Raw genomic sequence first — 57,287 nt, forward strand, 5'->3', positions numbered from 1 at the left:
GACTTGAGTCCATCGAATCAACGGCTGCCTGCCATGCCTCCAACAGCTTCGTGAGTTGATCCTGGAACCAACTTAGGTCTTTTGGTTGCTTATTGAAACCGGCATGCTGGATGTCATTCCGCATTGCAGTCACGCTACGAGCAAGGGACCTGTTTGACTGCCTCCAGTCACCTTCTTGCTTTTTCCGTGCTTCTCTATCCAGCTCCGGTCCCGGGTGATCCGCATCATTCGGCGCGTTGAGGGTGATCCAGCCTTCACGGAGGATCGAGATCGCCTCACTGTAGCGTCCTATCTTCTGATAGAGCCGAGCCAGAGCGAGAAGAGACCGCTGCCCTTGCGCGGAAGACAGCCTGGCGCCACCAGTTCGCAGCGGCTCGACCATGGCTTGCACCTGTTCAAGCACCCGCGCCAGTGCCGGTAGATGTTGAGTGACCTCACCCTTCGTTTGCTCGATGACATCGTAGAGATGCTGGGCTGAAGGTTGTTTCCCAGTCAGCAGCGAGCCGGTTCGGATCGTCGTGAAGTCATCACTGAAGCTCTGGATTGCTTTAGCCAGTTTTGGAAGTTGAGAGAAGCCTAGTTTTGCTCCCGTGCCGGCCAGCTCTTTGTTGAGAGCCCGACCAAGTTTTTCCGTTTCACTGGCCACCTCGTCCGCTTGCCCGGTCCGTAGAAGCATCATGAGACTCCGCGACCACGAGAGCACTTCCAGGAATGGGGTCAGTTCCCAGATCGGGCTTGCTTGTTCAGACCCACGATACTCACCATAGACCACGCGAATCTGTGGCGGGTTTGGCAGAACGGATTGAACATACTGAATGCAGGCTGCCGCGAAGAACGGCTGCATGCGAAAACCGTGAGTAATATCGAGTAAAACAGAACCACTACTGGTACGGATGACCTCGACGATAGCCTCGAACATCTGCCAGAGCTGCTGTGACTCGCCGCCGGTCGGAACATCAACTCTTTGGGGGACAGGCTGTCCGGCGGCTGAAAGCTCCTGGGTCAGTGTTTTCCCGTGCTGGTTCCAGGCCTCTGTCGTAGCGATCAGGTGAATTTCTTCGGGCTTGGCGAGCGATGCCAAGGCACAGGCGACATATCGCGTCTGGTGAGATTGGTTCTCGAAGAGATAGGTGGTCTCATTGTAGTTGCCCGTTCCAAGGAAGCTCATCAGCCGCATAAGGGATTCTCACTTCTTGCTCGGCGTTGGCCACCTGAACCCGACTTGGGTGTCGTCAATGTATGCAATCACGAGTTGAACCAGCTCACCCGGTTGCTTGTCGGCAGGCACTTGGTCGCTGTTTTGAATCGGGCCCTGCTGCGCGTGGCCTTTGATCCGGGCACGCCAACCGCCTTTTTTCGTTCGTTCTTCTAGCAACTCAGCTTCAACGACATCGTTTGGCTTGCCCTTGTAAGGCTTAGGAGGGGGCGGAGGGGGCGGAACATCAAGTCGTCCATACCCACTGGTGGTTTTGCCACCGATGCCCCAGTCAGAGAGTGCGGCGGCCGTCAAGGAAAAGGCTAGCTCCGTCCACTTCTGACCCCGGTCACTGGCCGGTCCACGCCAGCTCACCGCGACCAGAAAGCGGCCGGCAACCGACAAGAATGGCACCGGAGTCGGGCTGTCAAAATCCGTAGGCGGAACTGTGCCGTCAAGCCACTTCGGATGATGCGGCGTCATCACGTCAAGTTTGAGAGGCTCTTTGTCAGAATCCGGCACGAACCAAGCATCGTGAAAGATGATGCAGCCACCGTCGTCGGTCGTCCCGAACAGCAGGCGATGATAGTTGTCATCAGGCTGGAGGCCTGTGCCATCAAGCCATTTTCGATAGGCCTGGTCTTGCTCTGGCGTCGGCTTCTTGAACTTGGGGTCGGAGGCTCCCACCACCTGATCGCAGTAATGCGCGGTCAGTCCCTTGAGAGCCGAACCGGGAATGAGCGGCATCCCATAGGTGTGGTGCAATCGGATGCCCGTTTCGAGGACGTTTTCCGTTCCCAGCCCGACGATGAGGCGACCAACGGTTTGTAACTCGCGCGCAACGGTCAACGTTGTGGAGAGTAACTGCCGCCAGCGCTCGTAGGCGATGGTGTAAAGCGCACGAACTGCCTGGTTACCGGCTGCCTTGATGGCCGCCCGAAGGATGGCCTGTCTTTCCTCCGGTTTGCCACCTTCTCCCGTCGCGTTCTCACACAGGTAGCGGTGCAACACCAGTCCGGGATGCTCGCCGCGCAATGCTCGAATGTCCTTCAGGTCAAGAATCGGGGCGCGCATTATTCCTCCTCCCCAACGGCTGCTTCGACGTATCGCTTCAACCAGCTTGCGGCATTGAGCGCATCGCGGCTCAGACGGAGATAGGTACTCAAGGGTTGGGTCCGCGCGGCCTGATCGAGCGATTGCGCATCGGTGATGTAGTCATGACCGGCCGCCCTCAAGACAACGGCCAAGTAATCGATGAATTCATCCTCTTTCTTGGCCAAGGCAAAGGCTACGGCCTGGGCCAGGCCACAGGTATGGATCAGGGCCGGAAACTTCTTGACTGTACTGACAAATTCCTTATTCGGCTTTCGTGCGCCGTCACCCGTGTGAACCGCAATCTGTGAATAGGCCGCCTGCGCGATTTTCTGGCTTCGGGTGTGAACGTTCATCCCTTCATCCCCCCCGTGAACACAACGCGGACTTGCCCCCGACCAACCGTTGCCTTGCCGCCAATCTGAAGCGTCAGTGGTTCTGTTGCAAAGTCTGCCAGGAGCTGCTCAGGGCTTAGCGAGTCATCTCTGAAGCCGTTTGACTTGTAAATGCGTTCACACTGGATGAGTCCCATGAGGATGGTCTCGGCCGGCAATGATTCCTCGGTCCAGAGAGCGCCTTTGGCAACTGTTTTGGTCTCGTCGTCAATTCGTACCCGCGTGTGAACCTCGGTCCCGGTTTCGCACAGGAAGTCGAAGGCAGTATCCGGCAGGACGACGAACCGCTTCTGAAACACTTCGGCCCACGAATCATGCTTGCCGAAGACCCACTGGCCGATGTTCTCGGCCCACTGCGTCGCCAAGTCGCATGCTTGGGCCGTGAAATCGAGGTCTTCAAGGTAAATGTTGTTGTCTTCGGGGAGCGCGGAATTTTTCGCGTGATGGGCCCTGTCATCCGGCAGGGACGTAGGAACTTCTGGCAGGTCTTTCACACCTGCCAAGTCCAATGTCCGCCGTAGCATCTGTAAGCACAGCGGCGATGTAGTCCAGGCCAGCGTGCCACGAAAACTCCGCACCGGCAGGCAGACGAGCTTGGCATCGGTTGGAATCAGCGCGCCAGCGTTAGCAGCTTCGCCGTCCTTATCGGCGCGGCCAAAGGCCAGTTCGATGTGCTGTTTCCCTTGTTGAACGGCCCAGTCGCGCCAAACCCCCTTGAAGCTGGAGCCACGCAGGATCGGCCAGCCGGTGATACCGTCGCGGTCAACTGGTAGATCAATGTAACCGACACCGCGACCGATACCGGCATGGGTTGGGCTGAGTGTGTGGAGCCAATACAGTCGAATGTTGGACATGTTACCAGGTCCCCCAGAGCGCAAGGCCGAAGCCGTCGCGTTGACCTTGTGGACTATCACTAACTGGTTGCAGCCAGTGATCGGCGAGCTTGGATGCGGCGCCTCGTTCACAAGTGAAGAAGTAAACACTCCCGGCCGGCACCATGCGGCGAATCGGCTTCGGGCCGCGCGGTTGATGGTTCACCGTCGCCAGCGACCAGCCGGAGACGGCCTTCCAGCGGCCGGTACTCGCGCCGACAAGCGTGAGGCCGAAATCCTTCAGCGGCCCACACGCCAGGTCAGGTTTCCAGCCCTGCCTGAAGATTGCCGGAGTCGCCAGGATGAGACGAATCCGCGTCGCAGTCTCGAGCGCGTTCTGAATCTCGGACGGGCATGTCCACCCCGTGCCAGCCGATTGACAGACCTGCCAGTGTACCAGTCGCCGCTCCCCACCCAGCGGATGCCAGCATCCGAATGACTGACCGGGCTGCAATGTCGTCTCGGTTTCGGGAATGGTGACGCGAACGGACAGCTCAACGGTTGCGAACCGGTCCCCAAACCGTAGCTGTTGGCCATCCAACTTGACGCCAAACCTCGGCAAGTGCGTGACATTCAAATTAGCTGTCGCAAAGATTTGCCCTTCGGCGGCGGCTCCCCGTTCGGCATCAAGGCAGACGTGATCACGGGTATCTTGGAGCGGGCTGCGCAGGAAAGAGGAATCGAAAGCCACATCGTTGCCAAGCAACCACGTGGTGTACGGTCCGATCGGCCACCAGGCAGGAACTTCGGCCGGCTTGAAGTCTGCCTGCGCTTGCAATGAGGAGAGCATGACCGGCTGCAAGTTGTCCTCGGGCAGGTCGCAGCCATCATTGGCGCTCATCGGTTGCGGAATGACCCGGTGCAGTGTCTCGATGCCCCCGCCGTCGGCAGGCTTCGCGAGGGCATCGTTTGGAGCAGGCAAGTACAACTGTTCGTTATGAACGGGAAACGCGCCCGCGACCGCGATTTGCATCAAGCGGGGCAGGATGTCGTCGGAGAAATCCTGGCCACAGGCTTTGGCCAACGCCGTGCGGAACGACCCGGCGACAACCGATGGTAACGGCCAGGGCAGACCACGCATGCGGTTGCCTTGCCCTGCGCCAAATGGCCGCCCATCGCGGGCAATCAACGGATCGCGCGGCGTGAGTTGCAAGAAGATATTCATCGCGCCACCTCCTCGGCCGTGACTGACGGCGCCTCCGCTTGCTCTAACGCCATCGCGATCTGGTGGGCAATGAGCACTTCCTCCGTGAAGCGGCGCAGACTAGTGGCATCGGTCAGCCGAGTGCGCACAAGTTGTTCAATCTCCTCCAGGTAGTGGCGCCCTGCTTTCGGCTGTTTATCTCGGATTACACGCAAGACATCGGCGCACAGGGCTTGGGCCAGTGTCTCCTTTGGCCACCCGTCGTACACGTCTGCCAATTTCCGTAGGTCGTAGGGCAACTTGCTGGGAATCGCTTCCCGGCGGAGCAGTTCCGCGTAACGTTTCAGTCGTTGGTCGGGTTGGTCCTGCCACGGCGAACGAATTTGGATTGGCGCACCGCCGCGCTTGTGCAGGTGCACGGCCAAACCATCACGGTCTGGCTTTTTGGCGGCTTTCTCGGCCGCGCGGCCATATTCCAGCAAGTCTTCGAGGTTCTCCATGAAGTGGCCAATGGCAATGCCAACCGAAAGACTCAGGTTGCCATACATCGCCAGGCGTCGGCCGAAATCGTCGTGAAGCTGGCGGGCGCAATCGAGGCACTTGTCCACGGGCAGAAAGGCCAGCACGTCATCCCCGCCGGCATAGACCAGCACGCCACGGTTGGCATTGACGATCGTGTGGACTTGTTTTGCGAACCCTGAAAGGTTCTCCGAAAAGTCACGGTGCGCATCGGGCGAAGCCAAGGCCGCGATGGCAGCGCCGACCCTGTCCCCATCAGCGACGAGGACGGCGAGGTACGGAGAAGGCTCCGACAGCTTGCCTAAAGCATCCTGAATCTGCCCGATGCTCGTCGGCCAATCTTCCTCGTCAATTTCGGACCTCCACTCATGATGACGACTCTTGAAAACGACCGTGCCTTCGTAAGGGAAATCCTGGAACTGCGGGAAATGCTCTTCGTCGAGGTGATGTAAGACGTGTTTGGGAAGCGCTTTGCAAGCCTCTACCAAGTCTCCAAAGCTCGGTTTTTGTTTGTTGCCACGAATCCATGGGTCGGCCGCAACACGAGAAACGGAAGGGTACGGTCGCTTCCCCCCGGCAACGCGCTTGACCAAGCCAACGACATCGAGTTGTTCCCCCTTGCGAATCCGAAGCTGCGTACGTAATCGCTCAGGCCATGGCTCGCGTGCGGGGTCTTTGAGTACTGACTCTCGCTGTCCGTCCAGGGATGACTTGGGCACGCCGGCCCGTCCCTTCGCCGGCGCAAAGTCTCGGCAGTTCTTGCGCCCGGCCAGCAGCCGCATCAGTCGCGCGCGGTCGGACTGGTACGGCGACGGGTCGGTACGCGCAACCCAAGCCGCGTAGAACTCGATGACGTCGTCAACTTGGTCGCCCCAGATGTCCTGGCGGATGGCGCCGGCGGCTTCCTCGTAGGCCTCATTGGCGAACGCAAGCCATGTCTGATGGGCTTCGTGCTTTGCTTGAGCTGCCACATGTTTTGGCTCCCCTGAGGGCAACTCCGCCAGGATGACGTTGGCAACGTTATCCACGTTGGAAGAGGCCGGGAAAATAAGCTTTCCGCCGTTGGCTTCAACCGATTTGGCCGCTGCCCGACTCATCTCGGACAGCAAATATGAACCAAACCACAGATCGCGGGTTCGCCGCGCGGCTGCGATGAACTCCTGCACCGGCCCAATAGAGATGACAAGTAGGTAGCTCATCGCGTCACCTCCGTGAAGCCTTTGGACTTGGCATAGGCGAGGAAGGCCTCAATCGCCGAGCCGTTCGGTGACCCTGCTAGGGGTGAGTTTGGGTACGTTGCAAGGTCTGGGTGGCGGATTCTAAGCGGCCCTACCTGCTGGACCTGCTGGTGGAGGGCAACTCCCGTCAAGGTGGGCGTCTTCAGCCTGACAATGAGCGGCACGAAGTTGCCGTCTTGTAGTGCCACTGGCTTGAGAATCAGCGGACTGGCCATTCGTTCACGCTCGTTGCCTTGTGGGTCGTCGTCTGGGTACAGAACCGTGTCAGGCGGCTCACCATTTTTTTGGTCTTGAAAGTGGAAGACGATGGGCAACCCTAGTTCTGCTCTGGGAAAGGCATCGTCGGGAATATGGTTGAGCCGAGCATGGCGGGGGCTCCGATGACCGGTTATGCGGCGAATGGTTTCGGGTTCCGGGTAGCGTGAGCGCCCGGGCCGATTGGCTCCCGGTTGCCCCGGGTTGCGCCCCACGCCTTCACCTTGACGGAAATGCCGGAAATGATGGATGGCATCACTCCAGGCATCCGATGCAGTGCCGAACGCTTTGCCGACCAAAAAGGCTTGTGCCAAAACAGGCCAGCCTTTTGGCTGGTCTGCCGTGAGGTAAGCCCTGGCTTTTGAAATGAGGTCAGCGAGGTGCTCTGGGATCAGTGAAGGACACCTTATCGCTCCGCAACCGCGCCGGGTTCGACTGCCAAGCCCGCCGAAGTTGACCCAGGCCCAGAGCGCCGGCTCAACCTGTTGCTCGAAGTCGATGGACTTGTGGCAGAGCACGGTCAGCCGAAAGCTGGCCGAGTGGATGCACGACGCTGGCTCCGTCTCGATTGTTTTCCGACCGCTCTCGAGCTTGCCCTGAAACGGAAACAGTACGTAAGACAAGTCCGGTTTGTTGAACGGCTCTTTCCAGGTCGGTATCGAACGATAGCGACTATTGTCATGTCTGTCCCGATCATATTGCGCACAAGGGGTGGGTGCGCTGAACACTAACTTGTCTACCCGCACTTGCACGCGGCTTGCTTGCGTGGTGTCGCCCCAGACGGCAGACTGCGCGCTCCGCAACTCTTCCGGCTTTGCGTACTGGGCTCCCACCGTCGCCCGCCACCAGAACTGCAACTGGCCCCGGATCGCAGTCGGGCGGATCGGAAAGCTTGGGTCGTTGGTCTGGGTGGAGACCCCGCCGCCGAACATCGGTGTAATCAGTTCGATGTCGTAGGCCCGGACCGTTGACGTGAGGTTTACGTGGGGCAGTGGGGGACAATCGGGAAGCTGACCGAACCGTGGCATGGGTTTCGTTTCGCAAGCAACAGATAAAAATGCAAGAAAACTACCCGCGGCTGTGGGGGCCGAGTTGACCCGAACCATTCGATGCCGGGTGACTTGCCTTGGCTTACCTAGGCCGTCTGGATTGGATGTTTCTAACCCAGCCTTCAGGCTGTTCGCGCGTTCAATCGAGACCCGCCGATGAGCCGAAATCCGGGATGTTGACGTTAGGTTCGCTGGTATATCCGGTTCAGCGCATGAACGGTGTCGTTCTGAATGATTTGGGCCAAAAACAAAAGCTCCTCAGGTAGGACTCGAACCTACAACCCTTCGGTTAACAGCCGAATGCTCTGCCATTGAGCTACTGAGGAATGAGGAATCGTCTTTGTACCGACCTCGGCGCGGCTTGTCAATGGCTTTTGTTTAGGATTCGCCAAAGAGCGGGGATTGGACGGTCTCAAGCCGTCGCCGTGGCTCAACCCCAAGGTGGGCGTAGGCCGCGCTTGTGACGATGCGCCCGCGCGGCGTCCGGTTGAGAAACCCTATCTGGATCAAGTAAGGCTCGTAAATTTCTTCAATGGCGTCTTTTTCTTCGTTGATTGCGGCTGAAATCGTCCCCAGTCCGACCGGGCCACCATCAAACTTCTCGATAATCGTCAATAACAGCTTGCGATCCACTTCATCGAGGCCGAACTTGTCCACTTCCAGCCGGTCGAGCGCCTCACTGGCGACTGTGGCCGTGATCCGTCCGTCGTAAATGACCTCGGCAATATCGCGCACCCGCCGCAGCAGGCGGTTGGCAATCCGGGGCGTCCCACGCGCCCGCCGGGCAATTTCTGCCGCGCCGGCGCTGTCAATGGGTGTATCGAGAATGCGCGCCGAACGCCGCACAATCTCCTGCAAGTGTTCCGGTGTGTAAAAGTCGAGGTGCAGATTGATACCAAAGCGTCCCCGCAGCGGGGCCGTAATCAGCCCGGCGCGGGTCGTTGCCCCAATCAGCGTAAAGCGCGGCAAGTCAAGCTTGATGGACCGCGCTGAAGGCCCCTGTCCAATGACGATGTCGAGCTGAAAGTCTTCCATGGCCGGGTAGAGAATTTCCTCAATCGCCGGCGATAGACGATGAATTTCGTCAATGAACAAAACGTCCCGCTCTTGAAGGTTGGTGAGAATGGCCGCCAAGTCGCCGGACTTCTCGATGACCGGGCCGGCCGTGGACTTGATGTCAACCCCCATCTCGTTGGCGACGACCATCGCCAGCGTCGTTTTGCCCAATCCTGGAGGTCCGCACAGCAAAAGGTGATCGAGCGGCTCGCCGCGGCGGCGGGCCGCCTGCATAAAAACCCCGAGGTTGTCCGTGGCACGGGTCTGACCAATGTACTCACGCAGGAAACGCGGACGGAGCGACGACTCGACACCGTGGTCGTCACTATCCGTTTCACCGGCGACAAGTCGCCGCGCCCTGGTCTGATCGGTATCCTGCATGCCCAGGCCGTCCAGCACGTGTGGCTAGTTTTTGAAGCCCTCCACCGAACGCGCCGGGGATGCCGTCAGCCGGCGCACATTTTCCGCCAGGGCGCGTGCCTGTGGAACTTCAGTGATGGCGCGCTTGACGACGGCTTCTTCTCGAATGATGACTTCCTGCGCAGTATCAAAGCCGTAGGCCGCCGTTAAGATCTCACGCCGAAGTTGCTGCCGCAAAAACCCATCATTGCCAGATAAAATGCTCGGTGACAGGCCAAGCTCTTGCAAGCGTCCCTGCGCAAACGTCTTGAACGCGGCAAGCAACTTGTCCGTCACCGGATAGTCGCTTTCCTGAAGCAAATGGTTGAAATTCACATCGCTTGGCACACGGTAGTCAGCAAAGCCTTCGACTTGCCCATTGGCTAGCAAGCGCCCAAACAAGAACGTCAGGCTCGTGAGCTGCCCCTGCGCCACAGTGTAGGTCTCGCCCTTGACCTCGACATCCGGTGTAATCCCCAAGCCTCCATAAACCGTTCGCTTACCGTCGGTAAGGTATTTTGTCAGCCCATCTTTGCCGGTTGCTTCGGTCTGCGAGCGGCGACGCTGATAGTCATAGAGCGAAACATTGTCATAGCGACGCTGAATGAGTCGTCCGGTCGGTGTGTAGTACTTTGCCGAAGTCAGGGTCAGCCCATAGCCGTCCGGCAGTCGGTAAGGCGTCTGTACCAAACCCTTGCCAAAGGTCGTTTCTCCAACCAGCAGGGCGCGGTCATGATCCTGGAGCGCGCCGGCGAGAATCTCCGCAGCGCTGGCGCTGCCGCCGTTGATGAGCACCACCAGCGGAATATCCTCCGGGCTAGGGTTGTTGGCCGTCAGGGCATTTTCATACGTCATACCCCGTGGCGTCCGGCCGCGGATACTCACAATCTTCTGTCCCCGTTGGAGAAAGAGTTCGGCAATCGCGCGCGCAGCATCCACCAGTCCACCGGGATTGTCGCGCTGGTCAAGCACTACGGCCTTGGCGCCCCGCCCGCGCAACTGACGGATGGCCGCCGCGACCTCCTCGCCACTCGCCTGAGCGAAACCACGCCGAAACGCCAAGTAGCCAATTTCCGGTGTCAGCAGGAACACATTCGACACCGACGGCTGCCCAACCGAGTCGCGGACAATCCGCACCGTGATGGGCGCTGACTCGCCGGGACGGTTGACCGTGACCGTCACCGCCGTACTCCGCAGCCCGCGTAGGTGCGAACGCACTTTCGACACATCCCAGCCTTCAGTTGATTCGCCATCCACGGCCACGATCTCATCGCCATAGCGCAGCCCTGCGCGATAGGCGGGCGTGTCCGCAATCGGCGACCAAATGTAAACCTTGTTGCCATGCTGCGTGATAAGTGAACCAATGCCGGAGTAGTTGGCTTGCTGCTGGCTGCGAAACTCGTTGAACTCCTCGCGGGTGAAGAAGTTCGAGTGCGGATCAAGGGTACGCAGCATGCCGGTTGCCGCTGCATCACAGATGCGCTCATGGTCGAGCGGTCCGGCGTAGTGCTCTTCGACGAGCGTGAGCGCCTCGACGTAAGAGGTGGTTACGGCTTTGCCTTTCCAAACATCGCCCCCGGCGGCTTCAGGGCCGAGTCCGAAATCAACTTCCTGGGCGTGGACGTGTCCGCGTCCCGTATGGCTCAACAACACTGGAAACCCGGTCAACCAGGCAGTGCAAACCAAACTGACGACGCCGGCGGTGAACCGCGATGGGGTTCGAGTAAAAGACTTCATAGGCAGGTCAACGTAGGGGAATGCAGGGTTGAGGAGCGCAGCTCAGATGCATCTCAAACGAGCCGCGAGGTCACAAGCTCACCTATTGTTGGATGTTACTGGCAGCCGGTCAAGCCCTGGCCGACGCCTGTGCCACTGGATGATTGAAAAGCCGTTCCTACGCGCTATAGTCAGCCCTTATCTGCGTTGCCGAGGAAGATGGAGTTCAACTTATGCAGGCCTGTGTTATCACGCTTGGTTGTCAAATGAATGAATACGACACCCACGCTATCCAGTCTCAGTTGGCCAGCATCGGCTACTCGTTCGTGGATGATATTCACGATGCCGATTTGGTCTTGGTCAACACCTGTGCCGTGCGCGGAAAGCCCGTTGAGAAAGCACGCTCCATTCTGGGCGCGTTGCGCAAGGAGAAAAAGCGACGGACTGTGACGATTGGGCTGATGGGATGCCTTGCCCAGTTGCCCGAAGGTCAGGCCATGGGCGCTAAGTTTGGGGTGGACATCATGCTTGGACCCGGCGCACTGACCGATCTCATTCCAGCCCTCCGCCAGGGCAAGTTTCAAAACTTTGCCTTCAAGGATGAACTGCGCGATTACGCGCCACCGCCGCCAAACGGTGCGCTCTCAGCGCATGTAGCCATTACGCGCGGCTGTAACCACAAGTGCACGTACTGCATCGTTCCGACGACCCGCGGCCCAGAAGTCTCGCGTCCGGCGGCCGATATTTTACGTGAAGTCGAAGCCCTCCGTGACGCCGGGGTGGTCGAGGTGAGCTTGCTCGGCCAGAACGTCAACAGCTACGGCCTGGAACCAGGCCTTGGACCGCATCGGAAGCCACTACCGGGCTTCCCTTCCTTTGCCGAACTTCTACGCATGGTGGGGCAAGTTGGCCTGCCACGGGTTCGTTTCATCACCAGCCACCCGATCAACTTCACCGACGATATTATCGCGGCGATTGCCGAAACGCCGGCCGTATGCCAGTACATTCACCTGCCGGTACAGGCCGGAGCGAATCGGACGCTGCGTCGCATGGCGCGTGAATACACCCGCGAATACTACCTTGACCGGGTCGCCGCCATCCGGTCTCAACTACCCGACGCGACGCTCTCCACCGACATCATCTGCGGCTTTCCGGGTGAAACCGAAGAAGACTTTGAAGAAACACTGACACTCTATGACGCCGTGCAGTTCGACATGGCGTTTATGTTCATTTACTCCGAACGGGAAGGCACGCCGGCGGCGGCGCACTTTGATGACATCCCCCATCCGGTGAAGGTGGCGCGCCTGATGCGCCTCATCGAACGCCAAAAACACTGGAGCTGGCTCAACTATCGGCGATGGGTTGGACGGATGGTTGAAGTGCTCGTCAAAGGCCCGGCGCATGAAGGCGACTTGATGCAGGGCCACACGCGGGGCAACCACACGGTCGTCCTGCCGCGCGCCGTTGCGCCTAAGCCGGGGCTTTACGCCGTGCGCATTGCCCATGCGACGCCGCATATGCTCTATGCCGAAGGCGTAGCCATCCCGGAAGGGCGGCCGGCGGCCACAGCCGCCTGAAGCCACGTTGAACCTTTGCTCAGCAGCCGGTGCAACCACAGCCATGACCGAAGCCGAACGCATGAGGCTATATGCGAAAGTCATCGGGACACTTGGTGACCGCGCACTGCCAAGGCTGTATGAAACGCTTGTCTTGAGTCAGCGCACGCGGCGCTTCGCGCTATTTCCTGCGCCTTGCCTCCGTCGCCCGGTCGTCCAGATTCAGTACACATTACTCGGTATCGAGTTGAAAGTTGGGCGACGGCGGTTGAGCTGCCCGGACATGGCAACCGCGCGCTACCTTGCCGTGTTTGCCCAGTTAGGCGTCTCTGCGGTTGCCGTGCCCTACGATATTTCCCAGCTTCCGAGGGTTGCCGATGCGTTTGAAACCGCTTGGCAGCAGTTTTTGCTCGCGACTGAACATCAGGTACAAGCCTTGTCCCCGCGCCTGAGAAATCGCGCGCGAAGCCATTTGCTCGATACCACGCGGGAAGCCATCGAAGCCCTTGGCGCTGGTGCCGCGAGGCCAGTCTTTGTTCAAACCACACGCCAGCGGCCGCGCTCGGAACCGTCGCGCGCCTGACTGAACACTTATGACCGAAGCCCGTAGCTCATTTCGTCACGATGGGTTGGATTGGCAAAGCCTGTCCCCCCGTTCCTTGGCCCTGGTTTTGGCGGGGATTGCCGTCCTGGTGTATGCCAATACGCTGGGCCATGACTTTGCCTACGACGATTGGTTGGTCATCGTGGATAACCCAGGTGTTCGGCTCGCTGATTGGCGAGCGCTCTGGTTGCGTGGTTACTGGGGGCATGTCACCGGCGGCGGCGGCAACTATCGCCCGCTGACCGTAACGACCTTTGCCGTAGAATACTGGCTTTGGGGAGCGCGTCCGGCCGGATACCACCTAACCAATGTGCTCCTCCACGCCGCCAACGTCATGTGGCTCTTTGCGCTGCTCCGGCGTTATCGGGTTCCAGTTGGTGTTGCGGCCTTGGCGGCACTCATCTTTGCCGTACATCCAGTGCATACTGAAGCCGTGGCGAATGTCGCCGGACGCTCGGAACTGCTCGGCATGGTTTTTGGCGGGCTGATGTGGTGGGCATGGCTAGAGGGGCGAATCGGTGGCGTCCCCGGTTGGTTCTGGCGCGGTGGCGCGGCGCTCGCCTATTTGGCGGCTGTCCTTTCAAAAGAAAATATGATTGTGCTTCCGGCGGCGCTGTTCGTGGCTGAGTGGTTGGTCGGGCGTCATCAAACCCAGGCACAACCAAGTGCGCGTTGGTCGTGGCTTGGATGGAACTGGCTCCGCCGGGATGGGTGGACATTCGGCGTCTTTTTGTTGGCGCTCGGTCCGTACTTTGGGTTGCGCGCGTTGGCTGGTGAGGGCGTGACGCAGGCGGTCGCGGTTGGGCATGTTCCACTGGCTGGTTGGACGCTCTGGGAACGCTTGGTCATCATGCTGGGCGTCGGGTTGACATGGTACCGGCTCGTTCTGGTCGGCTACCCGCTGCAAGTATTTTACAGTGTTCGAGAGTTTGAGCTTACACCAACGCCGCACTGGCGTGTCGTCATCGGAGCGATTATCACGGCCGGGTTGATTGGTTTAGCCATGGCTTGTTTTCAGCGCGCACCACTTGTCACGTTTGCCGTGGCGTTCTGGTTCATCACCTTGGCGGTGACGAGCAACGTCTTGCTTTCGATAGGAGCGCTGCTTGCCGAGCGGTGGCTGTACCTACCTTCAGTCGCGGCAGCATTGCTCTTGGCGGCAGGTGGCGTTCAGGGGTTGCGACGTGGCGGCCCGGTGCGCGCAACTGCGCTAGCCGGGATCACGGGTCTGCTTGTCTTCTACAGTGTGATCGCGGTGCAGCGAAATCGTGACTGGCAAAACAATGTCACCATTTTTGAAAGCCTGATTGCCACCGCCCCACAAAATCCATCTGGTTACATGATGCTCGGGCAGGAGCTGATGCTCACCGACCCGCAGCGCGCGCGGGCGTTACAGGAAGCCGCGCTAAGGATTGACCCAGAACTTTTACCCCCGCAGGGAAACCTAGCGGAGCTTGATTTACGCGCCGGTAACCCCACTGCCGCGCGCGACCGTTTTGCACGGTTATTGGCTCAAGAACCGGCTCATCTCCCCACGCCGTCGGGTGAGTGGGCTGACTGGCACGCTTTGTACGCTAAGTCGCTCGCGCTGACCGGAGACCTGCCGGCGGCAATGGAACAAGCGCAAATTGCATTACGCCAATCCCCGCACTCATTGATCGTTCTCTTTGAAACCAGCCAGGTGTTTCTGCAAGCGGGTCAAGTTGAGGCGGCGCTGGCTGGGTTTCGACAGCTCACGGTCCACGACCGAGAGCAGGGGCGCGCCTACGGCAACCTAGCAACGGTACTTATCGAACTCGAACGCTATGCCGAAGCTGAAGATGTTCTCCTGAAAGGACTTCAGCTCGTTCCCGGGGCTGAATCGCTGCAAACCCGATTGGATTTTGTTCGCCAGAAGCAGGCAGCGGCTACGCCGTCTGCCGGGCGTTCATCGTCCGGTGTATCACCGTGAGCAGGACCTACTCACCACGTCAAATCGCCTTGGGAGTCATTGCGTTAGCGATTTTGGTGTACGCCAATACGCTAGCAAATGGCTTTGTGTACGACGACATCAGCATTGTGCAGTCCAATCCCTACATCACGGACTGGCGGCGTATCCCATGGCTTTTCACCAAAGGCTACTGGAGCCATAAAGCCGGCGGCGGCGGCAACTATCGCCCGCTGGCTGTGGTCACCTTTGCGCTGGAGTACGCGGTCTGGGGTATCGCTCCAATGGGGTATCACCTGACCAACATCTTGCTCCATGCGGCGAATGTAGGGATGGTCTTTCACGTGCTGCGGCTCTACCGTGCTTCTCTAGGGGTGGCCGGCGTATCGGCCCTGGTCTTTGCCGTGCATCCCGTTCATACCGACGCGGTGGCAAGCGTTGTCGGGCGTGGGGAACTGTTGGGGATGTTTTTTGGGGGGCTTATGTGGTGGGCGTGGGTCAACGCCCGTCAAGCGGGCAGGCGATCGCGTGATCGAGCACAGCCTAAGCTCAGAGGGGTATGGCGTTGGCGCGGCGCAGCCGCGCTTGCTTACCTGGCGGCGCTGCTCTCGAAAGAGAACATGATTACCTTGCCAGCGGCCCTGTGGTTGGCGGAAGTTCTCCATGCGCGCCGAGCCTGCTTGGCACATGGGATGTGGACAACACGTTTGAGCTGCCTGTGGCACCTGACACGCCCTTTTTGGGTCTTGGCCGTTCCGCTGGTTCCGTACTTTTGGTTGCGCTCCCTTGCTGGTGAAGGCGTCTCACAAGTGGCCGGGGTGGGGGCGGTGCCGCTGGCCGGTTACACGCTCTGGCAGCGCGCCGTCATCATGCTCGAGTCTGGGTTGACGTGGTACCGGCTCCTGTTCGTCGGGTATCCCCTGCGTCCGCACTATGATGGACTAAATGTCACGGTGACGCTGGATTGGACGTGGGGCAAGCTGGCTGGTTTACTTCTCAACGGCGGGCTGGTCGTTGCTCTGTGGTTGACTTGGCGGCGCGCGCCACTCGTTGCCTTTGCCATCGGTTTTTGGTTTATCACGCTTGCCATTGTGAGCAACGTACCCATCCCGCTCGGCGCCTTGTTTGGCGAGCGCTGGCTGTATGTGCCATCGGCAGGCTATGCCGTGGCCTTCGGCTATGGCGTCTGGCTAGCTTGGGGCAAGGCCGGGCAAGGGAGATGGGTGGCTTCGGCTTGGCAGCTACGCCCTGAGACCATCCAGTTGTGTCTGCTCCTGATGGCAGGCTGCACGATAGGAAGCTATGTGTACCGCACGACGCACCGAAATCTCGACTGGCGGGATAACTACACCCTGTTTTCCCGATTTATTGAAACCGACCCACAGCACCCAACTGGTTATGTCAATATCGGCGACGTGATAATGCGCTCCCAACCCGAGCAAGCGCGGGTCTTTTATGAAAAGGCGCTCGAACTCGAACCGCGCCAGGCCGTGGCCGGCCTTACGCTGGCAGCGATTGACATCGGAGCCGGAGCTTTTGAACCAGCACGGAAACGCCTGGAACGGATGCTTACCAAGGAGCCACCTGATTTACCGCTCCCGTCCAATCACTGGAGCCTCACGCACGCACTCTATGCTCAGTCCCTGGCTGCGCTGGGTGAACGCGAGCGGGGGCGGCAAGAAGCCCAAACGGCCCTGCGTTACGCGCCGGACGCCCCACAAGCGCTACTCACGGCAGGAGAGGCTTTTGTCTCGGTTGGCGAGCGTTCCACGGCAATCGAAGTCTATCGGCGCTTGGTAAGCCTGTTGCCGCATGCGGGCGGCCCACGCGCGCGACTCGGTGTCTTGCTGCTCGAAGCCGGCGATGCCGCCGCCGCCGAACGGGAGCTAACCATTGCCGCACAACAGTTGCCCGATTCGCCACTGGTCAAAGATTGGCTTGAGCAAGCGCGGCGACAGGCTGCTATTCAGCCGTAAAACCGGATGCCAGAAAAAGCAAAAGCCCTGAACTGCTCCAGGGCTTCAACGTGGATGCGGGGACGGGATTTGAACCCGTGACCTTTGGGTTATGAGCCCAACGAGCTACCGGACTGCTCCACCCCGCGGCAAGGTCGGCTGCCTGTATCAAGGCAGCCATTGTTTATAACGGTTACAGGGGCTGTTCTGTCAAGTCATTTAAGTTATTTCGTACATTATTTTGCGATCCCATCCACAGGGCTAGCGCGTGGAGGATGGCCTCCACGGCTTCACCCGGCGGTGATGCCCCGACAAGCACGCCAATGTCCGCTTGGGCGTAAGCGGCCCGGCGGCTTTCGTAGAGCTTTTGAGCATCAGCGAGCGACTTCCAAAGTGGACGGCTGCCGTCTCCAGCGATCCGCGTCGCCAGCACTTCAAAGGGCACATCGAGCCAGATGCTACAGCCAATCCGCCGGATGTCAGCGCGGTTCTCAGCTACCGTGAAGGTTCCGCCCCCCAGCGCCACGATCTGCCATCGGGTTGGGTCTTGGGCAAGTTCGGCGCACACCTGACGGAGGACCGCCTGCTCAACTTGGCGGAACCCAGCTTCGCCTTCCTGCTGAAAGAGTTCAGGGATGGCACGTCCCGTGGACTGTGTGATGCGCTCGTCAAGGTCAATGAAGCAACCACCAAGGCGCTTGGCAAGGCGTTGCCCGATGGTTGTCTTACCGCAACCCATGAACCCAACGAGAAAGACGATGCCACTTGTGTTGAGCGCGGTGCGCATAAGACGAGGCCATTCAGTGCGGGATAGTTTGCTCGCAGCCGTCTCGATAACTTTTGGGGCTCAATAACTTTGGGGATGACGGCCCCGCAACTCGGTCGCAACGAGCAGCGAAAAGCGCCAAAGGAAACTCGATGCGGAAAGTCTTGTCGCTCAGGCTGGTCAACAGTAACATAGTATTTTCGCCGCACGCACAAGGCACGATGAGTCTGCTGCGTAGGAACACATGCCTCGACGTTCACATCCCAGCTCAAACAACAGTGGTTCGATAAACTTTCTCGCGCAAGGCTTGGCCTCTAGTTTTTTGGCGATGGATTCATTTGGCTAATGGCGGTGGGCATGAGCAACACGGTGTCCAATCTGCTTGTGGTGTCGCTGACTGGGACCGGACAGGAACGTTCCTTTGTCTTTGACAAGGAAGCCGTCACCATTGGGGCTGGGGCTGGCTGCGACGTCGTGCTGGACCTGCCAGGAGCGGCGGTGCCGGGTGCGGTCGCGGCCATCCATCGTCGAGCGCAGCGGTTGGAGCTGTTCGTCCATGATGCTGATCACTACGCTTTCCGGGTCAATGACGAACTTCATACACCGGCTGATGGAACACCTATTGCGCTTGCCAATGGTGATGTGGTGGCCGTCGAGCCGCGGAACGTGGACGGGAGTGGCGAACCAGCGAAAGTGTTGGTGCAAGTCGTTGCCAAGCCATCAGCAAGTTCGCTACCGCCGGAAGGCCTGATGCAGTTCCCGGAGGTGGACGCTGGCGGGCAACTCCATCCAAGAACGGCAACGCGCTTTCTTCGGGAACTCGTCTTTGCCCTGTATGCCGAGATGCCGACCTGGGTCCGCGCCGTGGCCCTGCTCCTGACCGTGCTCATTCCCATTTCCGTCATGTCGGCCACGGTGATCGTGTTCGTGTTTCTCTGGAATTACGCCAAGCTCACCGAGGACTTGCGCAGCAAAAACCGCAATTCAGGTATTCAAATTGATGCGCTTCTAGAGGAAAACGAAAAACTCAAGAACCGGCTCAAGGACTACGAGGAAGCCATCAACTTCGCGCCGAAGATTGCGACGAACTATCGGGGCGGGGTCTGCCTCATTGTCGGGTCGTACAGTTATCGGGATGCTCAACAACGCCCGCTGCGGTATCTGGACCATAGCTTTGACGACAGCCGGGCGCTTTCTGCCGATGGCAAGCTCAATGTGAGCTTTGAAGGCACCGGCAATGAATTTATTGAGGAGTTTAGCGGTACGGGATTTGTCGTCGCCGATGGGGTCATTCTGACCAACCGGCATATCGCGCAGCCGTGGTGGACCGATCCCACGGATAAGCTGATTACGCAGCTCGGCGGCAAACCTTATGTCAAGGAAATTCAAGCCTACTTCCCAGAACACAAGTCACCGTTCGTTCTCAAGCCGGTCGGTTTCTCTCAGGAAAGCGATGTGGCGATGTGCACCTTCACGCCAGGCGATGCCAAAATACCCAAGCTTCCCATTGAAGGCTTTGGTGACGACGATGGGCGATCACTGCCGGATATTACCGGACAAGCCATTTTGCTCATGGGATTTCCAAACGGGGTCGAAGTGCTGGTGGCCCAGTTGACCGACGGACAACTCAAGCGTGATCTGGAGCGTCGCCTCAAAGTTTCTGAAAAAGCCATTTTGCTGGCCCAGCGCGGCGAGCTTGTCCCACTCGTGACCCAAGGCCACGTCACCCGGCTTGTAGCGGGCCGGATTGTCCACGATGCGGCCACACAGGAAGGTGGCTCCGGCAGTCCAATCTTCAACAGCGCCGGGAAAGTCATCGGTATCAACGCGCAAGTCACCGTGGATGAAGGCGGCGGCCAAGTGCCAGGCAACAACTTGGCCGTACCCATTCGGTCGGCCTTCAAGCTTCTGCGAGAGATGGGGAAGCCGCTTGGCTAGTGCCTCAGCGAATCATTGCCGCCAAGTGCATCACGTGCGTGCGCTGCTGTTCGACTTGGACGGCACACTGGTAGATTCGCGGCGCGACTTGGCCACGGCACTTGACCTGACGCTGGCCGACCTTGGGCTGCCGCTGCTTGGCGTGGAAGTCGTGACCCGCCTGGTTGGGGATGGGGCGCGGCGACTGGTCGAACGTGGGTTGGCAGCTTCTCGCCCAGAAGCGATATTTTCTGAAACCTTCCTTGCCGATGCGCTTCGGGCGTTCAAGGCGCACTATGCCCAAGTTCTGCTGGCAACGACGCGCCCATACCCAAATGTCCACGCCGTCCTCGAACACTTTGCCGGACTTCCCAAGGCCGTTGTCACGAACAAACCGGCTGGGTTCTCGGAAACTATTTTGGTCGGGCTTGGGTTGCGGGCGTACTTCATCACTGTCATTGGCGGCGATACGCTACCAGAACGCAAGCCGCATCCGGCGCCGGTGCAGGCCGCGCTGTTGGCCTGTGGCATTGTCAAGCCGGCCGAGGCGGTGATGATTGGCGACAGCCCCAATGACATTCGGGCCGGGCGGGCGGCTGGAACGCTTACTTGTGGCGTGACCTATGGGTTTCGTCTGGCTGATGAGTTGGCGGAGGCGGATGTCGTGATTGACGACTTGGCTGGCCTCGTTGAATCGTTCCAAGCATTTCATCCTGGAGTACCGCGCGATGACTCGTTATCGCATGCTGGCGGTTGACCTGGACGGCACGCTGCTTGCGCCAGACAGCCAATTGACCCCGCGCACCCGCGCGGCGATGGAACGTGCCATTCGGGAATACCACGTGGCCGTCGTGATTGCCACCGGCCGGCGATTTCATTCAGCCCGTCCGATTGCCCGTGACGCAGGCCTCACGACCCCCCTGGTGACGCATAATGGAGCGCTCGTCAAAGATGTCGAGACATCGGCGGTGTATCACTACCAGCCACTCGACTTGGACGTAGCCCGCGAACTACTCAACTTGGGGAAGGCCTTCGGAGCGGACACCATCGCGCTCGATGACCCAGAGGGCGACGGTCGGATTTTGACCGATGGCGTTTCCGAGCGGAATGCTTCCTTGCGGTACTATCTGGAACTCAACCGCCAGTACGTGCACCGCGTGGACAACCTCCCGGCGTCGGTCGCCGCGCCCATAACCCAGGTGATGTTTTGTGGCTCCTGCGCGTCCATGCAGGCGCTGGCGGAAGTTCTGGAGCGCGACATGGCCGCTGAAGCGCGGTTGCTCATGACAACCTACCCGCACAATGACATGACGATTCTCGACCTGATGCACCCGGAATGCTCAAAAGCCACCGGAATTGCCCACGTCGCTGCCCAGTTTGGGATTGCGCCAGAGGAAATTCTGGCGGTGGGCGACAACTACAACGATCTCGACATGCTGCACTACGCCGGACGCGGGATACTGATGGGCAACGCCGAACCCAAACTCAAAGCCATGGGATTTGAGCTAACCGCTCCCAATACCGAGGACGGGGTGGCGCAAGTCATCGAGACCTACATTTTTGGATCGTCTGCGTCGCCAGCTTGACGCGCAGCACCCAAGCCATGGATGGGTTGGGGTGCGCAGCGTGACCTCCCTCGCGGCAGATAGGATTATGCGCCTACCGATTCCACCACGTACGCTGGTCGCCTTGGCCGGAGCATCCGGTTCCGGCAAGACAACCTTTGCGCATCGCCATTTTGCGCCGACCGAAGTGCTCTCATCCGACGCCTTTCGGCGGCTTGTGTCCGACGATGAAAACGACCAGTCAGCCACCGAAGATGCTTTCGATGCGCTTTATTTCATTGCCGCCCGGCGGCTGGCGCGGGGACGGCTCGTTGTCATAGATGCTACGCATAGCCACGCCACTGCGCGCGCGCGGCTGCGCGCGTTTGCCACCGCCCAGGGCGTCGAAGTGCTGTTGATCGTCTTTGACTTACCGCTCGAAACTTGCTTGGCTGGCAATGCGGCCCGCATGACGCGCTCCGTGCCACCATTCGTTATTGAACGACAGCATGCGGCGCTGAGGCAGGCCTGTCCGACACTGGCGGACGAAGGTTTTTCAACCGTCGTCTTGTTGGAGACCTGGGAAGCCGTGGCGTCGGTGGTTGTCGTCCGCGAACCATAACCGACTGGGCAGGTCTGGTGCTGGTTGGTGGTTGCCTTCCAGGGACTGTGCTAGCGTGAAGAAAAGCCCAATCAGCTACGTTTAGGAGACCGTTTATGAGGGTAGTAACATTTGTACAGACTGCACTTCTCGGGGGATGCTTGTTGACGGCGGCCTGTGGTGATGCACCGCGCCCAGTTTCCTCGAATGCCCCAGCCCCGGCTGGCGGCTACGGCACAAGCCCACAATCGTCGCCGGCTGCCATGCCCGCCGGGCAGTCCCCGTCGCCAGCCGGTGAGGCCGCGCCCAAGTATGGCGACCCGGTGACGGATGAAAATTTTGTCAAGCTCCTCAAACCAGAAACTGCCGCAATGGTCGAAAAAGTCCGCAAGTTGCAGTCTGCCTACGCGGCCGCACCGGGGAATGCTGCCCTGAAACGTGACCTTGTGGCAGCCAAGGTTGAGTATGGCAACGCTTTGCGTGACCTTGGGCAGGCCGGCCCGCGCATTTACTATCCGGCGGCCCTCCGCATGTATCGCCAAGTGCTGGCACTGGACGCCGACAACAAAGAGGCAACTGAAAAGAAGAAAGAAATCGAGCTGATCTATCAAAGCATGGGGCGTCCGATCCCAGAGTGAACACCCTGTCCCTTTGCCGCCTTGCGATAGCTCGGCTATAGTCTCAGGCTGAAGGAGTCGTATGGCGTGGCAGACTGGCCTCCGAAGCTTGCAGGAAAGAAATTTGCAAGAAATATGTAGTTCCTTTGAGCGATATTCGGGAAGCAACAAGGAAAACGATACCCATGAGCGCAGTCTTTACCAAGCTCGATGCGAGCGCCAAGCCGGACGCTAACCCGTCACCGAACGGGTTGCCTGCGGCCGAACACCACTGGGAAGCAACCACCCTGGCCCAAACGCTAGCCAAGATGCCAGAACGTCGTTCGGACTTTACGACCGTTTCACTTCGACCCGTGAAACGACTCTACACCCCGAATGACTTGCCAGACTTTGACTACGAGCGTGACTTGGGGTTTCCAGGGGCGTTTCCGTACACGCGCGGTATCCATGCGACCGGTTATCGGGGCAAGCCGTGGACGATGCGCCAGTTTGCTGGCTTTGGCTCACCTGAAGACACGAACCGGCGGTTCAAGTACCTGCTGGAGCAAGGTCAAACTGGCCTATCCGTGGCCTTCGACTTGCCGACCTTGATGGGGTATGACGCGGATAGCCCCTTCTCCCTGGGTGAAGTCGGCAAGTGTGGCGTCGCTGTGTCAAGCCTGGCCGATATGGAAACGCTATTCGATGGTATTCCATTGGAGCAGGTAACGACCTCGATGACCATCAATGCACCGGCCTCGGTCATTTTCGCCATGTTCATCGTGGCAGCCGAGAAGCAAGGCGCTGATTTGAGAAAAGTCTCCGGCACGCTCCAAAACGATATTCTCAAGGAATACATTGCCCAGAAGGAATGGATTTATCCACCGCGTCCGGCCATGCGGTTGGTGACGGATAGTATCGCCTTCTGCGTTGAACGCATGCCCAAGTTCAACCCCGTCTCGATTTCGGGCTACCACATCCGGGAAGCTGGGGCAACGGCAGCTCAGGAGTTAGCCTTCACGCTGCGCGATGGGATTGAGTATGTCCAGCATTGCGTGGACGCCGGCCTCGACGTAGATGACTTTGCCCCACGCCTCTCGTTTTTCTTCAATGCCCACAATGACTTTTTCGAGGAAATAGCCAAGTATCGCGCGGCGCGGCGGCTCTGGGCGCGCATCATGCGGGATCGCTTTGGGGCGCGGCAGGAACGTTCGTGGATGCTACGGTTTCATGCCCAAACCGCCGGGTGCACACTGACTGCGCAGCAGCCGTACAACAATGTCGTGCGGGTGGCGATTCAGGCGCTGGCGGCAGTTCTCGGTGGAACACAGTCACTGCACACCAACTCGCTGGATGAAACCCTGGCCCTGCCGTCCGAGCAGGCCGCAACCATTGCGCTGCGGACACAGCAAATCATCGCCCATGAAACGGGCGTCATCAACACGGTTGATCCACTTGGCGGCAGTTACTTTGTCGAGAAGCTGACCAACGATCTCGAAGCCGAAGCTTTTGATTACATCCAGCGAATTGACGCCATGGGGGGCATGGTAGCGGCCATCGAGGCCGGGTTCCCGCAGAAAGAGATTCAGGAAGCGTCGTATCAGTACCAGAAGGTCGTTGACAGCCGCGACAAGGTCATCGTCGGTGTCAACGGCTTTACCCAATCGGAGAACCAGGAAGTTCCGTTGCTTTTGATTGATGAAGCGGCCGAACGGGCGCAGCGCGAACGGCTGGCAGCCTTGCGTGCCCGGCGGGACAACGTGGCGGTCGAGCGCGCGTTGCAAGCGCTGGTTGAAGGCGCGAAAACCAGCGCCAACACAATGCCGCTCATCATCGAAGCGGTTCGGGCCTATGCGACCCTCGGCGAAATTTGCGACTGCTTACGTCCAGTTTTTGGGGAATATCAAGAGCCTGCATTCTAGCTCAACCTTGAAAAGACTCTGCTTATGGCACGCATTCTCGTAATTGACGATGAGCCAGACGTGCGTCTGGCAACCGTGATGTCCTTGCAGCGTGGGGGTCATTCGACCACGGAAGCGGATAGTGGTGTTACCGCCATGCGGCTGCTTCAGCAAGCCGGCCCATTCGACCTTATCGTGTGCGATGTCATGATGCCCGGCATGACTGGCCACGAGGTCTGTCAACTTGTCCGTCTCAACCAGGCAACCAAGGATATTCCGTTCATTTTCCTGAGCGCGAAACGCGATGTTGAGGAGCGCGCGGAAGGCATTGGGCTTGGCGCAGACGATTATCTAGGCAAGCCGTTTGCCCTGGAGGAGTTACTCATTCGGGTCAATAGCGCGCTCGCCAAGCACCAGGCGGTTGTTTTGGGGAAGGCGACACCGGACCCACTCCAGCAAATCACACTCGCACAGTGCATTGATTTGGTTGTCCGCCACAAGTTGAGCGGTCGGTTGACGACACTCATCAAGGCAGCCCAGGAAGGAGGCGGGCCGATTTCTGGCGCAATCTTCTTTGAAGGGGGACATGCCGTTCATGCCAAACTTGAGGACCGGCTGGGCGAAAGCGCAGTTCGGGAAATCTTGGCGTCACCCCTGTTGATGTATTCGTTTGAAGCCTACGAAGTGACCGATCAGATCACGATGGCGATGGATATTACGCGACTCATCAAGAAGCACGGGTAATCCCCTGCGCTGGTTAGCTTGCCAGTCAGGATTGCATACGAGGTGGCGGGTGTGGTCGTATAGACAATACCGGCACGGCCTTTCACGCATACCTTTAACCGCCTTTGGTTGTACGCTATGGAGCGCATCGCTTCAACCACAGCTCCGCCGCCGGCCGCGTCTCGGCGAGCGGTATCGGAAGAGCTGTCACCGGTCACACCTTCGCTGGATGAAATTGAGCGTGAACTCAACGAGCGCTTGCTCAAGCTTGGTTTACCGGCGTTGGGTTCGGCTGAAGCGACAGCGGCGCGTGAAACGACTCTACTACGGACGGATGTCGGCCGGGCAACCCAAGTTCTGAATCTGAGCGAGCTACGGACGGCGCTGCGGCAGCAAGTTCGGATTGCCGAAATCAAAGACCAAATCACAGTCGTCATCACCGACTGGCATCGTGAACAGTTTCGCACCGGCGAAATCAAAATTGCCGAGTTCGAGGTTCGGGCGGCTGACATTCTGCTGCCTTACTGCCGCGAATTCATTCCAAGCTTTCCTCAGGAGATGCGTCCGGTTGAGCTGGCGGTTGACCTCAACCTTGAAGCCATCCTTCGGGCGACGTTGCCGCGGGCCGGTGGGCGCGAGTTGACGAGCGAGGAAATTGAGACGGCCGCAGTCCAGGTCTTGCAGGCGCTTCTGAAGCATCCGCTCATCCCCCAAGCGCACGCCGATCGGGCGGAAGTCAGCCTCCAGACAACAGTCCTCAAGGACAAAAACGGCACCGCCGTCTATTCGCCCTCGGATGCTACCTACCTCAAGCGGCTCATCGAAGAACGGAACCTGCTTGACCGGGAAGGCGAGATTGGCCTGTTGGCCATGCTGATTAGCGCGCGCAAGTGGCAAAAAATCACCGACGATACCCTGTTTGCCGCCGCCGTGGAATACACGCTCGAAGCCCTCGCCAAGCGGCGCGGCATCCCGAGTATTGTCTTGCGCAATGAAGGGCCAGATCACCCGGTGGCTTATATTCTGGGCGAGTATATTCAACACCACTTGGCTGAGTCGCTGGAAGGACAGATTGGGTTTGTTGAAGCATTTCTCAGCACAGCCGTGCAGGTGCTGGCCGAAGACGGCCCGCGCTTTGTTGAAGCCGTTCGGCAAACCTATGTGCCACGGCTTCGGCAGGTTTTCTTTGATCAGTTTCCAGAAGTCTTGCACCGCTTCTTCTATAACTTTGAACGGGAATTCTTGAGTTCTTCCCGCACGCTGCGGAGCAAGCTGTTTTTGCTCAAACGGATTGGCGACTTCTGCGAACTGGCCTTTTACTGCCATGACGCGGTGCACAAGTTTGCGACCCCAACCGGTGACATCTACGCCATCGAGCGGATCAACGAAGGCACGGCGCACTTTGCGCGCCGCAACGGATTGCCGCTGGCAGATGGCATGGATGTTTTCAATCAGCGCAACACCTTGGCAGAGATCCTCATCAGTGCCATCAAGCACCGCCGTTCCCTGCCTTCGCCAGTTGGCAATACCGACGAACTACAGAGACAGTCTGAAAACTTGGCAACGAGCGACTTGCTCAACTGCCTGAACTACTTGCGACGTGCCTTCGACCACGATTATGCGCGCGCACGAGAGAATAGTTATGAGCAGTACCTTCATTGGCGCGGCCTCATTCTTGAGTGGAGCCGAACCTATGTCCGGCTCCTGACCGGGCGGACGCCCGACGATGTGGAGCAGTATCATCTGGACGGCATTGCCGCCTGGCACATTGAACAAGAAATCTCATTTACCAAAGTAAACTTCCCCTCGGTGTACCACCGCGACCAGGCTTCTGGGCTGACCGGCACGCCTACCATGCGCCAACCACAGGACATTCTCAAGGAGTCGTTTTTGCGTTTCTGGCGGAATTTCCACGTCAGCATTCTCACGCGGGCACAGGCACGCGCTGAAGCCGAGGAGCGCATTTTTTCGGGGGAAAAAAGTGACCGTCACGCCGCGCGGTTGTCAGTAGATGACTTAGGCAAGCGGGCTTTTTTGGCGCGCAGTGACTTGCCTTTGGCGACCTACACCTTTGAGCGCCTGGCGCAGCACGTGACGCCACAAACCCACGATGCGACGGTGATAACGCAGTCCCTAGAAATGGTTCTGGAACTTTCGAGCCAGGCTTACACATCTGAAGAAGTCGCGGCAGCACGCAACTGTTTGCGCCGCGTGCAGCGCCGACTCGATGACCTGCTCGCGCTGAGTGAAAACGAGCGCCTTGAATATCGTTCTCGGATTCCTGCGATGATCCGCGATCTCGACCGTCGGGAGCCAATCCGGTTGGCATCCTACGTCGTGGCACTGGGCGACCTGGAAACCCCGGAACTCACGGATGAACGGGTCCTGGTGGAGTGGAAAACGCTAGAGACGACCATTCAGCGTCTCAAACAGATTGCTGCCACACTGACGATGGTGCGGTCGCGTCCGGCATTGCAGGCACTGGTGCGCACTTTCGGCGAGTGGTATGCGGCGCTCCCGGAATCTACTGATGTCGCTGAACGGCGGACCTATGCGCAACGCTGGCAAGACATCCAGGAACTGGCTCAGGTGAACATCGTGGTTTGGTGGATTCGACGACTGTTTCTGCGCATGGTTTGGATGCTCCAGTGCGTCGCCTCCGTCCCAGACTGGAAGCCACCAGAGACCTACGTGCTCGAAGACCTTTTAGGACTGGATACGCCGCCAGTTCGCCTGCGTGATTTGGAAACGGTGTTGGCAGCCTCCCCCCTGCCCAGCGTTGCGCGCTTGGCTGAACTGCTGCGGAATACGCTCATGGAACGGCTTGACCCGGCCAGCGGCGGTGGCTACTACACCAACGATGAGCGTCGCTTGCTGGAGAGTCGGCTGCTGCGAGTCGAACAACTTGCCCGGCGTTCACCGTGGAAAGCGGCCCTGACCCGCTGGACTTATGGCGCATTCCGGGTCTGCCTCATACCGTTTCGCCGCACGGTAGCCAGTGCGCGAGCCAGCCATCCCCAACGCTCATGACCAGAACCAATGACGCTCACAAACTCGGCTGATGCGGCCGCAGGCAACGGTCCCCGTGACCTTGGCCGGGAGGGTGAAACCCTCGCCGCTCGCTTTCTTATCCAGCGGGGGATGCGCATCGTCGCCTGCAATGTGCGGGTTCCGGTCGGGCGGGCGCGCACCGGCGGGCGCGTCCATGGCGAAATTGACATTGTAGCCTTTGATGGACCAACCCTGGTTTTTGTGGAAGTCAAAACCCGCACCACCGACGCCGTAGCCGCACCGGAACGTGCCGTGACGACCGCGAAGCAGCGGCGCTTGCGCCGTGCTGCCCACCGCTACCGGGCGCTGATTGGGCCGGCGGAAGCGCCCTATCGTTTTGACGTGGCGACGGTCGTTTGGCCTCCGGCGGGACCGCCAGCCATCCAGCTTCTCAAGGATTTTTTCCGACCATGACCACACCTCCCCGCTTGGTTGTCCTCATCTCCGGCCGTGGGTCGAACCTCCGGGCGCTGCTTGAAGCCATTGAGCAGCAGCGGTTACGCGCAACGCTGGCGGCTGTCATCAGCAATCGCGCCGACGCGGCCGGACTGCGCTTTGCTGAAGCCCAGGGTATCCCAACTCAAGTGGTTTCCCATGTGGGGCTGTCGCGCACAGCCCATTCAGAGGCGCTGCGTGACGCCGTGCTGCCCTTTGAGCCACAACTGATTTGCCTTGCCGGTTTTATGCGTTTGCTGGCCCCAGCCTTCACGCAGGCGTTTCCCTGGCGCATTGTCAATATCCATCCATCGTTGCTCCCGGCCTTCCCTGGACTGGATGCCCAACAGCAGGCATTTGACTACGGGGTAAAGGTTTCCGGCTGCACCGTTCATCTGGTGGACGACGAACTCGACCACGGTCCGATTGTCATGCAGTCCGCTGTACCAGTTCTTGACGACGACACCCCGGAAACTCTGGCAGCGCGTATTTTGATGGCTGAACACAAGACCTACCCAGCGGCCGTCGAGCGGTTGCTCCACGAAGCTTGGGAAATTGTTGGGCGGCGGGTGATGTTTCAGTCGTCCCAGTCGGCGTAGTAAACCACGCGCCGAGGAGGAACCCGACGGGCAAAAGCCCAGACCAGGATGGCCCCGACCACAAAGCCACCGATATGCGCCCACCAGGCCGTGCCACCGCCCTGTGCCGTCTCGACGCTCAGCGTCGCCACCCCTGACGCAAAGTTTTGGAAAATCCAGATGCCAAGGAAAATCCACGCCGGCACTTCAACGGTGAAGAAAAACAAAAGCACCGGCACCAGCACCAGCACCCGCGCATGCGGATACAGGCAAATGTACGCGCCCAGCACACCAGCAATCGCGCCGCTTGCGCCCAGACTCGGAATGTGGCTGGTCGGATCGGACACAATATGCGCCCCCGAGGCTAAGATTCCGCACAAAATATAAAACACCAAATACCTGACGTGTCCCATCCGGTCTTCGACGTTGTCGCCGAAAATCCACAGGTACAGCATATTGCCGATGATGTGGAGCCATCCGCCATGGAGAAACATCGAGGTCAAGAGCGGCACGACTAGGTCGGTCCAGTCCACCCGACCGCGGTTGAGCGGGCTGAAGTAGAGAAAGTATTCGTACGGTTGGACGGCAAACTGATAGAAAAAGACGCGCAACTGACGTTCCGTGAGCGTCAGTTCAAAAATGAAGACGACCACATTGATCACGATCAGACCGATGTTGATGAACGGAATGCGGCTTGAGGGGATGTCGTCACGAATTGGAATCACGCGCCGTCTCCTTTACGGTTCGCTCAGGCGTTTTACCCGCCAGACTAGCTAACAACCAGGAATCCGGTAAGCCATGCGCGAAGATACCATTATTGTGACCGACTTTGCCCGTCCGCGGGCGAACTATCCCCACGCCCGACGGGCGGGAGCGTTTCTCTTTGTTTCTGGCTTGTCGTCCCGCCGGGCGGACGACACGCTTGCCGGCGTGACCCGCACACCCGATGGGCAGGTCATCCGCGACATTGCCGAGCAGACGGAAGCCGTGATTGAAAATCTGCGAACTGTTTTGCGGGCGGCCGGCGCCGACCTTGACCATCTGGTGGATGTAACCGTCTTTCTGGTCAATATGGCCGACTACGCAGCCTTCAATGCCGTCTATGACCGCTATTTCAGCGCAACGACCGGGCCGACCCGGACGACGGTTGCCGTCCGCGAGTTACCACACCCGGACTTGTTGATTGAAATCAAAGCCGTCGCCCTGGTGGACTCCACCCCGGACTAAAGGGACTGGCATAGCTCAGGAAGTCAAATCCGAAACAAACCGCGCCAGCCAAGGTTGCCGGTGATGCTCCCGGACGGCCGCGCCAACCCGCTTCATCCAGCTTAGTTCCTCGTCTGACATTGGGCCTTGTTCAAGCGCCGTGAAAGCCGCTTCAAGTTCGGCTGCGTCTTTGGGGCCAGCCAGGCACACATCCACATGTGGGCTCGTAAGCACGAAGCGATAGCAGTCAGCCGCGCTGGGAGTTCGTTCACCTTTTGGCGTCAGCCGCGAGTCAAGCAGTGATCCCCACCGCGTTGCCGTATAGGCCGTCACGCCGACGCGCCGCTGACGCAGATGTGGGAAAACTTCGGCCTCAGCGCCGGGATGCGCCGCGTTGTACCGCACCATAATGGCGTCAAACGCCGGGTCGTCAATGAATGACTTGAACATCCGGCGCTCATGGCATGAGATCATGATGGCGCGGGCGCGCCCGGCGGCTTTGAGGCGCAAGGCCGCGTCGAGGATGCGGCGGGGCGGCACGGCATTCCACCAACCGAGCAGCAAAATGTCCGTGTAGTCGGTGTCGAGTTCCCGCAGCGCCGACTCCAGTGCCGGCTTCATCAGGAAGCCCACGCGCGTGTACGTCTGGACGACAACGACGAGGTTTTCCCGGTCGCGCGCCGCGAGCCGACGAATGGCCTTGCCAAAATCAGGGCGCTGGATGGACCCCCAGTAGAGGTAGTTGATGCCGCGTTCATAAGCGGCTTCAACTTCGCGCGCGCCAATGCCGTAGCTTGAACCAAGGCCGATCCGGCTCACCCGCAAACCGGTGTCGCCAAACGGCATTTTTTCAAAAGCCGACGCCATGGCTTGTGTTCGATACTGCAACCGACGGTGAGGTGCGTGGTGGGACTTGTAGGATTCGAACCTACAACCAACGGATTATGAGTCCGCTGCTCTAACCGTTGAGCTAAAGTCCCACGTGGGGAGTGCATCCTACCCTGTGCCGCACAGTGCGGCAAGTCATTCACTTTGCGCCGGTCACAAGGGCAAATATGACCGATCCGATGAGGCCGAGCAGCCACAACCCGGCCGGGATAATCACCATTTGCCGCGGGGTTTTCTTGTAAGCCACGGCGGCCAACCCAATCGCCATGAGCGCTATGAACCAGAGCGAAAACAAATCCACCCAGCTTACGGCTGCCAGGCACCAGGCCGGCAACGATTCGGGCAGAAGCGCCGCCGGGTTGCTGATGACGAAACTGCCACGCGCCTTGAGAATTTGCTCCACATCCGGTGGGCGGAGAAGCACGATGAGCAAGTTCAGGACATACTTGACGCTATCCGTGGCATAGGTCGCGTAAGCCGTCACCGAAAGCACCTGCACAAAGCTCGATTGTCCCCGCACCAGCAGCATGCCGAGGTAGTATAACCCGGCTAGCGTCAGCGTCGCCGCCACGCCGGCCACCACACCGACCACCGGAGCAAAGCGCTGGAGTCCGGCGCTAAAGGCAATGCCTTGCTCGAACTGACGCTGTTCGGCGTCGGACAGGTCGCTCCACCGCTTGCCTTGGTTTTCAAGCTGCCGCTCGATGGCGCGGCGGGCGACCTCCCTGGGATCAACCTTGACCCAAAAGGTGAAAAAGACCGAGAAGCCAACCGTCAAGATCGCCATGACCATCATGGGCGCCATAAAATCAGGTTTGTGACGCAGTGCTGCGAAGACCGCCCTTGGCGAGAAAAAGACATCGCCCAGGCGTTGCCAAACGGTTGATGACGAAACAGGGGCCGGGGCTTCGGAAGGCAAGCTTTCGTTGATGTCCTGCATGTGTAAAGACTTACTCCTGACAGGGTTGTGGTTCTCAAATCACGGCGCGGCACGGCAACCTAGGTCACTGTCGGCCGCCTTGACTTAGCAATCACCTATGACGAAACGCATCATTCATTGGTTTCGACGCGACCTGCGGCTTGACGATAACACGGCTCTGCTCACCGCTTACGCAACCGCTGAAGAAGTCGTTCCGGTTTTCATCGTTGATGATGCCATTTTGCGTCGCCCAGACACGGCGTCTAACCGAGTGGCCTTTCTTCTGGAAAGTCTGCACGACCTAGATGGCAACCTGCGGTCACGTGGGAGCCGGCTTGTCCTACGGCGCGGACAACCAGAGGAAGTGTTGGCCCAACTGGTTGCAGAAACCGGTGCCGCTGGGGTCTATTTCAACCGCGATGTTGAGCCGTTTGCGCTAGCGCGGGACGCGCGGGTGGCGACCCGCCTGGAAGGACAGTGTGCCGTCGTTAGTTTTGAGGACGGCGGGTTGACCGCACCGGACAGCGTCAAGACCAAGACCGGCACACCCTACACCGTTTTCACGCCGTACAAAAAAGCTGTCCTACCGCAGTCGGTAGCGCACCCACGTCCGGCCCCGACCCAGCTCAGAACACCGGCGGACGTACTTGGTGAGCCGTTGCCGACCCTGGCCGATCTTGGTTTTGCCACGGCGGCAACGCTCCCACCGGGTGGTGAAACGGCCGCGCAAGCGCGGCTATCTGATTTTATCCGAAACGGTTTGGAGCACTATGCTAGCGCGCGCGACCGGTTGGCTGAAGAGGGGACTTCTCGGCTATCGCCATACTTGCGGTTTGGATGTCTGTCCCCACGGCGTGCCTACTGGGCAGCCCGCGAAGCATTCTCCAACGGTTCGCCAGGCCTGGAGGGCTGGATTTCAGAACTGGTCTGGCGTGATTTTTATCGCCAGATTTTGTTCCACTTTCCCTATGTTGAAGGCGGGGCGTTCAAGCGTGCCTACGATGAACTGGCGTGGGAAAACCGTCCAGAGTGGTTTGAGTGCTGGTGTGAGGGAAAGACCGGCTTTCCGGTCGTGGATGCAGCCATGCGTCAACTGCTGACAACCGGCTGGATGCACAACCGCGCCCGGATGATCGTCGCCTCGTTTTTGACCAAAGACCTCTTGATTGACTGGCGGTGGGGTGAACGGCACTTCATGCAGCATCTGGTGGATGGCGATCTGGCAGCCAACAACGGTGGCTGGCAGTGGGCCGCTTCGACCGGAACGGATGCCCAGCCGTACTTCCGCATTTTCAACCCTATTGCGCAGGGAAAGAAGTTTGACCCGACCGGAGCGTATGTCCGGCGGTACGTCCCAGAACTGAGCGCCGTACCGGATCGGTGGATTCACGAGCCATTGCTCATGTCAACCGACCTGCAACGTGCCTTTCGCTGTATCATCGGCGTGGATTACCCATCTCCCGTGGTTGACCACGGTCACCAACGTATCAAGGCGCTCGCTATGTTTAGCCGCCTAACGACCAATCAACCCTAAGCTGTCCAACATAGGCTTTCTGATGTGCTTTCTACCTGTCTCAGGGCGGCGAATGCTTGTCGCTATTCACCGCCGTTCCTACGCATTTGAGTTCTGGCGAAGCCAGTCCCACCCCAAGGTGAAGCATTGTAGTCGCATATACTCTGAATCGAGTGGTTAAGGTGCTAAGTCATCTTCCTTCTCACTTATACATTTAGGGTTTACTCACTCCTTTGGAATTCAATCTTTTTGCCTGATCTCGCTTCAAGAACGGGAAGTGTAGTGCGCACAATATCTTTCCCAAGCTCAAACACAGCAACCTGCTCTTTATTTTCGTTATCTTTGTATCCTATTGTTAGGAAATGTTTCTTTTTCTTTGAAAAGAGTAAGAATAATCCTACCGGACTTATTAGTACTGCGGTTGCAATAGCTGCGCCGACTCTTCGGCCAACTTTTTGTCCATATTCGATATCAATTATTTGCTTGTAAGGAATTATGTATTTTCTATCTACATCGTTGAGCTTATATTCAAATATCAGGTTTTCCTCGTCACTTGTGTTTAGTGTTCCTTCTATGATATCTTTTACCCCAGGAAAATCTTTGTCTCTGGTAGTTCCCCCATGGTAAGCAGCTTTCTTACTACTTATACCGGCTATAGCTGGGATGTTTAGGATCAAACAGATCAATAGAGCAATTGAGATTGACTTTCTCATGTTCCGCCCCCTATCGGAATGTTGAAGGATTGCGATAACTTCTTATAATGGGTGCTTTTTTTAGCTTACAAGTGTTATTTTCCTGTACTTGGTAATTATTAGCATAGGAAAAATCGCTTCAAATTTGGTTTCAGTGTTTGAGTATCAATCATTTACAAACTTACCTAGAAGCTCCTGTAGTATGTCACTTTAGCATTAGTCCTATCTCAAGAATTTTCGCTCAATGCTCGCTGTTTGGGATCCCTTGATTGATTATGAATACCTGCTCTGTGGTGTTATTTGCATTGAGCATGCTTTTACATAGAATTTGGTTGCTTGTTTTCTTTTTTCTGAACTCAGGTCATATCCTTCTTGCCCAACCCTTGAGTGATTAGAAGCATTGGTGTCACTACCTTCAATCAATGCCTCAATCTCTGTTGCTCTTCTACAAGCCAGCCCCAATCGCGCCCCAAGTCGCGTTTCGTCTACAGTCGAGGCATGCAAGACAACCCAGAGAGGGACGCCCCCCAGGGGTTGAACCACAGAGGGAGCGCCACCGTTGTCTCATCCTCGGCAAAGCTGCCCAACTGCTCGGGAAGTCACCTCAGGGCAACAACGGATACATTGAATTTGCAACTGGTACCTACGAACTATACGAGCTATCTCGCTTAGGGTCAAGAGCCTCAATAGGTAGATGAAGCAAATGATCCTTTGTTCAAGGTGGCAAGGATGACTGCCACCTTCTCACTGCCTTGCTCACACTCAAAAATTGAGCCGAAATCCGGCCTGCACTAGGCGCGGTGGCCCGGGCAGAATGCCCCGAACCCGGTCGGCAATGTAGAGCCGATCCGTGAGGTTCTTAGCTGTAATGAAAAATGTCGTCCGCCACTGTTCAACCCGGTAATTGGCCGATGCGTTCCAGATCGTGTAGGCAGGAAGCGTCCCCAACTGCCCGTTGGCAAAAACCGCCGGGTTCACGGGCGAGTTGGGACGCAGGTTGAGATCGTCCCCAAACTGCTCGCCAACGTGGACGGCCTCTACCTGTACGTCAAAACCGCGCGCATGCGAATAACCAAACGCACCGGTAAACAGATGCCTGGGGGTGTAAGGAATCCGGTTGCCAGTCACAAGGACATTCGTGAAACCTGAAACACTGCTGAAGCGCCGTCCCTCGAAGCGCGCATCGCCGACAAAGGTATAGTTGAAGCGCGCAAAGACGTTGTGCGCTGACTTGAACAACACTCCACTATCCACACGCCCAAAAAGTTCGAGTCCTTGGTGCAAGGTCTTGCCGCCGTTGGTCAGCGTGGCGCCGACGCCGCCCGCCAGGCTGGCCGGAACGATCTGATTGGAAAAGTTCATGCGGAAGTAGGACGCATCCAGTCGGATGCCCTGCACCGGGACGCTGCGCACGCCGACCTCAGTGTTCCAGCTCAGTTCTGGGTCGAGGTCCACGACGCCGCCGGTGTTTGAAATGATGTCCTCGGTTCGCGGCGGAGCGAAGCCCCGGTGGATACCGGCAAACACGGTCGCCCGCTGCTTGATGTTGTAAGAAGCGCCGATGCCCGGCACGACTTGGGTCAAGACAATCTCCCCGCGTGCGCCAAGACCACCACTGGCCAGACGATTGGCCCGGACAAATGACACCCGCTCGACGCGCACGCCCGGCGTGATGGTCAAGTCGCCAAGCACAAAGCGATTCTGGATGTAGCCGGAAAAGGCGTCGTTGCCACGGAAGTTATTTTCGACCGTGACCCCGGTCCGCGCCGTCGGCGTGCTGCCATTGACCTGCCGCCGTTCCTGGTTCTCGCGGTGATAGCGGAATCCAGCGTCAAGCTCATTCCGCAGCCGCCCAAACCCAAAGGTCGCCCGAACCTGGGGCGTGACGCCAAAGGTGTAGTAGCTCCGCAGGCGACCTTCATTGCCACAGGTCGTCAACAGGTCCACCATCCCACGGCATCCGCCAACGCCGATGCGGTTCGGACGCTGCGCCGAATTGCTCGATTGCCGCCACCAGTCCCGGTCAAACGTTGCGCCATAGACGCTGGTGGTGAGCAAGACGTTGGAGTTGACCACAAAGCTATGGACGGCTGCCGCGCCAAAGCGCCTAAAATCGGTTGCGTCATTGCGGAAGGGGTTCTGCCGTGGGTTTGCCGCATATTCATCCGCGCGTAAGCCGGAATACGTCACCCGCGAGTTTTCATCGTAGTAGTTGGCTTTGAAGGTCAAGACGTGCCGGGTTCCAAAGGTCGAGACCGATTTGAAGTTGAAATCGTACAGCCCGCTCCGGGTGTTGTCGCGCGCACCCTCGCCTTGCTTGCGCATGAAGTCGAGCAAAAAGCCCGTGTTGCCGAGTTTCCAGCCGTAGGTGAAGATGCCGTTGAAATAATCTCGATTGCCGCCCACAAGCAGGAGTGAGCCGCTGGGAGTATCCGGTGGATTCGGCGTGATGTAGTTGATGACGCCACCGACTGTCACCGGGCCGTAGAGAATTTGTCCCGACCCTTTGAGAACCTCGATGCTTTCAAAGCGTTCAATCGGCGGATGGTAGTACGAGGCGTTGTCGCCATAGGGCGCAAACGCCAGTGGCAGACCATCCTCCAGTAGGAGCACTTTCGTGGAGCGGGTGGGGTTGAGACCGCGGATGCCAATGTTTGGTCGAAGGCCAAAACCTTCCTCGTCACGGACATGAACGCCGGGCAGCTTGCGCAGGGCTTCGTTGACGTTGAAGACACGACTGGTTTGAAGCGTCCGGTCATCGAGAATATCAACCGTTCCTGGCACGCGCGTCAGTGACTCGCTTGTGCCGATGATACTGTTGATGCCAACGATGATGTTTTCCGCCAGGGGTGCAATGTCAAGCAGGATAGTCAGGGGCGCAACCTCGGAGCCACTGACTTTGAGTGCCTTGGTCACCGTCTGGTACTGGTCGGCCGTGATGGTGATTTCATAGTCGCCTGGCGTCAGTTGTTCAAACTGAAAGCCGCCATCCGAGTTGGTTTGAACGGACTGGACAACCCCAGCCGTCAACCCACGCAGGCGCACGGTCGCACCGGCAATGGGCGCATCGGTGGTGGTGACAACCCGTCCGCTCACCATCGGGGCAGCACTCGTCTGGGCGAAGGCGGCCAGGTTAGCTCCGCCGAGAACAAAGCCAAGAAAAAACACGCCGCAAAGCCAACCAAGGCAAGCTGTCAATCGCAAAGAGCCATTGCCGGCTGCGGCAATGAACCGCCACTGGGCAAGGTAAAAACGCGCGTTCATACTGGTACATTCCTTATTGAAAGCCAAGTTGAGGCATCACGTCTGTGAGCTGCGCCGAGCGCATCCTGGCTTGAGTAACTAGGACTAATCCGTCTATATTCAATTTGACAATCATTTTCAACAAGGATTTACAAAAAACGCCAGCGCTCAGGCCGCTGGCGTCTTGCCGCCTGACAACACATCAGACACGCATCAGTTCTTCTTCTTTGGCCTTGGCGAGATCGTTGAGTTTTTGCGTGAAGGCGTCGGTGTGTTTCTGGATTTGATCAAGCACTGCCTTTTGCTCATCTTCCGAAACGAGCTTTTCTTTGAGTAACTTCTTGACATCCTCATTGGCATCACGGCGAATGTTGCGCAATCCCGTGCGATGCTCTTCGGCCGTGTCGCGGACAGTTCGGGCCAACTGCTTCCGCCGCTCTTCGGTAAGCGGAGGAATGGGAAGGCGGACGATCTTGCCATCATTGGATGGCGTGATGCCAAGGTCTGACGATTGAATCGCCCGTTCAATAGCGCCGAGCAAGGAAGTGTCCCACGGTTGAACGGTAATGAGCGCCGGTTCAGGAGCGCTGATCGTGGCCAACTGGTTGAGTGGCATCAGCGTGCCATAGGATTCAACCTGAATACCGTCCAGCAAGCTAACTGAAGCCCGCCCCGTCCGCAGCGCACTGAATCGGCGACGAGCATCTTCAAGCGTGGCTTCCATACGGTGAACGGTTTCTTTTAGTATCTCCTGAGTTGTCATCGGGTTCCTCGTTACAATCACAAGTTGTCGTCAGCTATGGGTTTTATCATGAGTGGCTGCCAGAGAAACCAACGTGAGGCAGGGCCGGTCAAGTCGGGTGAACACGCACTACCTAGACGCGCTCAAGACGCGCAGGCAATTGCCGAAGGCGGAGTGATGCTGACCAGCGTGCCGATTGGCTCCCCGGTTACCACGCGGTAGATATTGCCTTTGGTAAGCAGGTCAAAAACAATGATGGGCAGTCCATTGTCTTTGCACAGGGCAATGGCCGAGGCATCCATGACATTAAGCCCCTGCTCTAAGACCTGCTGATAGGTGACATGGGTATAGCGCCGGGCGCTGGCATCCTTCGTCGGGTCAGCCGTATAAACACCGTCCACCTTGGTGGCCTTGAGCAACACATCAGCCTTGATTTCGCAGGCGCGGAGCGCGGCCGTGCTGTCAGTGGTGAAAAACGGGCTACCCGTTCCCCCGGCGAAAATGACGACGCGCCCTTTTTCGAGATGCCGGACGGCGCGACGTGGAATAAACGGCTCGGCAACCTGGCGCATTTCAATAGCCGAGACGACGCGCGTAGCCAGGCCAAGCTGCTCGAGGGCGTTTTGCAGCGCCAGGCTGTTGATGACCGTCGCCAGCATGCCCATGTAATCAGCCGAGGCCCGATCCATGCCAGCAGCGCTAGCCTCCGCGCCGCGCACGATATTTCCACCGCCGACCACCAGCGCCAGCTCGATGCCAAGCTGATGCACATCGCGCACTTGTTCGGCAACTTCCTGCACCGTGACTGGGTCAATACCAAAGTCGCGCTTCCCCTCGAGGAACTCACCACTCAACTTGAGCAGAATACGCTTGTAAGCTGGCAATGGAGGCGTTGCCAATGGGCGTGGCGAGGCTGGCAAGATATCCATAAGTGCAACTGCTCCAAAATCCTGGCCGAAGGTCTCGACTTACCGATTGACCAGTTTTCACTGCGAGACGTTCACGCCGTGGTCCTTGACTCTGCAAACCGACCTTACAAAAAAAACGCCCCATTGGCATGGGGCGTTTGGTGTTCACTGCTTGGCCGTCATCGCCGCTACTTCACTGGCGAAATCATCGGTTTTCTTTTCGATGCCCTCGCCCATCTTGAAGCGAACGAACCGGCGAATACGAATGTTTTCACCCGTTTTAGCAATCAGTTGCTTGACCAGTTCCGCAATGGTCACGCTCTGATCTTTGACGAATGGCTGTTCGAGCAGGCAGGTCTCCGCGCGAAATTTGCTGATGCGACTCTCGATAATGTTTTCGATGATGTTGGCCGGTTTATTGGCTGTCTTTGGATCGGCGGCCACTTGCACACGCGCAATCTCGCGTTCTCTCGCAAGGATGTCCGCTGGGATTTCATCGGCTGAAATGTAATCAGCGTTGAGCGCGCAGATTTGAAGCGCGACATCTCGGACGAAATCCTTGAAATCATCGCTCCGGGCAACAAAGTCAGTCTCGCAGTTGACTTCGACCAGAACGCCAATCCGCCCGCCGGTATGAATGTAGGCCTCGACGAGACCTTCCGCCGCCACACGGGATTCTTTTTTGCCCGCGATGTGTTTATTGCGTTCACGCAGGATAGTGATGGCTTTTTCCTCATTTCCCTGCGCTTCTTCAAGGGCTTTTTTGCATTCCATCATGCCGGCTCCGGTCTTCTCCCGAAGGGCTTTGACTGCCGCTGCGCTCACATCCGCCATGAAAACTTCCCCTTAGAAAAGTGTATGTTAGATAAAGTGTACGTTGGCTAGCGCACGCCTTATGCTGGTACGGCTTCAACCGTGGCCGCCACCGGACCCGTCGCCGCTGGTGGCAGAGATTCACTCATCGCGCCTGCCCCAACAACTACACTGGCACCTGCGCCGAGGCTTGGATTGCTGACCTCAGCTTTACCGCCATCGCCTTTCTCGATACCCATCGTGCGCCCTTCAATCACTGCATCGGCAATCTTGGCACTGATCAGCCGCACCGAGCGAAGTGCATCGTCGTTGCCTGGAATGACGTAGTCAACCCCAAGCGGGGAGCAGTTGGTGTCCACCACCGCCACCACCGGAATACCAAGCCGGTTGGCTTCGGCAATCGCAATTTCTTCCTTCTTGGTGTCAATGATGAAAATGGCACTTGGGAGACGATTCATCGTGCGAATGCCAGAAAAGTTTCGCTCAAGCTTGGCAAACTCTTTCTCGCGCTGGAGCACCTCTTTCTTTGTCAGGGATTGATAACGCCCATCCGTGCGCATGGCTTCCAAGTCGCGCATGCGCTTCATCGAGCGCTGGATGGTCTGGAAGTTTGTGAGAAACCCACCTAGCCACCGTTGGTTGACATAAGGCATGCCGCAGCGGGTCGCTTCCTCGGCAATTGAGTCTTGGGCCTGGCGCTTCGTTCCGACAAACAGCACCGTTCCGCCTTCGGACGCAGTCTGCGTCACAAAGCGAACGGCGTCACGGAGCAAACGCTGGGTTTTCTGGAGGTCAATGATATAGATACCGTTGCGCTCCCCAAAGATGTATTCCTTCATCTTGGGGTTCCATCGCCGCACCTGGTGCCCAAAGTGAACACCAGCTTCGAGCAATTCCTTCATCGTTACTGCAACTGCCACTCGCTACCGCCTTTCTCATACAAGCCTGAGCCTGTGTGGTGGATGGTTGATGTACTCGCCGCGCGAGACGCAAACTGATTGGCGTATCAGCTTGGAACACACCCATCGCGCGGCAATGAAATAGCGATGCAGCCACGGTGGACAGCCATCGCCGCTTGCCACAGTCATTTCGCCGTGGCTTACCGTTTCGAGAACTGGAAGCGCTTGCGCGCGCCCTTCTGCCCGTACTTTTTGCGCTCTTTCATGCGTGGGTCGCGCGTCAGAAAACCGGCTTTTTTCAGTCGGCGACGCAACTCGACATTGAACTGAAGCAGCGCCCGCGCAATCCCGTGCCGAACCGCCCCGGCCTGACCAGAAACGCCACCACCCGAAACACTCACGAGAACGTCAAACTTGCCCAATGTCTCTGTTACTTGGAGCGGCTGGCGAATGATCATTCGCAGGGTTTCGTTGGGAAAGTAGCCTTCAAACGTGCGCTTGTTGATTGTGATATTGCCGTCGCCCGGACGCAGATAAACGCGCGCCGTGGCTGTTTTGCGACGACCTGTTCCATAGTACTGAATGAGCATCCCCACGCTTTACTTACCTCATCTTCAAATCGCAATCATTCGCGTTTGCGTCACACATCCGCGCTTACTCGCCTGCCCGTCCCGGTTGGGACGATTTGGCTGAGGCTTGAAGCCACCCCCGAAATTATGAAGCGCGAAGGGTGTCAAGCTTGAGCATTTCCGGTTGTTGCGCGCGGTGCGGGTGGTTCGGGCCAGCATAAATCCGAAGCTTTTTAGCCATTTGGCGTCCAAGCTTGGTCTTGGGCAACATGCCGACGATAGCATGTTGCAAAATTCGGTCAGGAAACCTAACGAGTAAGTCTTTCGCCTTGATTTCGCGTAGCCCCCCCGGATAGCCACTGTGCCGTCGGTAGAGCTTTTGGTCCCACTTGTTGCCACGAAACACCACTTTCTCGGCGTTGATGATGATAACGCCATCCCCCATATCCATGAACGTCGTGTAGCGTGGATGATGCTTGCCCATCAAAATTGGAGCAATCTGCGATGCCAGCCGTCCGACCGTCAGCCCAGTCGCGTCAACCAGGAACCACTTGCGGTCTGGTTCGGGCAGTGGACCCTTGGGAACGAAGGTTTGCCCGGTATAGGCCTTGTGCGCGCGCCGACGCACTGTAAAGCGCGGCTCAGCAGTGGCTTCGGTCGGCACCGCCGGCGTCGTTTCGGTTGGTTCGGTTGCAGTTGTCGGCTCAGAGGTTGGTTCACTCATGGCAAATCAAATAGTCTCCTCAACGGCACATCAGTCCCCGCCGCTTTCCGACGTATGGACTAGCACTCCAAGAGGTCAAAAACTTACACCCAAAGCCCCTTGAAGTCGGAAGCAAAGCGAACGGATAGACTACGGAACCGCGCGCTAGGCTGTCAAGGGTTTGAACTTCAGGTTGTAGGCTTCAAACGGGGAAAACCACCTCACTTGGAGATTTCACTGCCGACCTGCCCGGGCCTGACAAAGAGCGATGCCCCAACGCCCAGCGCCAGGAGTCCCAGGACCACGCCTAGGCTCACGAGCGGTGGCAAATGAAACCAGTCAAAAGCCAGGGCCAACATTTTGACGCCGATGAAAGCAAGAATGATGAACACTGCCTTGTCGAGGTGAATGAGCATGCGTTTTGCCGCGGCCACGAGAAAGTACATCGAGCGCAAGCCCAGCACGGCAAAGATGTTGCTGGTATAAACCAGAAACGGGTCCTGCGTGACGGCAAAAATGGCCGGAACGCTGTCAAAGGCAAACATGATGTCGGAGGCTTCAATCACCAGGAGGCACAAAAAAGCCGGTGTCAACGCATGCCGATGGTTGCCCTGACCATCCACGACCTTGGTGAGAAAGCGCCCGCGGTCAAGCTGGGTGGCGATCCGATTGGGGAAGAATTGGCGCAGGAAGAAAACTGCCCAGTGATTCGTGTAATCCGGGGCTTCCTCGGTCGTTCCCCGGTGACCTGCCCGAAAGAGCGCATAGACCGACCAGAGGATAACCAGACCAAAGAGGAAAAAGATGACGCGCTGAGGTTCAATCGGCAACCCAAACACGGTCAGTGTGCCTAGCGCGCCGGCCCCGAAAAGCAGCCCAACGCCCAGACCAATGAAAAGCGCCCGGAATAGCAGCGCGCCGATGATGCCCCAGTACAGAATGCGATGGTGTAGGTACTCTGGGATCGCAAAGGCTGAAAAAATCGCCATGAAGACAAAAAGGTTGTCCACGGCAAGGGATTTCTCCAGCGCGTAAGCCGTGATGAACAGCACCGCGTCGTCGTTCCCACGGGTAACCGCCACATACCCAGCAAATCCCAGCGAGACCGCAACCCAAATCACCGACCAGACCGCGGCTTTGGTCATCGAAACCGGTCGGTCACCTTGCCCAGAAGCCAGGTCAATCCAGAGAAAGACAATGACGAGGGTGATGAAGACGAGGAAATGGACTGAAGGGAACGTTCCAGAGAGCGCGAGGCACGGCAGCATAGGGTTCGGTCTTTCTCAGTTTTCGCCTTCTTTGCGTGGCTGCTCCCGGAGACCAATGATGGCGTTTTTCGAGAACTCGATTTTGACCGATGGCGCAACGAGCAGGTGGATGGTGCTTTCTTTCTGATTGATGCCGGAGACCGTCCCGTAAATGCCCCCTTCGGTAATGACCCGGTCACCGTTCTTCAGGTTGTTGCGCATATGTTCGAGTTCTTTTTGGCGCTTGCGCTGCGGGGCAATGACCAGAAAGTAAAAAATAGCCACCATGGCCAGGATTGGGACAAGCTGAATGAGAAAGCCTCCGCCGCCACCCTGTGCCAAAACGATATTCATGCTCAAATAGACTCCTCTGATGAAAGCTGCCGATGGCGAAACTCGGTCACGAAGCGACCGAAAGCGCCCTGCTCCAGAGCGTGCCGAATCCGCTGCATCAGGTCAAGATAGTGGTGAAGGTTGTGGTAGGTTGCCAAGACCGAGGCAAGGATTTCTCCCGCGCGCATCAAATGCGCCAGATAGGCCCGCGAGTAGCGGCGGCAGACAAAACACGCACATTCGGCGTCAAGCGGCTGCTCATCCTGGATGTAGCGCGCATTGCGCAGGTTGAGCCGTCCGGTCGTGGTGAAGACCGTCCCGTTGCGGGCGTGGCGCGTCGGCATCACACAGTCAAACATATCCACGCCACGGGCAACGGATTCGACCAAGTCGGCCGGCGTTCCAACGCCCATCAAATAACGCGGCTTGTCGGCCGGCAGCCGGGGAGCGATGAAGGCCGTCGTGTCATACATGTGGCGCTTCTCCTCGCCGACGCTCAGACCACCAATCGCGTAGCCTTCAAAGCCAATGTCCAGCAGGCCTTCCAGGGAGCGCGCGCGCAAGTCGGCGTGGATACCGCCCTGCACAATGCCAAAGAGTGATTGCCGGTCACGGTCGGCATGGGCGTCAAAGTACGCCCGACAGCGACGCGCCCAACGTTCGGTCAGCTCAAGCGAGATGCGCACCTGGTCATGGGTCGCCGGATAGGGTGGGCATTCGTCAAATGCCATGACGATGTCCGAGCCAAGGGCGATTTGAACCTCCATCGAGACTTCGGGCGACAGGAAAAGCTTGGTTCCGTCGAGATGCGACCGAAAAGCAACGCCTTCCTCACTGACGGTACGGAGTTCACCAAGCGAAAAGACCTGGTAGCCGCCGCTGTCGGTGAGGATCGAGCGCGGCCATCCCATGAAGCGGTGTAGCCCACCCAAGTCACGGATTACCGCCTGACCGGGGCGCAGGAATAAATGGTAGGTGTTGGCCAGGATGATGCGTGCGTCCAGCGCTTCGAGCATCTCCTGCGTGAGCGCCTTGACCGTTGCCGCCGTGCCAACCGGCATGAAGACCGGTGTCTCGATGACACTGCGCGTCGTGATGAGCCGGCCGCGCCGAGCTTCCGTGGTGGGGTCTCGGACGCTCACTTCAAAGCGTAAGCTCATCGCGCTTTCATGATGTTGCCCGCGATGCGAGCCGCCATGTCCCGTGACACAAATCGCGTTGCCTGAGACAACAGGCTGTTGGTGAAGCCGGAAACGACCGAACTGCTGCGCCGCCGAATGCCGGCAAAGGCGGCTTCGACGACCTCTTCCGGCGTCTGAGCGCGGCGGAGCATGTCGCGGGCCGTGCCTTCCGCCATCTTGGCCGTATCAAAAAACTCCGTGGCCGTTGCGCCAGGGCACAGCGCCATGACCAAAACGCCTTTCTCGCGGCACTCCTCGTGCAGCGCTTCAGAAAAGCTCAGAACGTAGGCTTTCGTAGCCGCGTAAGCGCCGAGGTACGGAACCGCCTGGAAAGCCGCCGTGGATGCCACGTTGATGACCACGCCCTGCCGCCGCGCCAGCATGCCCGGCAGATACCGATGGGTGAGTTCGGTCAAGGTCACAATGTTGAGCTGGAGCATGTCCAGGTTGCGCTTGAGGTCGGTTTCGACAAAGCGTCCCCCGATGCCAAAGCCGGCGTTATTGATCAGTCCGTCCACCCGGACTTCAAGCCGTTCGGTTTCCTCAAACACGTCGGCCGCAGCTTCCGGCAGGCTCAGGTCCTTGGCCAGAACATCCACGGTCACGCCATACTGCTTCGCCAACTCAGCCGCCAGGCGGCGGAGGTTATCCTCCCGGCGCGCAACCAACACCAAATTGGCCTTTTCCCGCGCGAAGCGCCGGGCAAAGGCTTCGCCAATGCCAACCGACGCTCCGGTGATCAGTACTGTTTTCCCCGTCCACGTTTCCATGCCTGGGTCTTCCTCGCCATTACCAAACCATTTCAATCAACAAGGCTTCAGTCATTTGCCTAGATAGACTGGGTATGCCTGCACCGGGGCGGCTTGTCAAAGGGAACTGCCTGGTAGCGGGGATGACGCCGCGCCGGACGCGGCTTGGGCAAGTGCCGCGCGAAAATAAGCAATGGTCTTCTCAAGCCCAACGTCGAGTGGCACGGCAGGCGACCAGGCCAAGCGCTTGCCGGCCAGCGTAATGTCAGGTCGGCGGCGCTGTGGATCGTTTTCCGGCAATGGTCGGTGGACGATGGACGATGCCGAATTGGTCATCGCCAGCACTTTGTGCGCCAACTCCACGACCGTAAATTCACTAGGATTGCCAAGATTGACGGGGCCGATGAAGTCGTCGGCGCGCATCATGCGGACCATGCCGTCCACTAGGTCATCCACATAGCAGAACGAGCGGGTTTGTGAGCCGTCGCCGTAAATCGTCAGCGGTTGTTCCCGCAGCGCCTGGCAGATGAAGTTGCTCACGACGCGCCCATCGTTTTCGAGCATATTGGGGCCGTAGGTGTTGAAAATCCGAACGATGCGCACGTCCACATGGTGCTGACGATGGTAGTCCATGGTCAGGGTTTCGGCCACCCGCTTGCCTTCGTCATAGCAACTGCGTGGGCCGATGGGATTGACGTTGCCCCAGTAATCCTCCCGTTGGGGATGGACGAGCGGATCGCCATAGACTTCGGACGTCGAAGCCAGCAGAAAGCGCGCGCCGACACGCTTGGCGAGACCAAGCATGTTGAGCGTTCCAAGCACGCTGGTTTTGACGGTTTGAATGGCATTCGCCTGGTAATGAACCGGCGACGCCGGGCAAGCCAGGTGGTAAATCTGGGTAACTTCGAGCCGGACCGGTTCAATCACATCGTGGCGCACCAGCTCGAAGCGCGGATGTTCGAGAAACGGCCGGACGTTGGCGCGCCGTCCGGTGTAGAAGTTATCCAGACAAATGACTTCGTGGCCATCGGCCAGAAGCCGCTTACAGAGATGCGTGCCGATGAATCCGGCCCCGCCGGTAACGAGAATACGATCAGTCATAGGGTTGTTGCCGTGGCGGCGTCAATGTCATTCACAGCTTTCGTGCGGGATTTGGCTACATGTCAAGCTCGAGCAAGGGGTCCTGGCCGGGTTCTGAAATGTTGGTCAGCGCTTTGGCGTCCTGTTGTTGCGCCGTGATCTGCATGGTTTCCAAGAGTGTATTGAGAATCGAAAGCGTGGTGTAGTGCGATGCCGGTACGGTGTCGAGCAGCTCGCGGACGGTTGGCTCCGCCGCGTGCAGGCGATACCAGATGTCATAGGCTATGGGCAGCAGTTGTTCCTCGCCATCCCAGCGTAGGTCGTCGCCCAGTGGACGGTAGGTTTGGTTGGCCGGAAATCGGCGCCGCAGCGCCCCGACTTCATCCTGCATGCGGACAGCTTCCATTAGCATCGTCATGCCGGGCAGGAGAATGTCGCAGCTTGCGCCTTCACTGACTTCGCGCTCACCGCCCTTGAACTCAAAAACACCTTCCGTCGGGGGCGGCTGAAAGAGTTGAAAGAACGCTTCGCTCCCGGTGAGATGACCCATGACCGAGCGGCAGAGGTGGCCGCTATCGAAGAAAATTTCAGCCAAGGTTATGCCCAGTGGATCGTCAACGCGAAGCGTGCCGGTCATGCCGGAGCCGATGATGGTCTGAATCACCGTGGGCAAGTCAAAGAACTGAAGGTTGCCGCTGAGCTGGCGTTGGCGTTCCTTGCGCATGTTGCGCACGGTGGATTCAAGCCGCTGCGCAAAAGTGAAGCACAGGCGAAGCGCAAGATCCGGGAAGCCGGCCACGACGCTGTGAAAGTTCTCACTGGAGATGCGAAACACCTCGCCGCCACCGGGGAGGCGGGCCGCCGAAGCGCGGGTGGACTTGGTGAACATGGCGACTTCGCCCAGCACATCTCCGGCGGCAATGTAGGCAACCGGGGTTAGCTCTTTCGCGCCTTCGGCCACGGGACGGCGAATTTCAACGACGCCTGACTTGATGACATAGAGGTAGTTGGCCGGATCGCCAATGTGAAACAGATCATCGCCAGGCTCAAAGTTCAGGACTTCTCCACGGAGGAAAAGCGCCTGCAAGGTCAGGTCAGAGAGCGACGAAAACAGTTCGCATTCGCGCAAGAAGGCAAAGGCCAAGGTCGTCGGGCGAGGGTCTGGCGAGGACATAGCGCTTCACAGCCAAGAAGCAAGCAAAGTTCCTGTGAGCTGTATTGTGCACAAGGTCGCCCGTTGCGGATAGGGGAATGCCGGGGATGTTCCCCTCACGCCCGACGCAGCTCGTGCTTGACGGCATCCGCGACCCCGGCGGATGACAACCGGGGCAAGTAAATGTAGCTGCCGCCGAATAACTCGGCCAGTTGCCTGGCTTCGCCGCGTGAAACAAAGCGGTTCTGCGTATCAAACACCACCATGCGGATGCCACCGGCGACATAGAGGCGCGCCAAATCCTCCGTTTCACGCCGAATGAGGTCTGTTCGGGACAGGTTGGCTTCTGCTGGTTCGGGGGGGCGCGCCGGCACGTTGCCGCGACCGTCGCCGATGACGACCACCAGGGCTTCAGCATAAGCTCCGGCCCGCCGCACCTCTTCGATGAGCGCATGGGCCCGGCGCAGGGCATCGTTGAGCGGGGTCGCCCCGCCGGTTGGCAGGGTTTCGAGTTGGCGCTTGGCGGATTCGACGCTCTGGGTCGGCGCCAGCAACACCCGGCTTTCGTCGCCATAACACCCGATCAGAGCAACTTTGTCGCGGTTGACATAGGATTGACGCAGCAACTCAACCACTGCGCCTTTGGCTTGTCCCATGCGGTTGGCCGCCATGCTGCCCGAAGCGTCCACAATGAAAACAATGAGTGCACCGGTGCGTTGGCGTAACTTCTTGAGCCGAACGTCGTCCTTTTTTAGCAGCACGCGCTCGACCGCTTGCCCGGCCGCCAGCGCCTGTTGGCGACGGGCCGGTTGGTGTGGGGCGGCCTGGCGCAACGTGGCTTCAATGGCGACACGCCCGCGCGTGGGTTCACCGGGGACGGAGCGAACATGCCGCCCAGACTGGAAGTTGTCCCGCTCGGAACGCTTCCCGTAGCGGCCCAGGCGAACCTTTTTGGCAAACAGATCAAAGTCGGCGTCGAGCGTGGCTTCCTCGGCATCAAACACCAGCGCTAGGTCTTCGAGGTCTTCGAGGGGCGGTGGCTCGGCGCTATCGTCGGATTCATCCGAAGGCGGCGGCGGGGGTGGCGGCGGTGGCTCAGGCTCGCTTTCCGGGCGCTGGGTCGCCCGTGGGAGAAGAATGAAGAACTCGGCCGTTCGGCAATCATCCTCGTTGACGGTTGCCCGTCCTTCAAGCGCAGCGTTTGCCCTGGCCGCCAGCGTGGCAAAGTATTCCGCTCGTTGCCCAACGGTCCCAAGCGCGGCGGCGCGGGCGCACAGCCAGTGGAGGGTGTCGTCAGAAAGGGCAATTTGGGGTAAGCGGTGACGCGCTTCGGCCAACAGACGCTGGAGGGCCGCCGTTTCATCGGCGTAGAGCGCCTGGAGCGCCTCCGGGTCGCGCTCGAAAGCGGCTACGGTTTCAATGACTTGCTGACGGGTTTCGAGGTCGGGCTGGCGCGGCGCGGCGACAATCAGCCCCAACCGGTCGAGGATGTGCCAGCGCACCCCGCCATCAGAGGGATTGAAGGCCGCAATCAGGCTGAAATCAGCCGGCGACACTAGGGAAACGCCTTCGCGTTCGACGCGCAACTGCCCGTTGTCCAGGCACGTGAGCAGCGCGTTCTCAACTTGAGTGGGAAGCAAGTTCAGGTTATCGGCAAAGACATATCCGCCGTGAGCCTCGGCCAGGACGCCTGGGGCGAAGCGGCGCCGGCCGCCGGCCAGGGTCGCTTCGAGGTCGAGTCCGCCAAAGAGTCGGTCTTCGCCAATGTTGCCGGGCAAAACGATAAAGGGCGGGCGGCGGCCATCCACCTCCGGGACGATCTGCGCAAAACTGCGAACGAGGACCGATTTGGCGCTTCCCGTTGGAGCGGCAAAGGCAACGCCACGCAGCCGTGGCTCGATGGCAAGGAGCAAGAGCGCGCGTTTGACCGGAGCATGGCCGACGACGGCGACAAATGGGAGATTGACAGGTCGGTTGAACGTTTCAGGCATGGAATGAACAACCAAGTGAGCAAGTATCGAGTCAAGGCAAGGCTAGGTCAGGCGATGGGCGACGACAGCTCCACTGGATAAAGACGCTGGCACGCCAGGCAGGGGTCTGAGGGTGAGCCGTCCCGCAGATGACCTGGGTGAGAAAATGCCGGTGTCACCTTGGGATGGTTTCAGACGCCTGCCAAGAGCCTTCGGAGGAACTTACCTTTGGGGTGGGGGTGGGTCGGTGGTCGGCGGAAGCTGCACCGGTGGAGCGGACGTGTCGCCAGCTTCCGAGCTGTGCTTGGTGAGTCCAAGCCGGAGGAGCGCCGGGGCGGTGGGCGTACCGGTTTCCTTCAGTCCATTCGCACGTTGGAAGCTACGCATGGCTTCGCGGGTACTTTCATCGTACTGGCCCGTGATCTCGCCTTGGTAGAACCCAGCTTCCTTGAGTTTTTGCTGAATCTCACGGGCGCGCTCCTCTGGGATGACCAGGCTTCGGGGCGCGCGGTATGGCGTAGCTTGTGGTGCGGTTGGGGTGGCGCGATAGGCGGAGGTGGCCCCCCCGTTGCGGCGGGCATAACGGCCACCGCGCTGGCGCGCGTAGCGTCCGCCCCGGCGGCCGCGCACCCGGTAGCTGCGCCCGCTACGCCCGCGAACCACGCGCCCGCGCCGTGCACGGTAGCCACGCCCACGCGCGCTCCGTCCACGCGCTTGAGACACGCGCCCGCGGCCCCGCACGACACCCCCACGGCGACCACGCGCCGTGGCATTGCGGCCGCGCGCGCTCCGGCTACGTGTGCCGCGGCGGACCTGGCTTCGGTCACGCCGACGGCTTGTTGCACGCCGTTTCTGGGGCCGCGCGACCTCGGCGGCGGCTGGCTCAGCCGAGGCTGATTTGGCAAACGTGGGGGCCGGGAGTCCGGCTCCGAGCAATAAACCGATGACGATGAATGCCGCTTTGGCGTACAATATCCGACTCAAGCGCAGCATGAAAATGTCCTTTCAGAAAAATAAGCATGCCACCGGCGCTCGCCTGGGGCAGGTAGTGGGCACGATTGGCTGGTTACTCAAGCCGTCCGTTTGATGACGACGACCGTAATATCATCTTCTGGAATGGCTCCAGAGGCAAACGTCAGGGCTGTTTCAACAATCGCTTCACATATCTCGCGGGCTTGCAGGTGGGCGCAGCGGTGGATGGTGGCCTCTAGTCCATCGTAGCCAAAATAGCGCCCCGTGCGGTTTTTGAGTTCTGGGATGCCATCGCTGTACAGCACGAGCACATCGCACGCGCCAAGCTGGTGGGTGCTCACCGGCAAGGGTCCCAGGGTGGGACGGACGCCCAGCGGGTAATGGTCGAGCGCGAGACTCTGAAGCGTCTGCTGGCTGGCGCTGTAGAGCAGTGGATAGGGATGCCCGGCATTGGCGACCGTGACCAGGCCGGTCGGAAGTTCAAGCAAGGCATAGCAGAACGTCATCAGGTCACGGCGTGTCCCATTCTCATGAATGAGCTTGTTCAGGGTTTGCATCACGCTGACGGGGTCGCACGCCATCCCAAGTTGATTGAACAACGCGCCTTTGGCCAGCGCCATGAGCAAGCCCGACGACACGCCGTGGCCGGACGCATCCCCAATGACGACGGCCAGCCGCTCTTCACCAACCTTGATGTAGTCATAATAGTCGCCGCCAATATCCTCGGCCGGCCGGGACAACCCGGCCACTTCAAATCCAGCCAAGTGCGGCTCGCACTGCGGGAGCATCGAAGCCTGGATGCGCGCCGCAAGGGCAATTTCAGCTTGGAGGCGTTGCCGCTTCATTTGCTCTTCGAGCAAACGGAGATTCTCGATCTTGACCGCCGCCACGCTGGCGATGGTGGTCAGCACTTCGAGGTCATCCGGCGTGAAGCGGCGCACATAAGGGTTTTCAACGTAAATGAGTCCGTAGATCTGTTCGCAAAAGATCAACGGAACGCCCATCACCGAACGGATGTCGCCCAAAACAATGGATTGACTGCCGGCAAAGCGCGGGTCATGCCGGGCATCTGAAGTCAGCAAAGCCGACTTCGTTGTCATGACCTGTTCGGTGATGCTCTGGCAAACCATGACGTCTCCGAGCGGCAGCGGCCCGTCCTTGGTGCGCGCCAGGCGGCACTCCAGCTCGCGGGTATCGTGGTTGTACGTCAACAGGAAACCCCGCTCGACCGGCAGCGACTCAAAAACGAGCGCCATGATCTCGCTCAAGGTCTCGTCGAGGCTGGCATTGGAAAGAAGCGTTACGCCAACCTTACTCACCAGCGCAAGCAGGCCCGGGCGCTGGCGGCCAATTTTCGTCTCACCAAGGAAAGCGACGGCACCGGGTTGCCTTCCCAAGCCTGCCATTGGCTCTACCGGCGCATCTTCCGTGGCCGTTTGAACCGAGACTCCAGAGCTAAGCTCAACGGCGCGATTGACGATTTCATCAGTGGTGCGGACGTGTCCGAGTCCAATTTGGGCCTCTGGAACCGTGTTTGACGACGTCGTGAAGTAGGTCACGGACGGCGCCGCCACCTGCGTTGGGCGTTGTTCCAAGGCAAGTTCCAGGTTGGTTTCACCGATCCGAAAGCAGTCACCAGTTTTGAGCAGAAGGGGCTTCTTGACCCGCTCTCCCTGATAGTAAGTGCCATTCGCGCTTTCGAGGTCTTCCAGGATGTAAGCCTTGCCATCGTGTTGAAGGACGGCATGAATACGCGAGGCAAAGGGATCGGCAACCATGATGTCAGCCCGGACGCTCCTCCCAAGCGTGTACCGGGGCTTGACAAGCAAAACCCGGTGGGGCGGCGCATTGGGTGAGTGGATGACGAGCGAATACATCAGGTTAGGTAAGTGATGAAACTAAGCGCACGCCAGTCGGCAAGCGGTGACAGCCGACCGACAACATAGGACGGCAACATAATCGAAAAGGCGTGGAGATGCCACTACTGGTCGAAACTAGGATACGCCATGACCTCCAACACCGTCCGCCGGGACGGGTCCACCGGCCAGCGCGCGTTGCTTCTTGGTGACCAGTGAATCACAATGTGGAATGTATGTTTTTTCTCACTTTTGCGTTTCTCTTGGGCATGTTGGATGGGCTTTGGTCGCCGCCGCGCACTGGGCAGTGGTCCGGCAAGGTTGTACTCGGGCAGGCCTTGGCCCGGGTGATCTGGTGTGGCGCGCTGGGGGTCTTGGCCGGGCAGCTTGGCGCCTGGAGCGTGGAAGCGGCCTTTTTGCTGGGGCTGGGCCGGCAGGTGTTGTTCATTCCGGGCGGGATGCTGGCGCTCGTGGCGGTTGGTTGGCTGGGCTGGCGGTGGCATTTCCATCGCTTGCGGCCGTCCACCGCGCGCACTGGGCATCCGTTTGCCGTCGTCGTGCGCGTGTCTTCGCTACTCGTGGCCGCATTGACCTTGGCGGCGACAACCTGGGAAGTTCGCCAGGCCGCCGTCACGCTGTTGTGTTTTGCCTTTGGCGCACTGCCGTTTGAAGTTGCTTGGTCGCTGTTTCCAGACGCGAAACAGCTTGTCCGGTGGCGTCCGCTGTCCGCCTCCATTGCCGTCGGGCTGACGGCCTTTGCCGCCTTGGTCTTGGTCATGGCCGGGCTGGGTTACGATGTCTTCACAGGTCGCAGCCTAGGTGACGACCTGGATCACCTGGGGCACGTCGTTTCCAATGACGACGCGACGATTGCCATTGGCGCGCCCGTCCCAGATGTCGTCTTCCGCGGACTCGACGGGCAACCCGTGCGCCTGAGTCAGTACCGTGGCAAGGTGGTCGTCTTGGCTGCCGTCGGAACCCGCTGCCCCTGCGTGGAGGCTTACCGGGCGCGGCTCAACGCGCTCGCCAGCGACTACGCCGCGCAGGGCGTTGTCTTTCTGGGCTTCAATCCCAATGCGAATGAATCGGTTGCCGAAATCGTTGCGCGCCAGGCAGCCAAACCTTTCGTCTTTCCGGTCGTGGTGGATGAAGCCTGCCAGGCGGCAGACACGCTGGGCGCCACCTGCATGACCGAGTGCTTCCTGGTGGATGCCCAGGGGCGCTTGCAGTACCACGGACGGATTGACGACAACACCTACCATCCCGAACGGGTCACGGTTCACCTGCTGCGGGATGCCTTGGAGGCCGTACTTGCCGGGAAGCCGGTCAATGTCCTGTGCCGGCCGGCGATTGGATGCGCCATCGTGCGCAAGAAGCCCGGCCCGCTCAACGCGGCCGATAGCGTCAGCACTACCGGTAACGTCAGCGCAACCAGTAAAGAATGATGACGGCCGTCAGCCCGTACAGCGCCAGGTTGACCAGTGAGGCGCCGTCATTGAGCAGGGCTTTTTCTGGACTGCCGCCGAGCTGCCGCCGGTGGATGAGATACAAATACCGAAAGATGCCATAGAGCACGAACGGCACGGTCAGAACGAGCTTGGTCGTCCCAAACTTGGCCACCGTTTCAGGCGCGACCGTGTAAAAGGTGTAGCAGACGACCGTCGCCGCCGTGACAATGGAAATCATCTGGTCCAGCAGTTCGAGCGTGTACTCGCCAAGAATCCGCCGGTGCGCCGTGGCCCCTTCTTCGAGCAAAAGCAACTCGTGCCGTCGCTTGCCGAGCGCCAGAAAGAGCGACAGCAGCATGGCGCAAATGAGCAGCCAGGAAGAAACCGTGACGGCAATGACTTGTCCTCCGGCTACCGCCCGCAGCACGAACCCGGCAGCGATACAACCCACATCGAGGATCACCAGATGCTTGAGCCGTACCGTGTAGGCCACTTGCAACAGGAAATACGTCACGGCCGTCCAGGCAAAGGGCGTCGAAAGCCAGAAGGCAGCAGCGAGTGAGCCAACCGACAACATGATGCAGGCCACAATGCCGACCGGGATGGGGAGCGTGCCTGACGCCAATGGACGGTGACGCTTGCTCGGATGGGCGCGGTCGCTTTCGATGTCGAGCAGGTCGTTGAGCAGGTACACGCCGCTACTGAGTAGGCAAAACACCCCACAGGCCGCGCATACCAGCAGGGTCTCGCGCCAGCGAAAGAGGTTCTGGGAAAACAGCAGCGCTGGAAAGAGCAGGACGTTCTTTGTCCACTGCTGTGGACGCATGGCCTTGAGCAACGCCACAGGCCAGGAAACGACGGTTGGAGCAACGGCAGTCGGCATCGCCCGCGAATATAGCCAACTCTCGCGCATGGGAGTAGCACCCCTTGCCGCAGCGTGTGCCTGAAACGTCGTTTTTGACCAGTCGTCGCGCAAGTGACGTATCGCATCCGGCTACAAGCCCATCAGGCGCCCATGTCTCACTTCACCTTCCACAATTCGCTTTCCGCACGGCCGCCCACCGGTGCGCGCTTGGCAGGAGCGTAGTTGGCTAGCAGAAAGCCGCCCTTCTGCGCTTCTATCCACATGCCTTGGCCAGTTGCCCAGAGGCATAAAATTAAGCAAGCTGTGGCGCGCTCTCCCCCATCGCGCGCTGATGACTGCCACTGTTCGCCTGCAAGGAAGTTGCCATGTCGCCTGACGATTCCCTTTCCAATGAACCAGAGCCAACCTCCGACGAACCGACCGCCCCAGCCGCTGCGGGCGATGACACGGAGGCCCTGCCGTCCGCTGGTGAGACCACCCCATCGGCCGATGGGGCGACGGCATCGAGTGCGGTTGTCACGGACGGGGTAGCGCCGGTCGCAAACGGCCTGCCACTGCGCGAAGTGCGCTGCCGCTACTGCGGCCAACGCAATCGCGTCCAGTCCGACTGGACGCCACGCGCCGGCGTGCGTTGTGGACGCTGCCGACTTCCGCTCGATGAACAACCGCACCGCAAGTTTCCGGGGCTTTCCCCGCATGAATACATCCACCCGCTTGACTCACAGGCGCTCAATACGCTCCAGGTCATTCCAGGCATTGATCCGTTGCTCAAAAAGGCGCTGGAGGTCACGGGTGAAAGTTACCTGCGGGTGATGTTTACCGCGAATGGCGTCAAGGTATCGGAAAAACAGTGCGCGGATTTGCATGCAAAACTTGAAGTCGCCTGTCAAACCCTTGGGATTCAGGAACTACCAGAGCTTTATCTAAGCGTGACCAATCCACTTGGCGGTGGGGGGCTGGGGTTCAATGCCTTCACGAGCGGAGTTGAGCGTCCCTTTATCGTGCTTTTTACGCCACTGGTCGAACGGCTCGACGACATCGAGGTGCTGGCCGTCATCGCCCATGAACTGGGGCATATCCATTGCAGTCACCTGCTCTACAAGGTCGCAGCTGAGTTGCTGTTTCAACTCGGCAGCTATGCCCTGTCGCGCGCGCCACTGCCACCTGGGATTCCAGACCTGCTCACCTGGCCCATTCGGAGCGCGCTGCTGACGTGGTACCAAAAGGCTGAACTAAGTTGTGACCGGGCCGCCCAACTGGTCGTCCAGGAAACCCACGTCTTGACAAAGTTGATGATGAAACTGGCCGGCGGGGCCATGACCTCAAAGCTCAACCACGAAGAATTCATTACCCAGGCCCGCGCTTTCGACCAGCGGAATGAAAGCAGTTTCGTTGATCGCTTCTGGACGTGGCAGATTGCCAGTGGACGGACGCACCCGTTCCCGGTTTGGCGGGTTTCAGAAATTCTCAAGTGGACAGATAGCGAAGAAGGCTACAAAAAGTTTATGAAGCCAGTCGCACTTGCCACGACATCCTAACGAACAAAGGCTTGGGGCGCTCCCCAACGCGCGACGCATGAGGGCACTTTCGGCTTCAACCCCACACGAACCACGACTTGACTTTCACGAATGGAAAACAGGAACGATCATTGTTGAACGGACGGGTACGCGCCGTCCGCTGTTTTCACTTCGTCAAGCCGATCAGATACTGGCTCACCTGACTTGGCGGCGGCGGCGGGCCGGGCGCTATGTCGCCCTGGCGGATGGGTTGACGCTCGATGTCACCGTCGGACGCATGGGCTATGAACTCACCATTCGGGATGACACTCAGGGACTCTCGCGCTTGCGCATCAACCGGCGACGCAACCCGCACCGCGCGCGCATGACCATCGAGTTACCGGCCGGGCGCTTTCTGGTGACGCTGCGCCGCGATGGGCGGCAGCCAGGCGACTTTTCACTCCATGTTCGGCGGGAGTTCTACAAACAAGACCTGCTCGAATTGCAGTTTGAGCGCGCCTATCTCAATACCCATCACGCCTCCCCATCGCGTCGCCTGCTGACCATTCAGGTGCATCCCGTCATGCGCTGGGAGGCGGTTCATTTTCACCATCTCGTGGCGCTTCTGGTGGGCTGTGTGGTGTTTGTCGGCGGCCATGATCAGTTTCGCTTCGACCCACGAGTCAACCCGTACATGGTCAAACGCCGTTCCCAGACGGTATGAATATCCTGCACTTGAGTTCTGGGCAGGCGTTCGG

51 protein-coding genes and 3 tRNA genes (2 of these 54 cut by a window edge) are annotated in these 57,287 nt (G+C 58.9%); 20 read left to right on the top strand and 34 right to left on the bottom strand.

Translation table 11 applies throughout. From position 1 onward, the window contains the following. From J8C06_RS09085 to J8C06_RS09130, 10 genes are all read right to left on the bottom strand, one after another. Positions 1 to 1,177: the 5' portion of a TM1812 family CRISPR-associated protein gene (locus J8C06_RS09085; RefSeq protein ID WP_211428386.1), read on the bottom strand. It extends 11 nt beyond the left edge of the window; 1,177 of the gene's 1,188 nt are visible here — the first part of the coding sequence; the start codon lies at positions 1,175 to 1,177; its stop codon lies off the left edge, out of view. A gap of 9 nt (positions 1,178 to 1,186) precedes the next feature. Next, positions 1,187 to 2,269 (bottom strand): type III-B CRISPR module RAMP protein Cmr6, encoded by a 1,083-nt coding sequence (cmr6, locus tag J8C06_RS09090; protein ID WP_211428387.1) that lies wholly within the window; start codon positions 2,267 to 2,269, stop codon positions 1,187 to 1,189. Further along, the gene (cmr5, locus tag J8C06_RS09095; protein WP_211428388.1) at positions 2,269 to 2,643 is read right to left on the bottom strand and encodes a type III-B CRISPR module-associated protein Cmr5; all 375 of its coding nucleotides are present in this window, start codon (positions 2,641 to 2,643) and stop codon (positions 2,269 to 2,271) included. Before cmr5 ends, cmr6 begins: the two co-directional genes overlap by 1 nt. After that, the gene (cmr4, locus tag J8C06_RS09100) at positions 2,640 to 3,536 is read right to left on the bottom strand and encodes a type III-B CRISPR module RAMP protein Cmr4 (RefSeq protein WP_211428389.1); all 897 of its coding nucleotides are present in this window, start codon (positions 3,534 to 3,536) and stop codon (positions 2,640 to 2,642) included. Before cmr4 ends, cmr5 begins: the two co-directional genes overlap by 4 nt. Before the next feature lies 1 nt (position 3,537). Next, entirely contained in the window at positions 3,538 to 4,719 is a 1,182-nt protein-coding gene (locus J8C06_RS09105) for a type III-B CRISPR module-associated protein Cmr3 (RefSeq protein WP_211428390.1), read from the bottom strand. Further along, positions 4,716 to 6,416, bottom strand: coding sequence for a type III-B CRISPR-associated protein Cas10/Cmr2 (cas10, locus tag J8C06_RS09110; protein WP_211428391.1), 1,701 nt, complete (start codon positions 6,414 to 6,416; stop codon positions 4,716 to 4,718). Before cas10 ends, J8C06_RS09105 begins: the two co-directional genes overlap by 4 nt. Next, positions 6,413 to 7,738, bottom strand: a complete 1,326-nt coding sequence (gene cmr1 / locus J8C06_RS09115; protein WP_211428392.1) for a type III-B CRISPR module RAMP protein Cmr1 — start codon at positions 7,736 to 7,738, stop codon at positions 6,413 to 6,415. Before cmr1 ends, cas10 begins: the two co-directional genes overlap by 4 nt. 275 nt (positions 7,739 to 8,013) lie before the next feature. Next, a tRNA-Asn gene (locus J8C06_RS09120) sits at positions 8,014 to 8,085 on the bottom strand. Positions 8,086 to 8,137: 52 nt separating this feature from the next. Further along, positions 8,138 to 9,196: a Holliday junction branch migration DNA helicase RuvB gene (gene ruvB / locus J8C06_RS09125; RefSeq protein ID WP_211428393.1), complete on the bottom strand. Its 1,059-nt coding sequence runs from the start codon at positions 9,194 to 9,196 to the stop codon at positions 8,138 to 8,140. A gap of 24 nt (positions 9,197 to 9,220) precedes the next feature. Beyond that, a complete protein-coding gene (locus J8C06_RS09130) occupies positions 9,221 to 10,951 on the bottom strand; it encodes a S41 family peptidase (RefSeq protein ID WP_211428394.1) in 1,731 nt (576 codons plus the stop codon). A gap of 212 nt (positions 10,952 to 11,163) precedes the next feature. Here J8C06_RS09130 and miaB point away from each other — a divergent pair, with 212 nt between their 5' ends. The 4 genes from miaB to J8C06_RS09150 are packed head-to-tail and all read left to right on the top strand — an operon-like array spanning position 11,164 to position 16,993. Continuing rightward, positions 11,164 to 12,507 (top strand): tRNA (N6-isopentenyl adenosine(37)-C2)-methylthiotransferase MiaB, encoded by a 1,344-nt coding sequence (gene miaB / locus J8C06_RS09135; protein ID WP_211428395.1) that lies wholly within the window; start codon positions 11,164 to 11,166, stop codon positions 12,505 to 12,507. 43 nt (positions 12,508 to 12,550) lie between these two features. Continuing rightward, positions 12,551 to 13,069: a hypothetical protein gene (locus tag J8C06_RS09140; protein ID WP_211428396.1), complete on the top strand. Its 519-nt coding sequence runs from the start codon at positions 12,551 to 12,553 to the stop codon at positions 13,067 to 13,069. Between the two features lie 10 nt (positions 13,070 to 13,079). Then, on the top strand, positions 13,080 to 15,041 hold the full coding sequence (locus J8C06_RS09145; protein WP_211428397.1) for a tetratricopeptide repeat protein: 1,962 nt from the start codon (positions 13,080 to 13,082) through the stop codon (positions 15,039 to 15,041). After that, on the top strand, positions 15,038 to 16,993 hold the full coding sequence (locus tag J8C06_RS09150) for a tetratricopeptide repeat protein (RefSeq protein ID WP_211428398.1): 1,956 nt from the start codon (positions 15,038 to 15,040) through the stop codon (positions 16,991 to 16,993). The genes J8C06_RS09145 and J8C06_RS09150 overlap by 4 nt, the downstream gene beginning before the upstream one ends. Positions 16,994 to 17,044: 51 nt before the next feature. Here the strand turns inward: J8C06_RS09150 and J8C06_RS09155 are convergent. Beyond that, positions 17,045 to 17,121, bottom strand: a tRNA-Met gene (locus tag J8C06_RS09155). A 44-nt stretch (positions 17,122 to 17,165) separates the two neighbouring features. Beyond that, a complete protein-coding gene (locus J8C06_RS09160) occupies positions 17,166 to 17,759 on the bottom strand; it encodes a shikimate kinase (RefSeq protein ID WP_211428399.1) in 594 nt (197 codons plus the stop codon). Positions 17,760 to 18,095: 336 nt separating this feature from the next. Between J8C06_RS09160 and J8C06_RS09165 the strand changes: the two genes are divergently transcribed. From J8C06_RS09165 to purN, 10 genes are all read left to right on the top strand, one after another. Further along, positions 18,096 to 19,676, top strand: coding sequence for a S1 family peptidase (locus J8C06_RS09165; protein WP_211428400.1), 1,581 nt, complete (start codon positions 18,096 to 18,098; stop codon positions 19,674 to 19,676). Between the two features lie 34 nt (positions 19,677 to 19,710). Next, complete coding sequence (locus J8C06_RS09170; protein ID WP_211428401.1) at positions 19,711 to 20,412, top strand: HAD-IA family hydrolase; 702 nt, start codon at positions 19,711 to 19,713, stop codon at positions 20,410 to 20,412. Continuing rightward, positions 20,384 to 21,241 carry a Cof-type HAD-IIB family hydrolase gene (locus tag J8C06_RS09175; RefSeq protein WP_211428402.1) on the top strand — a complete coding sequence of 286 codons (858 nt, stop codon included), beginning with the start codon at positions 20,384 to 20,386 and terminating at the stop codon, positions 21,239 to 21,241. Before J8C06_RS09170 ends, J8C06_RS09175 begins: the two co-directional genes overlap by 29 nt. A 67-nt stretch (positions 21,242 to 21,308) precedes the next feature. Further along, positions 21,309 to 21,821, top strand: a complete 513-nt coding sequence (locus tag J8C06_RS09180) for an AAA family ATPase (protein WP_211428403.1) — start codon at positions 21,309 to 21,311, stop codon at positions 21,819 to 21,821. Between the two features lie 95 nt (positions 21,822 to 21,916). Then, on the top strand, positions 21,917 to 22,438 hold the full coding sequence (locus J8C06_RS09185) for a hypothetical protein (RefSeq protein WP_211428404.1): 522 nt from the start codon (positions 21,917 to 21,919) through the stop codon (positions 22,436 to 22,438). 164 nt (positions 22,439 to 22,602) lie between these two features. Next, a complete protein-coding gene (locus J8C06_RS09190; RefSeq protein WP_211428405.1) occupies positions 22,603 to 24,318 on the top strand; it encodes an acyl-CoA mutase large subunit family protein in 1,716 nt (571 codons plus the stop codon). Between the two features lie 24 nt (positions 24,319 to 24,342). After that, positions 24,343 to 25,041, top strand: a complete 699-nt coding sequence (locus J8C06_RS09195; RefSeq protein ID WP_211428406.1) for a response regulator transcription factor — start codon at positions 24,343 to 24,345, stop codon at positions 25,039 to 25,041. A 117-nt stretch (positions 25,042 to 25,158) separates the two neighbouring features. Beyond that, entirely contained in the window at positions 25,159 to 28,050 is a 2,892-nt protein-coding gene (locus tag J8C06_RS09200) for a hypothetical protein (protein WP_211428407.1), read from the top strand. A gap of 9 nt (positions 28,051 to 28,059) precedes the next feature. Further along, positions 28,060 to 28,485, top strand: coding sequence for a YraN family protein (locus J8C06_RS09205; RefSeq protein ID WP_211428408.1), 426 nt, complete (start codon positions 28,060 to 28,062; stop codon positions 28,483 to 28,485). After that, on the top strand, positions 28,482 to 29,105 hold the full coding sequence (purN, locus tag J8C06_RS09210) for a phosphoribosylglycinamide formyltransferase (RefSeq protein WP_211428409.1): 624 nt from the start codon (positions 28,482 to 28,484) through the stop codon (positions 29,103 to 29,105). The genes J8C06_RS09205 and purN overlap by 4 nt, the downstream gene beginning before the upstream one ends. Here the strand turns inward: purN and J8C06_RS09215 are convergent. Then, the gene (locus J8C06_RS09215; protein WP_211428410.1) at positions 29,084 to 29,809 is read right to left on the bottom strand and encodes a rhomboid family intramembrane serine protease; all 726 of its coding nucleotides are present in this window, start codon (positions 29,807 to 29,809) and stop codon (positions 29,084 to 29,086) included. The two genes, purN and J8C06_RS09215, sit on opposite strands and share 22 nt — an antisense overlap. Before the next feature lie 73 nt (positions 29,810 to 29,882). Between J8C06_RS09215 and J8C06_RS09220 the strand changes: the two genes are divergently transcribed. Then, entirely contained in the window at positions 29,883 to 30,311 is a 429-nt protein-coding gene (locus tag J8C06_RS09220) for a RidA family protein (protein ID WP_211428411.1), read from the top strand. A gap of 15 nt (positions 30,312 to 30,326) precedes the next feature. On the opposite strand, the gene J8C06_RS09225 is transcribed toward J8C06_RS09220, so the two are convergent. From J8C06_RS09225 to J8C06_RS09235, 3 genes are all read right to left on the bottom strand, one after another. Beyond that, positions 30,327 to 31,157 (bottom strand): aldo/keto reductase, encoded by an 831-nt coding sequence (locus J8C06_RS09225; protein WP_211428412.1) that lies wholly within the window; start codon positions 31,155 to 31,157, stop codon positions 30,327 to 30,329. Positions 31,158 to 31,194: 37 nt separating this feature from the next. Continuing rightward, positions 31,195 to 31,270, bottom strand: a tRNA-Ile gene (locus J8C06_RS09230). 47 nt (positions 31,271 to 31,317) lie between these two features. Beyond that, a complete protein-coding gene (locus J8C06_RS09235; RefSeq protein ID WP_211428413.1) occupies positions 31,318 to 32,118 on the bottom strand; it encodes a YIP1 family protein in 801 nt (266 codons plus the stop codon). 97 nt (positions 32,119 to 32,215) lie between these two features. Here J8C06_RS09235 and J8C06_RS09240 point away from each other — a divergent pair, with 97 nt between their 5' ends. After that, a complete protein-coding gene (locus tag J8C06_RS09240) occupies positions 32,216 to 33,631 on the top strand; it encodes a cryptochrome/photolyase family protein (RefSeq protein ID WP_211428414.1) in 1,416 nt (471 codons plus the stop codon). 200 nt (positions 33,632 to 33,831) lie between these two features. Here J8C06_RS09240 and J8C06_RS09245 read toward each other — a convergent pair whose 3' ends face one another. The 17 genes from J8C06_RS09245 to J8C06_RS09325 form a co-directional block, all read right to left on the bottom strand. Beyond that, positions 33,832 to 34,323 carry a hypothetical protein gene (locus tag J8C06_RS09245; protein ID WP_211428415.1) on the bottom strand — a complete coding sequence of 164 codons (492 nt, stop codon included), beginning with the start codon at positions 34,321 to 34,323 and terminating at the stop codon, positions 33,832 to 33,834. 741 nt (positions 34,324 to 35,064) lie between these two features. Continuing rightward, a complete protein-coding gene (locus tag J8C06_RS09250; RefSeq protein ID WP_211428416.1) occupies positions 35,065 to 37,566 on the bottom strand; it encodes a TonB-dependent receptor domain-containing protein in 2,502 nt (833 codons plus the stop codon). Positions 37,567 to 37,747: 181 nt separating this feature from the next. Continuing rightward, positions 37,748 to 38,269 carry a ribosome recycling factor gene (gene frr, locus J8C06_RS09255; RefSeq protein WP_246602021.1) on the bottom strand — a complete coding sequence of 174 codons (522 nt, stop codon included), beginning with the start codon at positions 38,267 to 38,269 and terminating at the stop codon, positions 37,748 to 37,750. 161 nt (positions 38,270 to 38,430) lie between these two features. Continuing rightward, positions 38,431 to 39,216, bottom strand: a complete 786-nt coding sequence (pyrH, locus tag J8C06_RS09260) for a UMP kinase (RefSeq protein WP_211428418.1) — start codon at positions 39,214 to 39,216, stop codon at positions 38,431 to 38,433. A 144-nt stretch (positions 39,217 to 39,360) separates the two neighbouring features. Next, positions 39,361 to 40,029, bottom strand: a complete 669-nt coding sequence (gene tsf / locus J8C06_RS09265) for a translation elongation factor Ts (RefSeq protein WP_211428419.1) — start codon at positions 40,027 to 40,029, stop codon at positions 39,361 to 39,363. Positions 40,030 to 40,088: 59 nt separating this feature from the next. Continuing rightward, entirely contained in the window at positions 40,089 to 40,928 is an 840-nt protein-coding gene (gene rpsB, locus J8C06_RS09270) for a 30S ribosomal protein S2 (RefSeq protein ID WP_455423695.1), read from the bottom strand. A gap of 179 nt (positions 40,929 to 41,107) precedes the next feature. Next, positions 41,108 to 41,503, bottom strand: coding sequence for a 30S ribosomal protein S9 (gene rpsI, locus J8C06_RS09275; protein ID WP_455423696.1), 396 nt, complete (start codon positions 41,501 to 41,503; stop codon positions 41,108 to 41,110). Positions 41,504 to 41,621: 118 nt separating this feature from the next. Then, positions 41,622 to 42,200 carry a 50S ribosomal protein L13 gene (gene rplM / locus J8C06_RS09280; protein WP_211428420.1) on the bottom strand — a complete coding sequence of 193 codons (579 nt, stop codon included), beginning with the start codon at positions 42,198 to 42,200 and terminating at the stop codon, positions 41,622 to 41,624. A 200-nt stretch (positions 42,201 to 42,400) separates the two neighbouring features. Then, a complete protein-coding gene (locus J8C06_RS09285; RefSeq protein WP_211428421.1) occupies positions 42,401 to 43,447 on the bottom strand; it encodes a TerC/Alx family metal homeostasis membrane protein in 1,047 nt (348 codons plus the stop codon). A 15-nt stretch (positions 43,448 to 43,462) separates the two neighbouring features. Then, on the bottom strand, positions 43,463 to 43,780 hold the full coding sequence (yajC, locus tag J8C06_RS09290) for a preprotein translocase subunit YajC (RefSeq protein WP_211428422.1): 318 nt from the start codon (positions 43,778 to 43,780) through the stop codon (positions 43,463 to 43,465). Between the two features lie 2 nt (positions 43,781 to 43,782). Beyond that, positions 43,783 to 44,919: a tRNA guanosine(34) transglycosylase Tgt gene (gene tgt / locus J8C06_RS09295; protein WP_211428423.1), complete on the bottom strand. Its 1,137-nt coding sequence runs from the start codon at positions 44,917 to 44,919 to the stop codon at positions 43,783 to 43,785. After that, a complete protein-coding gene (locus J8C06_RS09300) occupies positions 44,916 to 45,710 on the bottom strand; it encodes an SDR family NAD(P)-dependent oxidoreductase (RefSeq protein WP_211428424.1) in 795 nt (264 codons plus the stop codon). Before J8C06_RS09300 ends, tgt begins: the two co-directional genes overlap by 4 nt. Positions 45,711 to 45,806: 96 nt before the next feature. Continuing rightward, positions 45,807 to 46,790 (bottom strand): UDP-glucuronic acid decarboxylase family protein, encoded by a 984-nt coding sequence (locus J8C06_RS09305; RefSeq protein WP_211428425.1) that lies wholly within the window; start codon positions 46,788 to 46,790, stop codon positions 45,807 to 45,809. A gap of 55 nt (positions 46,791 to 46,845) precedes the next feature. Beyond that, entirely contained in the window at positions 46,846 to 47,943 is a 1,098-nt protein-coding gene (locus J8C06_RS09310) for a cyclic nucleotide-binding domain-containing protein (RefSeq protein WP_211428426.1), read from the bottom strand. A 95-nt stretch (positions 47,944 to 48,038) separates the two neighbouring features. Next, positions 48,039 to 49,913, bottom strand: coding sequence for a magnesium chelatase ATPase subunit D (bchD, locus tag J8C06_RS09315; RefSeq protein WP_211428427.1), 1,875 nt, complete (start codon positions 49,911 to 49,913; stop codon positions 48,039 to 48,041). 201 nt (positions 49,914 to 50,114) lie between these two features. Continuing rightward, positions 50,115 to 50,885, bottom strand: a complete 771-nt coding sequence (locus J8C06_RS09320) for a peptidoglycan-binding domain-containing protein (RefSeq protein ID WP_211428428.1) — start codon at positions 50,883 to 50,885, stop codon at positions 50,115 to 50,117. A 77-nt stretch (positions 50,886 to 50,962) separates the two neighbouring features. After that, positions 50,963 to 52,741 carry a SpoIIE family protein phosphatase gene (locus J8C06_RS09325; protein ID WP_211428429.1) on the bottom strand — a complete coding sequence of 593 codons (1,779 nt, stop codon included), beginning with the start codon at positions 52,739 to 52,741 and terminating at the stop codon, positions 50,963 to 50,965. 215 nt (positions 52,742 to 52,956) lie between these two features. Between J8C06_RS09325 and J8C06_RS09330 the strand changes: the two genes are divergently transcribed. Beyond that, the gene (locus tag J8C06_RS09330; protein WP_211428430.1) at positions 52,957 to 54,165 is read left to right on the top strand and encodes a redoxin domain-containing protein; all 1,209 of its coding nucleotides are present in this window, start codon (positions 52,957 to 52,959) and stop codon (positions 54,163 to 54,165) included. Here the strand turns inward: J8C06_RS09330 and J8C06_RS09335 are convergent. Beyond that, entirely contained in the window at positions 54,143 to 55,081 is a 939-nt protein-coding gene (locus J8C06_RS09335; protein WP_246602022.1) for a decaprenyl-phosphate phosphoribosyltransferase, read from the bottom strand. The genes J8C06_RS09330 and J8C06_RS09335 overlap by 23 nt on opposite strands. A 317-nt stretch (positions 55,082 to 55,398) precedes the next feature. On the opposite strand from J8C06_RS09335, the gene J8C06_RS09340 reads away from it, so the two are divergent. The 3 genes in view from J8C06_RS09340 to J8C06_RS09350 are tightly spaced (at most 37 nt apart) and all read left to right on the top strand, a layout consistent with a single transcriptional unit that may run on beyond the window. Beyond that, positions 55,399 to 56,571 carry a M48 family metallopeptidase gene (locus tag J8C06_RS09340; RefSeq protein ID WP_211428431.1) on the top strand — a complete coding sequence of 391 codons (1,173 nt, stop codon included), beginning with the start codon at positions 55,399 to 55,401 and terminating at the stop codon, positions 56,569 to 56,571. A gap of 37 nt (positions 56,572 to 56,608) precedes the next feature. Next, a complete protein-coding gene (locus J8C06_RS09345; RefSeq protein ID WP_211428432.1) occupies positions 56,609 to 57,253 on the top strand; it encodes a hypothetical protein in 645 nt (214 codons plus the stop codon). Continuing rightward, positions 57,250 to 57,287, top strand: partial view of a glycosyltransferase family 4 protein gene (locus tag J8C06_RS09350; protein WP_211428433.1) — the start only. Its footprint extends 1,090 nt past the window's final position; 38 of the gene's 1,128 nt are visible here — the first part of the coding sequence; the start codon lies at positions 57,250 to 57,252; the stop codon falls past the right edge of the window. Before J8C06_RS09345 ends, J8C06_RS09350 begins: the two co-directional genes overlap by 4 nt.

The sequence above is a fragment of the Chloracidobacterium validum genome, assembly GCF_018304825.1.
GTDB classification, from domain to species: domain Bacteria; phylum Acidobacteriota; class Blastocatellia; order Chloracidobacteriales; family Chloracidobacteriaceae; genus Chloracidobacterium; species Chloracidobacterium validum.

What these genes read in the sequence shown, in the direction of transcription:
- J8C06_RS09145 (WP_211428397.1), top strand. Translation starts at nt 13,080, where the DNA reads ATGACCGAAGCCCGTAGCTCATTTCGTCACGATGGGTTGGATTGGCAA.
- J8C06_RS09245 (WP_211428415.1), bottom strand. Translation starts at nt 34,323, where the DNA reads ATGAGAAAGTCAATCTCAATTGCTCTATTGATCTGTTTGATCCTAAAC.
- tgt (WP_211428423.1), bottom strand. Translation starts at nt 44,919, where the DNA reads ATGAGCTTACGCTTTGAAGTGAGCGTCCGAGACCCCACCACGGAAGCT.
- J8C06_RS09190 (WP_211428405.1), top strand. Translation starts at nt 22,603, where the DNA reads ATGAGCGCAGTCTTTACCAAGCTCGATGCGAGCGCCAAGCCGGACGCT.
- cmr4 (WP_211428389.1), bottom strand. Translation starts at nt 3,536, where the DNA reads ATGTCCAACATTCGACTGTATTGGCTCCACACACTCAGCCCAACCCAT.
- J8C06_RS09200 (WP_211428407.1), top strand. Translation starts at nt 25,159, where the DNA reads ATGGAGCGCATCGCTTCAACCACAGCTCCGCCGCCGGCCGCGTCTCGG.
- J8C06_RS09285 (WP_211428421.1), bottom strand. Translation starts at nt 43,447, where the DNA reads ATGCTGCCGTGCCTCGCGCTCTCTGGAACGTTCCCTTCAGTCCATTTC.
- cas10 (WP_211428391.1), bottom strand. Translation starts at nt 6,416, where the DNA reads ATGAGCTACCTACTTGTCATCTCTATTGGGCCGGTGCAGGAGTTCATC.
- J8C06_RS09105 (WP_211428390.1), bottom strand. Translation starts at nt 4,719, where the DNA reads ATGAATATCTTCTTGCAACTCACGCCGCGCGATCCGTTGATTGCCCGC.
- J8C06_RS09180 (WP_211428403.1), top strand. Translation starts at nt 21,309, where the DNA reads ATGCGCCTACCGATTCCACCACGTACGCTGGTCGCCTTGGCCGGAGCA.
- J8C06_RS09195 (WP_211428406.1), top strand. Translation starts at nt 24,343, where the DNA reads ATGGCACGCATTCTCGTAATTGACGATGAGCCAGACGTGCGTCTGGCA.
- purN (WP_211428409.1), top strand. Translation starts at nt 28,482, where the DNA reads ATGACCACACCTCCCCGCTTGGTTGTCCTCATCTCCGGCCGTGGGTCG.
- J8C06_RS09205 (WP_211428408.1), top strand. Translation starts at nt 28,060, where the DNA reads ATGACGCTCACAAACTCGGCTGATGCGGCCGCAGGCAACGGTCCCCGT.
- J8C06_RS09300 (WP_211428424.1), bottom strand. Translation starts at nt 45,710, where the DNA reads ATGGAAACGTGGACGGGGAAAACAGTACTGATCACCGGAGCGTCGGTT.
- J8C06_RS09225 (WP_211428412.1), bottom strand. Translation starts at nt 31,157, where the DNA reads ATGGCGTCGGCTTTTGAAAAAATGCCGTTTGGCGACACCGGTTTGCGG.
- ruvB (WP_211428393.1), bottom strand. Translation starts at nt 9,196, where the DNA reads ATGCAGGATACCGATCAGACCAGGGCGCGGCGACTTGTCGCCGGTGAA.
- J8C06_RS09305 (WP_211428425.1), bottom strand. Translation starts at nt 46,790, where the DNA reads ATGACTGATCGTATTCTCGTTACCGGCGGGGCCGGATTCATCGGCACG.
- J8C06_RS09165 (WP_211428400.1), top strand. Translation starts at nt 18,096, where the DNA reads ATGAGCAACACGGTGTCCAATCTGCTTGTGGTGTCGCTGACTGGGACC.
- cmr5 (WP_211428388.1), bottom strand. Translation starts at nt 2,643, where the DNA reads ATGAACGTTCACACCCGAAGCCAGAAAATCGCGCAGGCGGCCTATTCA.
- bchD (WP_211428427.1), bottom strand. Translation starts at nt 49,913, where the DNA reads ATGCCTGAAACGTTCAACCGACCTGTCAATCTCCCATTTGTCGCCGTC.
- J8C06_RS09185 (WP_211428404.1), top strand. Translation starts at nt 21,917, where the DNA reads ATGAGGGTAGTAACATTTGTACAGACTGCACTTCTCGGGGGATGCTTG.
- J8C06_RS09340 (WP_211428431.1), top strand. Translation starts at nt 55,399, where the DNA reads ATGTCGCCTGACGATTCCCTTTCCAATGAACCAGAGCCAACCTCCGAC.
- J8C06_RS09325 (WP_211428429.1), bottom strand. Translation starts at nt 52,741, where the DNA reads ATGTATTCGCTCGTCATCCACTCACCCAATGCGCCGCCCCACCGGGTT.
- cmr1 (WP_211428392.1), bottom strand. Translation starts at nt 7,738, where the DNA reads ATGCCACGGTTCGGTCAGCTTCCCGATTGTCCCCCACTGCCCCACGTA.
- yajC (WP_211428422.1), bottom strand. Translation starts at nt 43,780, where the DNA reads ATGAATATCGTTTTGGCACAGGGTGGCGGCGGAGGCTTTCTCATTCAG.
- J8C06_RS09330 (WP_211428430.1), top strand. Translation starts at nt 52,957, where the DNA reads ATGTTTTTTCTCACTTTTGCGTTTCTCTTGGGCATGTTGGATGGGCTT.
- miaB (WP_211428395.1), top strand. Translation starts at nt 11,164, where the DNA reads ATGCAGGCCTGTGTTATCACGCTTGGTTGTCAAATGAATGAATACGAC.
- J8C06_RS09240 (WP_211428414.1), top strand. Translation starts at nt 32,216, where the DNA reads ATGACGAAACGCATCATTCATTGGTTTCGACGCGACCTGCGGCTTGAC.
- J8C06_RS09250 (WP_211428416.1), bottom strand. Translation starts at nt 37,566, where the DNA reads ATGAACGCGCGTTTTTACCTTGCCCAGTGGCGGTTCATTGCCGCAGCC.
- J8C06_RS09130 (WP_211428394.1), bottom strand. Translation starts at nt 10,951, where the DNA reads ATGAAGTCTTTTACTCGAACCCCATCGCGGTTCACCGCCGGCGTCGTC.
- J8C06_RS09140 (WP_211428396.1), top strand. Translation starts at nt 12,551, where the DNA reads ATGACCGAAGCCGAACGCATGAGGCTATATGCGAAAGTCATCGGGACA.
- frr (WP_246602021.1), bottom strand. Translation starts at nt 38,269, where the DNA reads ATGGAAGCCACGCTTGAAGATGCTCGTCGCCGATTCAGTGCGCTGCGG.
- J8C06_RS09235 (WP_211428413.1), bottom strand. Translation starts at nt 32,118, where the DNA reads ATGCAGGACATCAACGAAAGCTTGCCTTCCGAAGCCCCGGCCCCTGTT.
- J8C06_RS09345 (WP_211428432.1), top strand. Translation starts at nt 56,609, where the DNA reads ATGAGGGCACTTTCGGCTTCAACCCCACACGAACCACGACTTGACTTT.
- cmr6 (WP_211428387.1), bottom strand. Translation starts at nt 2,269, where the DNA reads ATGCGCGCCCCGATTCTTGACCTGAAGGACATTCGAGCATTGCGCGGC.
- J8C06_RS09175 (WP_211428402.1), top strand. Translation starts at nt 20,384, where the DNA reads ATGACTCGTTATCGCATGCTGGCGGTTGACCTGGACGGCACGCTGCTT.
- rplM (WP_211428420.1), bottom strand. Translation starts at nt 42,200, where the DNA reads ATGAGTGAACCAACCTCTGAGCCGACAACTGCAACCGAACCAACCGAA.
- tsf (WP_211428419.1), bottom strand. Translation starts at nt 40,029, where the DNA reads ATGGCGGATGTGAGCGCAGCGGCAGTCAAAGCCCTTCGGGAGAAGACC.
- J8C06_RS09320 (WP_211428428.1), bottom strand. Translation starts at nt 50,885, where the DNA reads ATGCTGCGCTTGAGTCGGATATTGTACGCCAAAGCGGCATTCATCGTC.
- J8C06_RS09160 (WP_211428399.1), bottom strand. Translation starts at nt 17,759, where the DNA reads ATGCGCACCGCGCTCAACACAAGTGGCATCGTCTTTCTCGTTGGGTTC.
- J8C06_RS09335 (WP_246602022.1), bottom strand. Translation starts at nt 55,081, where the DNA reads ATGCGCGAGAGTTGGCTATATTCGCGGGCGATGCCGACTGCCGTTGCT.
- pyrH (WP_211428418.1), bottom strand. Translation starts at nt 39,216, where the DNA reads ATGGATATCTTGCCAGCCTCGCCACGCCCATTGGCAACGCCTCCATTG.
- J8C06_RS09310 (WP_211428426.1), bottom strand. Translation starts at nt 47,943, where the DNA reads ATGTCCTCGCCAGACCCTCGCCCGACGACCTTGGCCTTTGCCTTCTTG.
- J8C06_RS09220 (WP_211428411.1), top strand. Translation starts at nt 29,883, where the DNA reads ATGCGCGAAGATACCATTATTGTGACCGACTTTGCCCGTCCGCGGGCG.